The sequence below is a fragment of the Flavobacteriales bacterium genome (assembly GCA_016124845.1).
Lineage (GTDB): Bacteria > Bacteroidota > Bacteroidia > UBA10329 > UBA10329 > UBA10329.
The window spans coordinates 1-45,173 of the sequence record WGMW01000058.1 but is presented as its reverse complement, the minus strand read 5'-3'; the positions used below and the strand labels follow the sequence as shown (position 1 = coordinate 45,173).

Annotated in this window: 31 protein-coding genes; 21 read left to right on the top strand and 10 right to left on the bottom strand. The window is 49.8% G+C overall.

Annotated elements, in window-relative coordinates:
• Positions 1 to 731: 731 nt before the first annotated feature.
• From GC178_18110 to GC178_18100, 3 genes are all read left to right on the top strand, one after another.
• Positions 732 to 2,720: a PAS domain-containing protein gene (locus tag GC178_18110; GenBank protein ID MBI1289486.1), complete on the top strand. Its 1,989-nt coding sequence runs from the start codon at positions 732 to 734 to the stop codon at positions 2,718 to 2,720.
• 81 nt (positions 2,721 to 2,801) lie between these two features.
• On the top strand, positions 2,802 to 3,404 hold the full coding sequence (locus tag GC178_18105; protein ID MBI1289485.1) for an AhpC/TSA family protein: 603 nt from the start codon (positions 2,802 to 2,804) through the stop codon (positions 3,402 to 3,404).
• A gap of 46 nt (positions 3,405 to 3,450) precedes the next feature.
• Positions 3,451 to 4,794, top strand: coding sequence for a SpoIIE family protein phosphatase (locus GC178_18100; GenBank protein MBI1289484.1), 1,344 nt, complete (start codon positions 3,451 to 3,453; stop codon positions 4,792 to 4,794).
• 1 nt (position 4,795) lies between these two features.
• Here GC178_18100 and GC178_18095 read toward each other — a convergent pair whose 3' ends face one another.
• Entirely contained in the window at positions 4,796 to 5,359 is a 564-nt protein-coding gene (locus GC178_18095; GenBank protein ID MBI1289483.1) for a hypothetical protein, read from the bottom strand.
• A 29-nt stretch (positions 5,360 to 5,388) separates the two neighbouring features.
• A complete protein-coding gene (locus tag GC178_18090; protein MBI1289482.1) occupies positions 5,389 to 5,760 on the bottom strand; it encodes a DUF1987 domain-containing protein in 372 nt (123 codons plus the stop codon).
• A 1,215-nt stretch (positions 5,761 to 6,975) separates the two neighbouring features.
• Between GC178_18090 and GC178_18085 the strand changes: the two genes are divergently transcribed.
• Complete coding sequence (locus GC178_18085; protein MBI1289481.1) at positions 6,976 to 7,926, top strand: hypothetical protein; 951 nt, start codon at positions 6,976 to 6,978, stop codon at positions 7,924 to 7,926.
• Between the two features lie 74 nt (positions 7,927 to 8,000).
• Here the strand turns inward: GC178_18085 and GC178_18080 are convergent, their stop codons facing one another.
• From GC178_18080 to GC178_18055, 6 genes are all read right to left on the bottom strand, one after another.
• Complete coding sequence (locus GC178_18080; GenBank protein ID MBI1289480.1) at positions 8,001 to 8,951, bottom strand: type IX secretion system membrane protein PorP/SprF; 951 nt, start codon at positions 8,949 to 8,951, stop codon at positions 8,001 to 8,003.
• Positions 8,948 to 17,044 carry a T9SS type B sorting domain-containing protein gene (locus GC178_18075; GenBank protein ID MBI1289479.1) on the bottom strand — a complete coding sequence of 2,699 codons (8,097 nt, stop codon included), beginning with the start codon at positions 17,042 to 17,044 and terminating at the stop codon, positions 8,948 to 8,950. The genes GC178_18080 and GC178_18075 overlap by 4 nt, the downstream gene beginning before the upstream one ends.
• 231 nt (positions 17,045 to 17,275) lie before the next feature.
• Positions 17,276 to 18,304 (bottom strand): T9SS type A sorting domain-containing protein, encoded by a 1,029-nt coding sequence (locus tag GC178_18070; protein ID MBI1289478.1) that lies wholly within the window; start codon positions 18,302 to 18,304, stop codon positions 17,276 to 17,278.
• Position 18,305: 1 nt separating this feature from the next.
• A complete protein-coding gene (locus GC178_18065; GenBank protein MBI1289477.1) occupies positions 18,306 to 19,136 on the bottom strand; it encodes a T9SS type A sorting domain-containing protein in 831 nt (276 codons plus the stop codon).
• Positions 19,137 to 19,235: 99 nt separating this feature from the next.
• A complete protein-coding gene (locus tag GC178_18060; protein MBI1289476.1) occupies positions 19,236 to 20,057 on the bottom strand; it encodes a T9SS type A sorting domain-containing protein in 822 nt (273 codons plus the stop codon).
• Between the two features lie 104 nt (positions 20,058 to 20,161).
• Positions 20,162 to 20,977 carry a T9SS type A sorting domain-containing protein gene (locus GC178_18055; protein MBI1289475.1) on the bottom strand — a complete coding sequence of 272 codons (816 nt, stop codon included), beginning with the start codon at positions 20,975 to 20,977 and terminating at the stop codon, positions 20,162 to 20,164.
• 456 nt (positions 20,978 to 21,433) lie between these two features.
• Between GC178_18055 and GC178_18050 the strand changes: the two genes are divergently transcribed.
• The 4 genes from GC178_18050 to GC178_18035 all read left to right on the top strand — a co-directional run bounded on the left by GC178_18050 (position 21,434) and on the right by GC178_18035 (position 24,371).
• Positions 21,434 to 22,351 carry a dialkylresorcinol condensing enzyme DarA gene (locus GC178_18050; protein MBI1289474.1) on the top strand — a complete coding sequence of 306 codons (918 nt, stop codon included), beginning with the start codon at positions 21,434 to 21,436 and terminating at the stop codon, positions 22,349 to 22,351.
• Positions 22,352 to 22,439: 88 nt separating this feature from the next.
• Positions 22,440 to 23,564 (top strand): StlD/DarB family beta-ketosynthase, encoded by a 1,125-nt coding sequence (locus GC178_18045; GenBank protein MBI1289473.1) that lies wholly within the window; start codon positions 22,440 to 22,442, stop codon positions 23,562 to 23,564.
• A gap of 3 nt (positions 23,565 to 23,567) precedes the next feature.
• Entirely contained in the window at positions 23,568 to 24,014 is a 447-nt protein-coding gene (locus tag GC178_18040; GenBank protein MBI1289472.1) for a pseudouridylate synthase, read from the top strand.
• A gap of 99 nt (positions 24,015 to 24,113) precedes the next feature.
• Complete coding sequence (locus GC178_18035; GenBank protein MBI1289471.1) at positions 24,114 to 24,371, top strand: acyl carrier protein; 258 nt, start codon at positions 24,114 to 24,116, stop codon at positions 24,369 to 24,371.
• Positions 24,372 to 24,400: 29 nt separating this feature from the next.
• Here GC178_18035 and GC178_18030 read toward each other — a convergent pair whose 3' ends face one another.
• Positions 24,401 to 25,117 (bottom strand): DUF4476 domain-containing protein, encoded by a 717-nt coding sequence (locus GC178_18030; protein ID MBI1289470.1) that lies wholly within the window; start codon positions 25,115 to 25,117, stop codon positions 24,401 to 24,403.
• A 99-nt stretch (positions 25,118 to 25,216) separates the two neighbouring features.
• Entirely contained in the window at positions 25,217 to 26,080 is an 864-nt protein-coding gene (locus tag GC178_18025; GenBank protein ID MBI1289469.1) for an EamA family transporter, read from the bottom strand.
• 82 nt (positions 26,081 to 26,162) lie between these two features.
• On the opposite strand from GC178_18025, the gene GC178_18020 reads away from it, so the two are divergent.
• From GC178_18020 to GC178_17960, 13 genes are all read left to right on the top strand, one after another.
• Positions 26,163 to 27,134 (top strand): deoxyhypusine synthase, encoded by a 972-nt coding sequence (locus GC178_18020; protein MBI1289468.1) that lies wholly within the window; start codon positions 26,163 to 26,165, stop codon positions 27,132 to 27,134.
• Between the two features lie 150 nt (positions 27,135 to 27,284).
• Complete coding sequence (locus tag GC178_18015) at positions 27,285 to 28,373, top strand: hypothetical protein (GenBank protein ID MBI1289467.1); 1,089 nt, start codon at positions 27,285 to 27,287, stop codon at positions 28,371 to 28,373.
• Positions 28,373 to 29,530 carry a hypothetical protein gene (locus tag GC178_18010; protein ID MBI1289466.1) on the top strand — a complete coding sequence of 386 codons (1,158 nt, stop codon included), beginning with the start codon at positions 28,373 to 28,375 and terminating at the stop codon, positions 29,528 to 29,530. Before GC178_18015 ends, GC178_18010 begins: the two co-directional genes overlap by 1 nt.
• A gap of 164 nt (positions 29,531 to 29,694) precedes the next feature.
• On the top strand, positions 29,695 to 31,653 hold the full coding sequence (locus GC178_18005; protein ID MBI1289465.1) for a collagen-like protein: 1,959 nt from the start codon (positions 29,695 to 29,697) through the stop codon (positions 31,651 to 31,653).
• Positions 31,653 to 32,870, top strand: a complete 1,218-nt coding sequence (locus tag GC178_18000; protein MBI1289464.1) for a T9SS type B sorting domain-containing protein — start codon at positions 31,653 to 31,655, stop codon at positions 32,868 to 32,870. Before GC178_18005 ends, GC178_18000 begins: the two co-directional genes overlap by 1 nt.
• Complete coding sequence (locus tag GC178_17995; GenBank protein ID MBI1289463.1) at positions 32,867 to 33,901, top strand: type IX secretion system membrane protein PorP/SprF; 1,035 nt, start codon at positions 32,867 to 32,869, stop codon at positions 33,899 to 33,901. Before GC178_18000 ends, GC178_17995 begins: the two co-directional genes overlap by 4 nt.
• A gap of 182 nt (positions 33,902 to 34,083) precedes the next feature.
• A complete protein-coding gene (locus tag GC178_17990; GenBank protein MBI1289462.1) occupies positions 34,084 to 35,370 on the top strand; it encodes a hypothetical protein in 1,287 nt (428 codons plus the stop codon).
• An 87-nt stretch (positions 35,371 to 35,457) separates the two neighbouring features.
• A complete protein-coding gene (acs, locus tag GC178_17985; protein MBI1289461.1) occupies positions 35,458 to 37,359 on the top strand; it encodes an acetate--CoA ligase in 1,902 nt (633 codons plus the stop codon).
• 47 nt (positions 37,360 to 37,406) lie between these two features.
• Positions 37,407 to 37,781 carry a GxxExxY protein gene (locus GC178_17980; GenBank protein ID MBI1289460.1) on the top strand — a complete coding sequence of 125 codons (375 nt, stop codon included), beginning with the start codon at positions 37,407 to 37,409 and terminating at the stop codon, positions 37,779 to 37,781.
• A gap of 149 nt (positions 37,782 to 37,930) precedes the next feature.
• Positions 37,931 to 39,511, top strand: a complete 1,581-nt coding sequence (locus GC178_17975) for a hypothetical protein (protein MBI1289459.1) — start codon at positions 37,931 to 37,933, stop codon at positions 39,509 to 39,511.
• 80 nt (positions 39,512 to 39,591) lie between these two features.
• Entirely contained in the window at positions 39,592 to 42,450 is a 2,859-nt protein-coding gene (gene polA / locus GC178_17970; protein MBI1289458.1) for a DNA polymerase I, read from the top strand.
• Positions 42,451 to 42,504: 54 nt separating this feature from the next.
• Positions 42,505 to 43,356, top strand: coding sequence for a hypothetical protein (locus GC178_17965; protein MBI1289457.1), 852 nt, complete (start codon positions 42,505 to 42,507; stop codon positions 43,354 to 43,356).
• Between the two features lie 7 nt (positions 43,357 to 43,363).
• Positions 43,364 to 44,998, top strand: coding sequence for a hypothetical protein (locus GC178_17960; GenBank protein ID MBI1289456.1), 1,635 nt, complete (start codon positions 43,364 to 43,366; stop codon positions 44,996 to 44,998).
• Positions 44,999 to 45,173 lie beyond the last annotated feature (175 nt).

Here is a 45,173-nt window from a genome sequence, read left to right as displayed (position 1 = left end):
GAGATGGAGGTTCGCTTCGCTCACGTGGGTTGCTCGTGAAGACGCAGGGGCGCAAAGGAGTGCGCGGGTCATCCTGAGTGATTTTCCTTTCTCGGGAAAATTGTATCGAAGGATTTTTCACACAGAGCCGCAGGGAAGCAGATTTGGTTCGCTACGCTCACGGTCGGTTCTCGCAAAGTGGCCAAGACGCAAAGGGTTCGCTTCGCTCACGGTGTTGTTGCACGGAGGGGAATTGAGGATGGGAGATACACGGAGAGGGTTCGCTACGCTCACGGTCGGTTCTCGCAAAGCGGCCAAGACGCAAAGGGTTCGCTTCGCTCACGGTGTTGTTGCACGGAGGGGAATGGAGGATGGGAGATGCACGGAGAGCGTTCGCTTCGCTCACGTTTAGGTCTCGCAAAGTTGCAAGGACGCAAAGGGTTCGCTACGCTCACGGTGTTGTTGCACGGAGGGGAAAGGAGGATGGGAGATGCACGGAGAGAACATTCAGAGGCAATGAGCTCCCGTTGGTCGGTTCGCTACGCTCAGATTATTTCAAACAGAGAGGCAGAGAAAATCGGTAGGTGAATAGAGATCAGGGAAAGAGAGATATGGGGTTGATTGAACGGACTCTCTTTAGCAGCTATTGGCGGGACAACCATGTTAATTGAGGGTTTTTTCCAGATCGCCCCCGGGTTGGAATCTTTGTGCATTGTTGCTAACTTGCTGCTGGAACAGGGAAAATCCAGGGAATGAGCAAGCCTTTACGAGTACTACTTCTGGAAGATAGCGTTACTGATGTTGAGCTTATCAGGAATGAACTCAATAACGGTGAATGGTCGTATGAACTGACCCATGTTTCCAACAGGGCTGCTTTTGAAAAGGCTCTCAAGCATGACTGGGATATTATTCTAAGCGATTATTCCTTACCTGGATATAGCGGATTAATGGCCTTTCGGTCAATGACGGAAAGAGGTCAAAAAGTACCATTCATCATAGTAACGGGTGTACTTACGGATGCGCAGGCTGCGGAGATAGCGGAGATTGGAATTGATGATTATCTCATCAAGGACCGATTATCAAGACTGGCTTTGACCATAACAAAACTGCTGGGTCATCGACTTACGGAGATCGAGCTCAGGGAACAGGAGGAGGTGCACCGTATTGCAGCCGACCGGCATAGGACAATTATGGAACAGTCGCGGGATATGGTAACCGTAGTGTCGCCTGAAGGTATCTATGTTTATGTCTCGGCAGCTTGTAATCCACTTCTCGGATATAGACCTAATGAAATGCTTGGTCGTCTTGGCTACGACTTTATCCCGGTGGAGCAGTTGGAGTATATCGGAGGGGAGCATGTGAGGGTTCTGGAAACAAAACAAAGCCTTCTTCTCCCCCACAAGATGGTTAGGAAAGATGGTACGCTGATATCGGTCGAATCTTCAATAAGTCCGGTTGTTGGAGAAACTGGGGAATTGACCGAGATCATTATCATAACCCGGGACGTGGAGGAAAGAGAAAGGGCGGCAGATAGGTTGGAACACGCCAGGCATCTTTTGAACGAAGCTCAGCATTTGGCTCAAGTGGCCAACTGGAACTTGAATATGGAAACATACGATCTGTATTGGTCGGATTCGCTTCGTGACATGCTTGGAGTAGAGCCGGACTTTAAACCGGATTTTGAGTTTTTCAAAATGGCCATTCACCCAGATGATAGGCCTTGGGTAGTGGAACAGATGAACCAGGTTGAGCATTACGGTAAGGAACTAAAGGCTCAGTTCCGGCTGATTGGAAAAGGTGGTGTTGAGCGTATTGTAAAAGCCCGGAACTACATAGAGCAGGATAAGTCGGGAACTACGGTAAGGATCTATGGGGTGATGCAGGATGTAACGGATCTAAGTAGGACGCAGACGGAACTACAAGAGACGTTGGAAAACCTGGAACTGAAAGTAGCTGCCAGAACACAGGAGCTGGAACGGAGTAATCGAGAAGTGATCGATGGTATGCGGTATGCGAAACATTTACAGGATGCGGCCTTGCCTGGATTAAAGACCTTCGAGCGATATTTCTCGGAAGCTTTCATTTACTATAGGCCGCTTAACATTATCGGTGGTGATTTTTATTGGTGCTATCGATCCCGCAAACAGACGATGGTGGCCTGTGGTGATTGTACGGGTCATGGGGTTCCGGGCGCGTTTATGAGCCTAATAGGTACTGACCTTCTCCGTCATGTTGTAATCGATCAGGATTGGCGTTTTCCATCACTTATTCTGGAACTGATGGATGTTGAACTTGAGAACCGATTGAGTAAAAGTTCTGATGAAACAATGGGAGATGGTATGGACATGGCGTTCTGTACCGTTGACAATAAGGAGCAGAAGATTCAATTTTCGGGTGCGATGAGTTCCATTGTACTGATAGGAAAGGAAGGAAGTCGCGTATTCAAGGGAAACCGTTATTCGCTTGGTGCTTATATCAGTTCGGCCGACAAATCTTTCGAAACCGCGGAAATTCCATTTCAGGAGGGAGAAATGCTGTACATGTTTTCGGACGGGTTCCAAGATCAATTAGGTGGCCCGAGAACCAAACGTTACATGTTTAAAAACCTTCTGTTGTTATTGGAGAGAATCCATGAAATGTCAGTATCGGAACAGCGACAGGAGATTCATTCCGAGTTCGAAAAATGGAGAGGACAGAATGATCAGGTTGATGATGTTCTGGTGATGGGATTAAGGCTGTAAGAGGAATTGACGTTGTTTTCCAATTCGTTGGAACTATTTGAAATTCGACCCGTAAGGTTTCGGAAAAGTGACTGTTTGGGGATGAAAAAATTGATTCTTTCAGTATGGCTTGTTCTGCTTTTCTGCACGATAGCCTATATATTCTGGCACGAGGATTGGAAATACAGTCTGCCGACCCCCATACCTGCGGATTATGTGGAAATACAGCCGGGTGATAAAGTGAATATCGGTAACGAGGTTAAACGAAGAGAGGGTGCCCCGCTATTTCTTCACTTTTTCAATCCCTCATGTCCTTGTTCCCGATTCAATATTCCTCATTTCCGTTCACTTGTCCGTGATTACGGGAATCAGATTGCTTTCGCAATTGTTGTTATGCATGATAAGAATCAACATTCGGTGGAAGACATCAGAAAGCGTTTTGGACTTGATACGATTCCCATATATTTCGATAAGAACATTGCTGATTCTTGCGGTGTTTACTCAACACCTCAAGCGGCATTGATAGATGGTGACGGAAGGCTCTGCTACAGGGGTAATTACAACAAAAGCCGATATTGTACTGATAGAGGGACTTATTATGCCAAAATGGCTGTTGACTCATTGCTCAAAGGAACATTTGCACCCATCACGGACATTGCTGCGATAAAAAGCTATGGTTGCTCCCTTCCGGTATGTACAAAATGAAGAAGTTGCATATCCATAACCTATGGCAAGCTCAAGTATTGGCTATATGAATACGTACACGTTGGGTCTTTCCCTCAGGTCAAAGGAGAGTTCTGATCGCCTGATGAACTATTTCTTAGGCACCTACTTCCTTTTTGGGCTCTTTTTGGCCACTTATTATGATACTTGGCTTATAGGTATTGGTGTTGGCTCGCTTGCACTTATCGCGTATTATTCGACAAGGTGGGTCATGCCGGATTCAGACCTGTATCAGTATGTATTAAGTGCAGTAGGCGGTGTCTTTATGGCGCAGTTCATCTACCAGATGCATGGAATGTTTGAGATGCATTTCTTCGCGTTTATTGGAAGTGCCTTACTTATTACCTATCAGAACTGGAAGCTGCAAATACCGCTTACACTTGTTGTAGTTGTCCATCATGGAACCTTTGGTTATTTACAGTACATAGGATTTGACCAGGTTTTCTTTACCCAACTTGATTATATGACCCTTGAAGTGTTCATTTATCATGTTTCATTGGCAGCTGTCATTTTCAGCCTGTGCGGCCTGTGGGCATACAAATTCCAGAAGATACGGGAAGATCTTGTCCATGAGGTTGACGAGCGGGCAGCGTTGGGACAGCAACTTGAGGACAAGAACAAGGATATAACGGACAGTATACTTTATGCTGAAAAGCTTCAAAAAGCCACATTTCCAGAGGAAGCTGGTGTTCGAGAATCGTTTGAGCGTTTCTTTGTCTACTCCAGCCAAAAGAATATCGTTGGAGGAGACTTTTACTGGATGCACAAAGATGGGGACACTACCATCATTGCCTGTGCAGACTGTACTGGGCATGGGGTTCCAGGGGCGTTTATGACCATCATTGGAATCAATATATTGAATCGTATGATGTTGAACCGTACCTGGCAGAGCCCTGATACGGCTCTAAAAATCTTAGATCAGGAATTAAACAATGCCATAGGAAGGAAAACCAGTAAGATGGATGATGGGATGGATATTTCGCTCTGTATCATCAACACGGCCAAACGGCAGGTGAAATTTGCGGGGGCAATGAATCCAGTTATTCTGGTCAGCAACGGAAATGCCCATACGTTTAGGGGGAGCAGGTATGGCCTTGGGGCATATATACATACTGATGAAAAGGTGTTTGATGCAGTTGAATTCGAATACAAAAAGGGGGACATGTTGTATATGTTCACCGATGGGTATCTCGACCAGTTCGGTGGGCCGAACACGAAAAAGTACACAAGAAGGAGGTTTACCAAATTACTTATGGAGATGAGTAACCAGTCGGCCGATGAACAGCGTAGAATGCTTGATGACACTTTGGATTCATGGCGCGGTTCTTTGCCACAGACCGATGATATTATGGTCTTAGGAATAGGGCTTTGATCTAACCCTGTATGCTTACCTTATAAACGAAGAACAGGTCATCGTCTTCGACCTCACGGAAGTGGTATTGTATCTTGCTCTTTGATTTCCTCATAATATCAATGAACCCCAGTCCTGCTCCACCTTTAGCAGATATTTCTCCATCGTCTATTACCTCCAAATAGTGTTGATGCAGTTCATCGGAGTTCATTTCATTCAATCGATCCAGTCTATTCTGCAACTGCTTCTTTTCATGTCGTTTCACATTGTTGCCTGACACAATAAAGAATCTTTCTTCCGCATCCTTGCCAAGGATAAAGATGGACGACAACAATCCGAGATTGTGTTTCTGTCCATGACGGGTTATGTTCTGCACACATTCCATCATAATATTGAAGATTTTCTTCTTAACCCGGGTCTCTGTGTTTCTGGAACTTAGGCGGTCTTCCGTAATTGAGACCAGATTTTCCAATGTTTCAGATGTAATCACATCTGTGTACATCAGAATCAATCGATTCCTGTGCATGAGTTCTTTGAACCGATAGGTCTCTTCAATTATTGACAGAAACTGATTATCTTCTGACATGATGGAATGAATAATTACTGTCGCTAATGTTAGATGCCTTCAAATTCAAACGGAATCTTTAAAAGTCGGGCAAAGTCTTTACCAGTATCCAACGCATCTTCATCTTCTTTGTCGTACTCCCACGTAATGATGATCTCTTTTCCATCTAACACTTCAATAGCCTTTTTCAAAAAGTTAAGAAGGCACTTTGAAGAAGCCGTATTACAATATTCCAATCCCACAACAATCCTGGTAGCATCTTTGGCACCTTGACCGTAGTCCTCAACCCACTCGGTCAAGCGCTCATAGAATTCAAAAGGATATTCTGTCGTGGAATACCCTTTAATCAGAAGGTTACCCATTGTACCATCAAACGATACCAATGGGGTACTGGAAGTTGCATCTATGTTCAGATTATCCATTTTTTCACTGGTCTTAAACAAACCTACGAATAATTTATGTTTAGAGCTTTGAGGTGTATTGGTTGGCTTTCAATACATAAGACGGGTGCTTATTTGGTGAATCATTTCTTTGCAAGGGAGTGGAAGTAGATGTTGTTTAATTTGCTCAGGGTTTAGTTCACACAGAGGGGCGGAGAGACAGAGAAATGGACAGATGAACAGAGATGAGGGTGTTCGCTACGCTCACAGATTTTATCCACACAGAGACGCAGAGAGATGGAGGTTCGCTACGCTCACGGGGTTGTTGCACGGAGGGGCAAGGAGGATGGGAGATGCATGGAGAGGGTGTTCGCTTCGCTCACGTTGAGGTCTCGCAAAGGCGCAGGGGCGCAAAGGGTTCTCTTCGATCACAGATTTTATTCACACAGAGACGCAGAGAGATGGAGGTTCGCTGCGCTCACGTTGGGGTCTCGCGAAGGCGCATGGGCGCAAAGGGTTCGCTTCGCTCACAGATTTTATTCACGCGGAGACGCAGAGAGATGGAGGTTCGCTTCGCTCACGTTTAGGTCTCGCAAAGTTGCAAGGACGCAAAGGGTTCGCTTCGCTCGCGGTCGGTTCTCGCAAAGCGGCCAAGGCGCAAAGGAGTGCGCGGGTCATCCTGAGTGATTTTCCTTTCTCGGAAAATTGTATCGAAGGATTTTTCACACAGAGATGATGAGGTTCGCTTCGCTCACGTTAAGGTCTCGCGAAGGCGCAGGGGCGCAAAGGGTTCGCTACGCTCACAGATTTTATTCACACAGAGACGCAGAGAGATGGGGGCTCGCGCTGCTCGTTTTACACAGAGGGGAATGGAGAATTGACCTCCCCTAACCCCTCCTTTTCAGGAGGGGAATTCGCAAACTGCATGCGTCACGGTCGGTTCTCGCGAAGGCGCAGGGGCGCAAAGGAATTGACCCCTCCTGACCCTTCGACAAAGCTCAGGGCAGGCTCTCCCCTAAGGGGAGGAATTCAAGACAGGGTTCGCTTCGCTCACATTTTCTTTAGACGGACATTGCTGTAAGTTGTGTTGAGATGTTCATGTGGTGTGTTTGGATGGATGGGGAAATGTTAAAATTTTCGTACGGTACAATAATGTATATGTGGTGATGGTTATTCTGTTGCAGTCTGTGATATATTACTAACAGGGCCAAGCGACCTTCAGGCTGTGGCCACCTGGTCCCCAAAAAACTGGAAATCATGGATGATAGACAGGAAAATAAGGTGTCGATGTACCTTGTATTGGACAAGGCGTTGACGGATGCCAATGCCATCTGGTCGGGCAATGTGGCGTTTTCGAATGCGGTAACTGCGTTTCGGGGCAAGTTGTCGGACATAAACAGTAAGGTGGAGGTACAGGAAACGGCCTACACGGGTGTTACCAAGGACAAGAAGACGGCCAGAGAGGTGATGCGGGATGCTGCGCTTTTGGTGAGCGGGGCTGTAACGGCCTACGCAAGTACGGTGAACAATGAGACGCTGAAGAAGGCGGTTCATTTTACGGCCACGGACCTGATGCAGTGCCGCGATTCCATTGCGGTGCAACGGGCGCAGGTTATCTATGATCAGGCCAATGATGTGCTGGCCTCGCTGGCCGATTTCGGAGTGACGGCAACAGAGATGGATGCTCTGGCGTTGAGCATAGAGGGTTTTGACGGCCGCTTGGCTGCCCCACGCATGGCCATTGTAATAAAGAAGGGAGCAACGGACGGTTTGAAGCGTCTGATCTCGGAAACGGATGCGATACTGAAGGACCAGATGGATACGCTTATGCCACAGTTCAAAGCGGTGAACCTTGATTTTTATGAAGGTTATTTTGATGCACGTAGAATCATTGACACGGGCAGTTCAAAGCCTTCTGTTGTACTTACGGGTATTGCAACGGCCGCTGATACCGGGGAGGCACTTGTCGGTGTGGAAGTGGTGGCCAGTTCGGATACTGTTTCGAAGTCATATAAGGCGAAGACAGGTTCGGACGGTCGCTACAAGCTGGGCCTTCCGGGCTCGTTTGTGGGTACTGGCATTTCGGTACAGCTACGTGGTACCTTAGTAGGCTATGTGACCTTTGAAGGCAGCCATGCTGTAATGCCTCATACCAACTATACGGTTGATCTGGTACTTACGCCTGAACCAGTTCCACCGACCCCATAGTGTAAGGTTCTGGAAAACGCAAGGGCGGCCAAGAAAAATCTCTTGGCCGCCCTTCTTCGTTCTATCAAATGGTGTTACTCCGCCTCTCCTGAAGATGTACCCTCTGGGTTTTCAACAGGTGCTTTTTTCCATGGTCGAAAGCGCACACCCACCATCATCTCGTGTGTACCGCTTGAGTAGTTTCTCAGGTTGGAGGTGGTCATGTCATAGCTGTACGCCACGGTCAAGAAATCCTTGTAGGCGAACCCACCGAGGAAGGAGACCGCATCCTTGTAACGGTAGCATGCACCGATCCAGATCTGGTCGCGCCAATCTACTTTAAGACCCAGATCGAACTGAGGTGGGGCGGGATATACATACTTGAGCAACACGTTGGGCATGATGCCGAAATCCTTGACGTGGAATGTGTAACTGCCCATGGCCATGTAGTGGCGCGCCAACGAATTGGCCGTACCCTGCTGGTTTTCCAAGAACTTGAGCTTGTTGCCGATCAACTGCGGAATGGATATACCGAAGTTGAAATTCTTGTGCTTCAGGTTCAGTCCGAAGGTCGCATCGGCCGTGTAAACGGTCATCATCTGGTTCGGGAAAACCGGGTCACCGTTCTGGTAGAGGGTCACTTTGGTTCCATCAATGCGGTACTGAAGCAATCCCAAGCTCATACCCATTCCCAATCTCAACTTCTTGGAAAGTTTGAGATGATAGGCATACGATAGGTAAACACCCACGCGGCTTGTAGGCCCGGTAATGTCCGCAAATACGGAACCTCCCATGCCCATGTTGTACTTTTTGAACGGGCCGTTTGCCGAAAGAATGAACGTGCGTGGCGCATCGTTAATGCCGATCCAATGCAATCGGTTGTTCGATTTCACCTCCCAGTAGTCGTTCTCTCCGGTCATCGCTGGATTCAGGATATAGGAGTTGAGCATGTACTGGCTGTACTGCGGGATCTGCTGCGCGAAAGAAGACAGCGAGAATCCCAAGACAAGGGTCGATATGTATAGAAGTCTTTTCATCGTCATCATCTAATTATGGTGATCGGTCCGGTAAAGGGCTCCTCGAAGTTCTTTGAATCAATTACGTAGTAGTACGTTCCTATTGGAAGGTCTTTGCCGTTGTAGCGGCCATCCCACGGCACGGGGTAGCCCGGTGCCGACCGGAACAACATCTGTCCCCAGCGGTTATACACCTCTACGATGGCATCTTCAAACAAGTGGATGTTGTCAATGATCCACGTGTCGTTGATTCCGTCACCGTTAGGCGAGATACCATCAGGGAAGGAGATACCGGGAAGAACCTCCACCAGCACGGAGTCGGTACTCATACAACCGTGGTTATCGGTTACGGTCACGTAGAACATGGTCGTTCCGTCCGGCCGTGCGGTCGGGTTGGTAATGTCCGGGTTATCCAAGAAATCGATCGGTTCCCAACTATACGTCCATCCTGTCACTACACCCAAGGCGTTCAGTCCAATGGATCCCCCCGTTGGAATCTGAAGGTCATCGCCCGCATCTACCGGAGGATTGTCGTAGGTGTAGATGACCACCGAATCCATATCCACACAGTTTCCGATCATCACCGTCAGGTAGTAGGTGGTTGTGTCGAAAGGAGTGGCCACAGGGTTGGAAATGGTTGAATCACTTAAGGATGACCCAGGAGTCCATGTGTACGTTCCACCACCGGTTCCGTCAAGCGTCAGGCTTTCACCGATACAGACCGTATCGCTTACACCTGCATCAGCTTCTATCTGAACAAGTGTGGCAACACCATAAGTGGCCGTAATTGAACATCCGATGGCATCGGTGATCACAACGGTGTAAGTACCTGTCATCACATTGGTCAGGTCTTCGGTCATGATGCCTCCTGGCGTCCAGTTGTAGCTGTAACCCGGTTGACCACCAACCACCGTAAGATCAATGGAGCCATTGGCAATGTTGCTACACGTGGATGCCACCGAGGTTGCGTTGGAAACAATTGGAGGCGGACCACCGACCGTAGCGCTGGCGGAAACCGTACAACCGTTAGCATCTGTCACTGTCACCGTGTAAGTTCCCACACACAGGTTGGTAGCCACAGAATCTGGTTGACCTTGGGGGTCATTCCAAGCGTAGGTGTACGGAGGCGTTCCTCCCAATGGGAGAGCAACACCTATTCCATCACAGTCTGTTCCGCAGGTAACGTCCGTAGCTGTTGCGGTGGCGGTCAAAGCCGTTGGCTCTACAATGATCACAGATGCTTGAGTGGTACAGGCAGGAGACTGAGAGTCAGTCACCGTTACCGTATAAACTCCAGGACAAAGACCCGTTGCCGTTTGCGTGTTCTGTGAATTCGGGTCATCCCATGAGTAGGAGTAAGGCCCAACACCACCGTTGGCAAATACCGTGGCCGTTCCATCGCACGCTCCATTACAGGTAACATTGGTAAAGATCGGTATGGCCGCTGTCAATGCCGCAGAATCGGATATGGCGGTGGTTGCATTTGCAGTACAACCGATGTCATCGGTAACCGTTACCGACCAGATACCGACACACAGGTTGGTTGCCGTGCTGTCCGTTTGAACAGGGCTTGTGTTCCATTGATACGTGTAAGGAGCTGTTCCGCCTGTAGGCGTAACGGTGGCCTCTCCGATGCAACCGCCAGCGCACAGCACCTGCGTTACCGAGGTGATATCTGCGGTCAGAATCGGAGGCTCCGTAATTGTTGCTGTGGCAGAATCGACACAACCGGAAGCGTCAGATACCACCGCGATGTATTGACCAGCACAAAGGGCGGTCAACGTATCGGATGTTTCGAAGTTGGGGAGCCAAAGCACACCATAAGGCGTTGTACCGCCTGTGACGCTCAAATAAGCTTCTCCATCACACACGCCACCGCAAGATGCATTCTGAACGGAAACCGTAGCATCCAATACGGCAGGTTCGGTAATGGTAACTGTTGTGGAATCTGAACATCCGTTCGCATCGGTCACCACCACCTGATAAGTTCCTGCGCAAAGCCCTTGAACGATCGGGTCCGTGGCGTTGGACGGATCGTTCCATTGGTAAGAATATGGGGCTGTGCCGCCTTGGGCCAATACGCCAGCAACACCATCGCATGTTCCACCGCAGGTGATGTTCTGAGCAGAATCCAACAGGAGCAGCGGCAATGGTTCGGTGATAACCGCAGCCGAAGTGGTTGTACATCCGAGGGAATCGGTGACCACCAAGCTGTAGATGCCAGCGCAAAGGTTTGCCACCGTATCATTCATGGTTGATGATGGATCGTTCCACTGATAAGAATAAGGTGAGTTTCCACCAACTGCAACCGCAATGGCACTACCATCGCAATCGCCATTACATGTAACAGCAGTTGTTTGGATGGTTACCGTAATGGAATCGGGTTGATTGATGGTGACGTCCGTAGAATCCATACATCCGGCCACATCGGTCACCACAATGGTGTATGTTCCAGCACACAGACCGATCACGGTATCGTTTGCTGTAGATGCGGGGTCGTTCCACTGATACGTGAATCCACCAGAACCACCTGTGGCATCCGCGTAAGCTTCTCCATCGCATTGGCCGAAACAGGTTGCATCGACCGTACTTGTATTGATGACGATGGCCGGTGGTTCATTCACAACCACTTGTTGCTGTTGCTGACAGCCATTGGCATCGGTAACGGTAACGGTGTATGTTCCGGCACAAAGATTTGTTTCGGTGCTTGCAGTACCGCCTGATGACCAGCTGTAGGTGTAAGGCAGTGTTCCGCCAGAGGCGATAACCGTTGCAGCGCCATCGCAGGCACCCGGACAGGTGGCATCTGTGACCAGTTGCAGGCTCAACGATATCGGATCAGGATCGTCTATCTGAACCTGAGCCACGGATTGACATCCATTGGCATCGGTCACGGTAACGTTGTACTGTCCGGCACACAATCCGGTAGCTACTGAGTCTGTTTGCGCACTTGGGTCGTCCCAAAGAATGGTGAACGGAGCCGTTCCTCCTGAGATGGATACGGTTGCCGAGCCATCGCAGGAACCGTTGCAGGTGGCATCTACACCGGAAACGGTGATCGTTGGACCGCTGATGTTACCAACGGGGATGGTTTCAATTCCTTCGCAGCCCGCACCATCTGTAATGGTGACCGTGTAAATTCCTGCACAAAGGGCAGAGGCGGTATCGTTGGTTGAAACGTTCGGTGACCAAGCGTAGGTGTAAGGACCGCTGTCTCCACCGGATGGTGTCAGGTAGATCTGACCGTTGCACTGCCCACAGGTGGCCTGCGTTACGTTCGGGTTGCCCAAGATCTGGCTTGGTTCGTTGATGGTGACGATCTGTGTATAGATGCATCCCAGCGAATCTTCGATCTGAACGTTGTAAACGCCAGCGCAAAGTCCGGTAACATTGGCGGTTGTTTGCCCTCCTGGCACCCATAGGTAATTATAAGGAGGAATTCCACCGACAGGTGTTACTGTGGCCTCGCCATCGCAGACACCGAAACAAGAGGCATCTGTGCTTACGACCGTGGCACTTGTTGGGCCACCATCATTACTTACGGCAATATCGAAGTTCTGTGTACATCCGATGGCATCCGTTACATCTACCGTGTAAACGCCAGGACAAAGTCCACTGATGGAAGCTGTCGTTTGACCATTACCCCATAGATAGGTGTACGGAGGAACACCCCCATCAGGCGTTACCGTGATCTGTCCATTGCACTGACCACACGTTGCGTTTACAACCAATGTATCGATAATGATCTCGGTAGGTTGGAAGATCTGCACAGGAGCCGTGGTAACACAACCGTTCGATCCGGTTACGGTTACCGTGTAGTTTCCCGGGCAGAGACCGACAGCCGTAAGTGTTGTCTGGTTGTTCGGGTCGTTCCACTGGTATGAATACGGGAACGTACCTCCCGTTGGGAATACCGTTGCCGTTCCATCGCATTGCCCAAAGCAACTTACATCGCTGGCCGTGGTTGAGGCTGACAATGGGTTCGGTTGTGTGATGGTGACCGTGGAAACGGAGACACATCCGTTGTTGTCGGTTACGGTAACGCTATACGTTCCGGCACAAAGCCCGGTAATGGTATCGTTTGTCGTGTTGTTGATGTCGTTCCATTGATAGGTGTACGGAGGTGTTCCACCTGTACCTTCAACCACAGCCGTTCCATCGCAAAGCCCGTTGCAACTTACATTGGTCTGACTCACAATGCTGGATGAAAGTCCGTTGGGACCTGTGATTGTCACCGATTCAGAAGCGGTACATCCGTTGGCATCTGTTACAGTAACCGTGTAGGTACTTGCACAGAGGCTGTCGGCTGCTGCTGTTGTCTGCGCCAAAGCGTCATCCCACTGATATGTATAAGGACCTGTTCCACCGACAACATCTGCCGTGGCCTCTCCTATACAGATACCATCACACTGCAGGTTGACGATTCCAGAGAATGTGATGACCAACGGATCCGGTTCTGTAATGGTCACCGGAACGGTGAAATCGCAGTTATTGGCGTCTGTTACAGTAACGGTGTAGTTTCCGGCACACAGCCCTGTTGCGGTTGCGGTTGTCTGCGCAGAAGGGTCATCCCAGAGGTATGAGAATGGAGGTGTACCGCCAACGGCCGTTACGGTTGCGGTTCCATCGCAAAGCCCGTTGCAACTTACATCGGTGGTTGTAGCCGTTGCCGTAAGCCCCGCAGGGTTGTTCACTGTTCCGGCCACGGTGTCCATACAACCGTTGGCATCGGTAACCTGAACGATAAAGGTACCTGCACAGAGGCTGTCTGCATTGGCCGTTGTCTGGGATAAGGGGTCATTCCATTGGTAGGTGAAAGGAATGGTTCCACCGGAAGGAATGACCGTGATCTGACCGTCACAGTTGCCAGCGCACGTTCCGTTATCTATAATGAGCAGCGAAAGTCCGATCGGGGTCGGTTGGGTCAGGTTCACCTGATTTACAGCAACACATCCGTTGCTATCTGTCAGCGTGATGGTGTAAAGTCCTTCGCACAGTCCGGTTGCAATTGAATCTGTCTGACCTGCCGGGTCATCCCACAGATACGTGAAAGGTGGTGTTCCACCCGTTGGTGTGGCAATTGCCTGGCCATTGCAAGAGTCATTACACAATGGGTCGATTCCCGTCATGGCAATCGAAGCAGAAGGAATATCGTTCACTAAGGAAGTGACAACTTTGGAACAGCCGGTGCCATCCGTTACTGTGATGTTGTAAACGCCTGCACACAACCCTGTGGCACTTGTACCCGACCCGACATTCGGAGACCACGAGTAGGAATACGGTGGTGTTCCTGAGATCGGTGTCAATTGGATCTGACCGTTGCACTGTCCGCAAACAGAGTTGGTCACGGTCTGTCCGACCATGATCTGATCCGGTTGACCGATGGTTACCGTTTCGGTATGGATGCAATGCAGCGAATCCTGTATCTGAACGTTATAGGTTCCTGCGCAAAGTCCTGTTACGTTGCTGGTGTTGTAACCTCCCGGAACCCACTGATAGGTGTAAGGAGGAGTTCCTCCGATTCCGGTAACTGTTGCTTCCCCATCGCAAACGCCATAGCAGGACGCGTCCACCACAGTTACGTTGGCGCCTGTTGGGCCATCTGAGTGATCAACAGGAATGAAGAACGTTTCAGAACATCCGTTGGCATCGGTCACTTCCACGTTGTAAACGCCTGCACACAGGTTGGAAATCGTGGCCGAAGTGGCACCCGTATTCCACAGGTACGAGTAAGGAGCTACGCCACCTGTTGGCGTTACGGTAACCGAACCATCACACTGACCACAGGTTGCGTCTGTCACATTTTCACTGATGGTGATCGGCCCCGGTTCGTTGACGGTCGCCAGCGAATCGTTTGCACCGCCACCGCTCAGGCCAATGTTCCAATCGAAGATGAAGCCATTGTCAATGGCGAAGTTGTCCGTTACGGTAATGGTCCAATCGCCATTCAACGGACAGCCCAAAAGACCCGAAAGTGGATCGACACTTGAGTAACTTCCTGCAGGAAGCGCGACCCCTTGGCTTACAATGACCGTGTTTCCAAGCCCAGCCTCCGTTTCCATGGTCCCGTACATCGGGTTCGTGTTCCAGCAGTATTCAAAACCTGTTCCCGGAACAGGCGTAATGCTGTCGTTGTCGTTGGCATCGCCCAAGAAGACGCTTGCACCTGTTTGACTGGTCGGGAAAGAGCCTTCCAGAAGGACTGTTTGACCGTTCGGGCAACTCAGTTCAATGTCAAGGTCGCTCAGCCATGAGTGCTCCATGGTGATACAGATGCCTTGGAAATCGCTGACATTGGTGAGGGTACCGAGCGCAGGGAAGCCTGTAATGTTGATGGAAGTGCTGTAGGTTGCTCCAGTTCCATCAGGAAGTGCAAGTGTACCGCCATTGAAAGAGCCTCCCAACGTAACCGTGCTTGACGTACATCCATTGGCATCGGTCACCACCACAGAGTAATCGCCCGCAGGAAGCCCGCTTATATCTTCCGTTGTCTGTCCCAGCGGATACCATTGATAAGTGTATGGCCCCACGCCTCCTGAAACCGTCAGGTCGATGGCTCCATCCGAACCACCTTCGCAGGTCACGTCCGTAACGGCCATGGAAATCATGATCGGGTCGGGTTCCGTTATAGTGAAATTCACCGTTTGCGAACAGCCGTTATTGTCTGTTACGGTAAGCGTGTAGCTGCCAGCGCATAATCCTGACTCGGAAGTTCCTGTACCACCGGTTGGTTGCCAATCGTAGGTGAATGGAGGATGATTTCCGGTCACCGTGGCTGTTGCCGTTCCATCACAATATCCGTTGCAACTCACGTTTGTTGAGTTCACGGAAACCTGCAACTGGTTATCATCAATGGTGAAGGAGGTTGAATCCTGACATCCATTGGCATCGGTTACAACCACGGTGTAATTTCCAGCGCAAAGTGACACGGAACTTGGACCGCTGTTGGAATAAGGACTCCAATCGAATGTATATGGAAGTGTTCCGCCTGTGCCGCTCACGGTTGCGGTACCATCACACAGACCCGAACAGGTGGCGTCTGTACTTACAGAACTGGCAACCAGCACATTCGGCTCCAAAATGTCAATTTGCAATGAGTCCTGACATCCGTTCGCATCCGTCACCAAGATCTGGTAGGTGCCTGGGGCAAGACCTGTGGTATCCTGTCCGGTCGACCCACCGGGCGACCACAAATAAGTATATCCGGGAGTTCCACCGGAAACAGAAACATTGATAGAGCCATCGGTGTCGCCATTACAGCTTACATCAACGTGCGTTTCTGTAATGGAAATTTGGGTCGGCTCATTCACGGTAACGGTCGGGAAGGTGTTGGTACAACCCAAGCTGTCGGTAACCGTTAGCGCATAAGTACCTGCACTAAGACCGGAAATGTTTTCCGTTGTCTGTGCCGTTCCAGACCACGAATATGTGTAAGGAGGAGTTCCTCCGATGACACCGGAAGAGGTGATCTGTCCATCCGTTCCTCCGAAACAGAGCGGGTCGGTTGCGGTAAGCGTATCAGCCCAATCAGCAGGCGAATCGATAGTGAATGGCTGTGTTTGAGGACAGCCGTTGTTGTCGGTTACTTGAACGGTGTAAGATCCGCCATCAAGACCCGAAATGGAATCGCTGGTCTCCACGAAACCTGGCCAGAAATACGTGTAAGGGGCCGTTCCGCCCGTTACATCCACCACCGCAGTACCCACATTGCCACCGGGGCAAGAGTCGGGTGTGGTGGTTACCATAATATTGAACGGAGGAGGATCGTTGATCACCGCAAAATCGATGGCCGCCTGACAGCTACCACCGCCACCATCTTCGCCCACCACAATGATCTGATAGTTGGTAACACCCGATCCCAAACCTGTGAAACAGTAGCTGGTATTGCTCTGTGGACCGGAGTTGAGGAAGAATGGACCGTTGAAGATCTGATAAGTGTAGTTGGGGAAACCGCCTGACACATAGATGCAGATCGATCCATCATTCGCTCCCGGACAGGAAACATCGGTGGTGACGATAGAGTCGATGACGACAGGACATTGCGCTTCCGCCTTCTGCACCAGCAGAAGTGTTGTGAGTAGCGGAAGTCCAAATGAGAGGAGTTCGCGTAAAGCTCGCTTCATGTCGAATATTTAGGTAGAAATAGGTTTATTGGACGAGGTTGGAACAGTCAAAAATCAAGGGGTTAAGGTACAATTTTTAGGATTACTCCAAGAGGCAGTAAAACAGCCTTCTGTTGGGAGGAAAAATTGCTTGCTAATGTTTTTGGTGTCGGGTGTTCTCAATTCAAATTGAATCCTGGTCTGGTTTCGAGGGCAACCTACGTTAATTGCCGCATTTGGTTACTTGGGCACTCAATTCACCACAAGCGTTAAACGGTCGGAGTGCTCTCCATTCTGTATGGAAAGGAAATACAGTCCGGATGACAGGTGCGTCAGATCGAATTGAAACCTGTTCGGACCGACCAGAATGGATCTGGTGAAGCTTTCCAAAATTCTTCCTTCTGCATCGGCCACAGTAAATGTGCAGCGGCCTTGTGCGGCAGCATCCAGCGAAAGCTGAAATTGCCCATTGCTTGGATTCGGAAACGCCTTGGCCATCAGCCTATCGCGCTGTTCTTCTACACTTACGCTTGTCAGGTCGAGAAAGGCTGTGTCGCTGCCGCAACTGTTGGAGGCCACCAGATACATGGGAACCGTACCGCCAACGCTGAAGGTATGGGTCGGTTCGAAGTCGGTGCTTGTGCTTCCGTCTCCGAAGTTCCACTCGTAATCGGTGGCATCCAACGAAAAGTTGTTGAACTGAACATCAAAGAGGTTCAGACCCGGTGAGAATGCGGCTGTCGGGAGTGGGTTGACGGTGATCTGAATAGAGTTTGAGGCACTGCTACAGCCGATCCAATCCGTAACTGAAACGTTGTAAGTACCGCTTTCAAAAACCGTTATCTCTTCACTTACGGACCCAGTGCTCCAATCGTAATATGGATAAAGTGAGTCAACAGAAAGCGTAACACTTCCGCCTTCGCAGAATTCGGTAGGCCCGCTAACGTTAATGGTCGGTTGCGGTGGATTGGAAACCTGCGCAACAACAAAGGCCAATGTATCGGTACAGCCGGTGTAGTGCGTTACAACCACCTCGTAGTTCCCGGCCGTGAGGAATACGCTTTGACCCGTTTCTGATGTGGGCAGCCATTCATATCCGGTATAATTCTGCTCAATACTGAGGTCGGTGCCAGAACTGCCTATGCAGTATGACGTATTGCCCAGAAGTGTGAGTGGTAAATGCGGTGGGCAGTTGATCTGTGCCACAATATGGCCAGCGCAGAAAGTTGTGAGGAACAGAAGTCCTGTTACGCGGAAGAACATTGATTCGAAATTATGCATCCTATCCGTTTTTCAGTACGCGTACCAGTGCCTGATAGCCTCCGATCTGCGTGCGTAGCATATAAACCCCAGCGGGAAGTGCAGACATATCGATCGGAATGCGGTTGTTTCCCGAACGGATCGACCGAGCTTCGGTTCGGATCGATGCCCCAGTAATGGCGAAGATCTCCACGTTGGCCAACCCCGTAACAGTTGAGTTTATATCCAATATGGAAAGGTCCTGTGCGGGGTTCGGGTAAAAATTCAGCGAGAACATTTCATTGTGTTCGGCAATGCCGTTGGCATCAAGTACGGTGATCGTGTACCCGGTTTCGTCCAACGCTTGCGGAACGGGGGCGGGAAGATCGAAGGAAGAAGGTATTCCAAGGGTGGAAAGCAGGCCGCCACCAAGAGACGAAAGATCGACATCACCCTCTGTGTAAGAAAGGATATCGAAGGTGAAATTTCCAGCTTCGGTCGGTGTTCCTGTAATGGTGATGCTGCCGGAAGCCCCTGCCAAATAGGTGCACGGTGTAGCATCGCAGTTGCCCGACATGCCCTGTGGAAGTCCATCAACATTGAAAGTGGAACGGGTAACGTTGAAGTCGAACGTCTGTGAACTGAGATTCAGTAATCCGAGGGCAGGAGCCGCCTGCGGAAATGCCACGGAAAGTGCCTGTTCCACAATATCTCCGGGCAATGTAGAAGTAGGAGGAACGGTGAATGAAATGACCTGATCGGAATATGCCTGATTCAGATGCGCATCAGGAAGGTTGCTTGCCGATGGGTTGAACGTTTGCGCCCAAGTGGTGCAGGCGAATGACAAAAGGAATAGAATGGAAAAACTTTTCATTGTACTCAGAATTCGACCGTAAAGCTAAACGTTCGGATTTGACCAACGAAAAAGGGCGGTGAATTTCACCGCCCTTCCTGTTCAAAGTTGTTATCAGTCTCAGTTTTTCTGAACGCGGACAAGCGCTTGGTGTCCGTTGATGTCAGATCTCACCAAATAAATTCCAGATGGAAGTGCGGTCATATCAAGGTTGATGCGGTTACTTCCCAAACGGATCGACTTGGTGTCTGTTTGAACCAATGCACCTGTGATAGAGTAAACTTCCACAATTGCCAAGCCCGAAACAGTTGAATTCACATCCAGAATAGAAACACCCTGAGTTGGGTTCGGGTAAAGACTTAACGAGAACACCTCGTTGGCCTCTTCAATTCCATTCGGGTCATTTACATTCATGGTATAGCCAGTTTCATCCAAAGCACCAGGGATCGGTTGAGGAATGGCAAACGTTGATGGGATCCCAAATCCGGAAAGTGCCCCAGCAAATGCTGAAAGATCGGCCTCTCCAGAGGTCAATGATGTAATATCGATGGTGAAATTACCGGCCTGAGTTGGCGTACCTGCAAGCGTAATGCTTCCGCTCGCCCCGGCCACATAGGTACATGGGGTGGCATCGCAAGTGGCGGTCACTCCGGCAGGTAGCCCGGTAACAGAAAGCGTTACAGACTGCACGTTCAATGGGAACGACTGGCCACCAAGCAGACCTGTTATGGCGGCAGCTTGAGGGAATGCAGCGGCTACAGCCGAACCAACAGTAGCTCCATCAACAGTAGAGGTCAACGGAACGGTGAAATTGATAACCTGACCTGCATACGCCTCATTAATTGTTCCCGAAGGAAGTGCCGATGCAGAAGGATTGTAAACCTGAGCGTTCACTGCAAATGCGGCACTCAGCGTCAAAATAGAAAGTAGGGTTCTTTTCATGGTAGAAAAATAATTATGTACTGTGCAAAGGTACAAAATGAATAAATGAAAAAGGGGCGATGAAATTTCATCGCCCCTTCAAGTTTAAAAGACCTGGTCCGTACTTACTTTTTAACTGTACGGATCAATGCTTGATGACCATCGATCTCTGCCTTGATCATGTAGATTCCAGCAGGAACAGAAGAAAGATCCAAAGAAAGACGGTTGGCTCCCATGCGGATGGTTCTGGTGTTGGTTTGGATGATCGCTCCTGTAATTGCGTAAACCTCAACAGAAACCTGACCTGCAACAGTTGAGTTGATGTCAAGAGTTGAAAGACCCTCCGTTGGATTCGGGTAGAAACCAAGCGAGAAAACCTCGTTCGCTTCTTTGATTCCAGTAGAGCTTACGTTCATGGAGTAACCTTGGGCATCCATCAGACCAGGAAGAGTTGGTACAGACTGTCCTTGGAATGAACCTCCAAACGGAACTGTTTGAGTTCCAAGAATTGGAACAGTAATATCGACAGAACCAGTTGTTTCTGACGTGATGTCAACTGTAAAACCACCGCCAGCGGTTGGAGTTCCAGAAATAACGATGTCGCGCGTAGCACCACCTGCAACGCTACATCCGCCACAATCATCGCTCAATCCTGCTGGCAATCCGGCTACTGTCAGTGCCGTTGATGTTACTGCAACCGGATAGCTCGTACCCGCGTTGATGTAAGAGCCCACAAGTGCCACAGCCTGAGCAGGAAGCACATCAAGAATTTGCTGCCCCGTTACGTTTGTCGTAGCAGGAATGGCAGCATTGATCGTTTCTGAGTAAGCCGTTCCAACTTCACCGTTCGCCAATGGCGACCCGGCAGCTGGAGTAAAAGTCTGAGCAGAAGCACCGAAGGCAACACCCAACGCAAGAATAGAAAGTAGAGTTTTCTTCATTATTATGAATTTGTTGTTTAAGAGTCCAAAGTTAAGAATTGAACCGAAGTCTGTTGTTGATTATCTGACATACACATGCCAAAACGAACGGAGGGTGCGAAATTTCGCACCCTCCGTTCAATTCCAAGTTCCTGTAGTTCCTAAATTCCTGTAGTTCCAATGCTCAGACGCTTACTGGCATCCTGGTCTTTTCAACAAGTAGCAATTCGGTCAACGACATTTTCATCATAAGGGCAATTTCGTTCGCAAATCGCTGTTCCGAGGCACTCAGCCTTTTTTTCATCCCCGTTTCCATTTTCGATATGTTTTTGGTGCGTTTCATCGTGTTCTGGTTGGTTTAACTGCATCAGTCCAATCTCTGTTTCCAAATACCGACAAACGACACAATCGTTTGGATAAACGACACGGTTTATCGCCAACCGACAAAAAGTGAATATCATTGTCGTTTAGCAGAAAATGAAGGTTCTCGTACTCTATTATTCGCAAACTGGGCAATTGAAAGATATTGCCAATCATTGCCTCTCGCCTTTGGTGAAGGATGATTCGGTAGACGTTGATTTCGTGAAAGTGGAAACCGAACACCAGTTCCCGTTTCCTTGGACAAGGCTGTCGTTCTTCAACGCCTTTCCAGAATCGGTCTTCGGTATTCCATTCAAAATGAAACCGATTGGGGTGGATGCATCGAAAGATTACGACCTCATCATTTTGGCTTACACCGTTTGGTATCTCAATCCGAGCATTCCCATTTCGAGTTTGCTTCAGAACGAAGAAGCCAAACGCATTTTCAATGGAAAGAAAGTGGTCACACTCATCGGTTCACGGAACATGTGGGTGCTGGCTCAGGAACGTGTGAAGCGACATCTGAAAGAGCTGAAAGCGGACCTGATCGGAAATATCGTTCTCATCGACCGCAACAAGAATCTCGTTAGCATCATCACCATTATAAGATGGATGTTCTACGGAAAGAAAAATCCGTTCTGGGGTTTCCCACGGGCAGGAATCATTCAAGAAGACATTGAATCGAGCAACCGTTTTGGGGAAGTTCTGCTGAATCGATTGAAACAGAACGATCTTTCCGACATGCAGGAAGAACTGAATGAGAAAGGTGCCGTGGAGATAAATCCATCGTTGGTGATCTTGGAGAAGCGCGCCACCAAACTGTTCCACATGTACGGCAACTTCCTCATCAAAAAAGGAGGATTTTTCGATAAGGAACGGTTGGGCCGCGTGAGTTTGCTCTCCTATCTGTTGCCAATTGGAGCTTTCATCCTTTCTCCAATAACAACCTTGTCATCATTCTTGATTTCTGTCATTAAGCGAAAGGAATTGGCTTCCGAGATTCGCTACTACAAACAGAATTCGCTGCGCGAGTGAACAATTCTACGGGAATCTACTTATTTGAATTTATGGTATGCAAGCATACCTTTGCGCGCTTGCGAGATTTACGCATTAGACCGAGCAGTTGAAGGAAGTTTACATTACAGGATTAGCGAAGTTCTTGCCGAACGAACCCATCTCGAACGATGAAATGGAGTCGGTTCTTGGAATGATCGGTGGAAAGCCATCGCGGGCTCGAAGGATCGTACTCAGAAACAACGGAATTCAAAACCGATACTATTCGCTGCAACCGAATGGAAAATTCAGTCATTCCAACGCAGAGTTGGTGGTAGAATCCATTAAAAGGTTGGGTGTTGAACTGAACGAAGTGGATGTGTTGGCCTGCGGAACATCGGCCGCAGATCAGGCGCTACCATCGCACACCGCCATGGTTCACGGACTGTTGGATGCCGAGATGGAGATCGTTTCGCCAAGTGGTGCCTGCTGTTCGGGAATCCACGCCATGAAGTATGCCTACATGAGCATCAAGGCAGGCGAAGCGCAGAAAGCAATCACATGTGGTTCTGAGTTGGTTTCTCCCATGATGATGGCGCGGAATTTTGAAGCAGAATCTCGCTCTGAATCGGAGTTGGAAAGCAATCCGTTCATCGGTTTTGAGAAGGATTTTTTGCGTTGGATGTTGTCTGATGGTTCGGGCGCAGCCTTGTTGCAAGACAAACCGAATGAGTCTGGACTTTCGTTGAAAGTAGAATGGATCGAGAGCCGTTCGTACGCGCACCAGTACGAAACGTGCATGTATTCTTCGGCAGATAAGAACGAGGACGGTTCGGTAAAGAGTTGGAAAGAGTTTGAACCTGAAGAATGGCTGGATCACAGCGTTTTTGCCATGAAGCAGGATGTGAAATTGTTGAGCAGCACGATTGTCCCGCTGGGTGGAAAGTACCTGACCGAAATCGCGAAGCGCAGAAACTTGGATGTTTCTTCTGTCGATTACTTCCTGCCGCATCTTTCGTCCAATTTCTTCCGTCAGCAGGTTTACGATCAGCTGAAAGCGGATGGAATGGAGATCACCGAAGACAAGTGGTTCACCAACTTGGTTCAGGTTGGTAACGTTGGTTCTGCATCCATCTATATAATGTTGGAAGAGCTCTTCAACTCGGGGAAACTGCAGAAAGGCCAGCAGATTCTACTGATGGTTCCGGAAAGCGCCCGTTTCTCTTACGCGTACGCACTTCTTACTGTTTGCTGAAAGATGCTGGTCAGCCGCGAAGATGTACTGAAATTCATCCCGCAGCGCGAACCGATCGTGGTTGTTCACGGTCTACTTGAGCATTCCGAAAACGCATCTGTTTCTGAATTTCATGTAGAGGAAAACCATCTTTTCGTTCGCGATGGAAAGTTGCTTCCTTCGGGTTTGATGGAGAATATTGCGCAGACCTCAGCCTTGCGTTCTGGGTATCATTTCGCGCAGCAGATGCAGGAAGGTGGCGAACAGAAAGAACCACCCATCGGCTTTATTGGAGCGTTGAAAAACTTCGTGGTTTCTGATTTGCCGTCTGTTGGTTCTGTGCTGAAGACCAAGGTCACCGTTCTTCACGAAGTAATGGGAATGCAAGTGGTGGAAGCTGAGGTGCATTGCGGCAAAAACATCATCGCATCCTGCGAAATGAAGATCTTTTTAAGCCAAGAATCCGCTTAAACTCCCCTCCTGGCAAGGAGGGGTCGGGGGAGGTCGGCATGATTAAAAATAATTGAACAAATTCGCGACAGATTCCTTAATGCATTCTAAAACAGAGCCATGTCACAAGAGTTGATTGAAAAACTGAAAGTGCAGATCATCGAAACGCTGAACTTGGAAGACCTTGAGCCTTCTGACATTGACGCCAACGACCCACTTTTCGGTGATGACGGAATCGGTCTTGACTCGATTGATGCGTTGGAGCTCATCGTTCTGATGAACAAGGAATATGACATTCAAATCGCTGATCCTGAAGAAGGAAAAGAGGTTTTCTATTCCATCAAAACCATGGCTGATTACATTGCGGCCAACTCCTAATTCCCCTCTTGAGAGGGGTTAGGGGTGTGTCAGTTCCTCGCCTCAATAAACTGCGTCAGGTCGTCCTTGTAGCTCTTGAAGGTGAATGAATTCACCACGCGGTAGTAGTTCTGCGTATCAATGCAGTAATCGAACGCGTACTTGGCAACCGCCAATTTCGAATCATCATACGTCAATACGTTGAGGATCTCCACGATCTGGTCAGCACGGAAACATTGCTTCGATTTGATCATCATCTTGGCCTGCTTTTCCATCGAATCTTTGAAGGTTGCCGCTTTCACCAATTGCGTGATCTCGGCCATGTCCTGCGGGCTCACTTCACAAACGGGTTGCGGAATCGGTGCTGGTTCGGGAGTTGGGGCAGGTTGCGGAATCGGGACCAACTCAACTGTCATCTCTCCAACCACCAGATCGTGCAATCGGAACGCACTACTGAACAGTTGAAACGAATCATACACATCGTAGAAATTCTGAGGGTCCGTCACGTTCTGATAGCTCGCATACGCAAAATCAATCCGGTAAGGATCCTGACCGAGCAAGCGACATACTTGATAGACCTGCGCGCTGCTCAAACAGAATGGTCCGAACTGCTGCATGGCCGTTCTGAAACGTGCTGATTCCTGCGGCAACGCTCGCAATTGTTGCAATTCGCTTTGAAACATTCGAGGGTTCATCGGTCCGCGACAGTTCTGTGCGTTCACGCTAAGTGAGGAAACGAAAAATGAAAGAAGAAAAACGTATCTCATGATAAATGGAATAGGTGTTCAAATATGGTTTGATGGCGGTTCGAAATTACTTTTTCTCGTCTTCCAATTCCCCTCCTTGAAAGGAGGGGTCAGGGGAGGTCAGAGCTTTACAAGAATTATTCCCAGCATTACAAACACCACACCGATCAGGCGGGTTTTACTGAAATCCTCTTTCAGAAGCGCGTAACCCGCAATGGCGCCAAAGACAACCGAAGCCTCGCGTACCGCAACAATCCGACTGACAGGCGCAATTTGCATCACATATAATATGATGAGGTAACTGCTGGTTGCAATGATGCTGATGGCAATGGTCGGCTTCATCAACGTTCTCAAAGTCAATCGCATTTCAGCCCTTCGGCTTTTCAGCACGTAGGGCAAAAACATCAGTGCAGAAATAACCTGCGAAGCCGCCAGAACGGGTATCGGATGGATTTTCGCCACCAGCAATTTGTCCATAATGGTGTAGCTCATAATGAGCGAGCCGCAGATCAGCGCAAGAAAGATTCCCTTCGGGGATGTCGCTTTCCTATTTCTCCGATAGGAAAGAATGGCGATTCCTGAAACCACCATCGCAACGCCCGAAGCTGAAGTAGTGTTTACAATTTCGTGCAGAATAACCAGCGAAAGAATCACCGCGCCTGCAATTCCGCTTCCGCGAACAATTGGATAAAGTGTGCTGATGTCGCCATTCTTATACGTGAACGTCAGTACAAATCCGTAAACCGCATGAAACACGCCTGTGGCGATGAGAAGGACGATAAGGTTTGGGTTCAATTCAACTTCCCGCAAATGTGGAATGGCAAGCAAGGTTGTGATGACCGAACTGATGCAGAACGAAAGGTAAATGATGCTGTAATTGCCAGCGTGTTTCTTGGCGATGAAGTTCCATGATGCGTGCAGCAGCGCGCTCGAAAGCACCAGAAGGAACGTTAAAGTTGACACTTGCCAAATATCGTCAAACATTGAGGGTTGAAGAAAGTTTCTCCTCTCCTTTGGGGAGGCTGGGAGGGGCTGTATATTCGCACCTTATTCATAATCTGTAACCATGAAAGGACCGATCTCCCAATTTGCTGAAGAACATTTCCGCCATTTTAACGCTGCTGCGCTGATGGACGCTGCAAAAGGCTACGAGACCCATCTGGCCGAAGGCGGCAAGATGATGATCACGCTTGCTGGCGCGATGAGTACTGCCGAGCTGGGACGTTCATTGGCCGAGATCATTCGTCAGGGAAAAGTTGACATCATTTCTTGCACAGGAGCCAATTTGGAAGAGGATCTGATGAACCTTGTGGCGCACGACCACTACAAGCGCGTGCCCCATTATAGAGACCTTTCTCCGAAGGATGAATGGGAACTTTTGGAAAATGGATTTAATAGAGTTACAGATACATGTATCCCGGAAGAAGAGGCTTTCCGCAGGTTGCAGAAACACATTTTTAAGGTTTGGAAAGATGCGCAGGACAACGGCAATCGCTATCTGCCGCACGAGTACATGTACAAGATCCTTTTGAGTGGAGAACTGGAGCAGTATTACCAGATTGACCCCAAGAATTCGTGGATGTTGGCAGCGGCTGAGAAGAACCTTCCGATCATTTGTCCGGGATGGGAAGACAGCACCATGGGAAACATCTTTGCTTCGTACTGCTACAAAGGAGAATTGAACCCATCAACCATGAAATCGGGCATTGAATACATGACCTATCTGTCTGATTGGTACATCAAAAATTCAGGCGGAAAAGGAGTTGGATTCTTCCAAATTGGCGGTGGAATTGCGGGAGATTTCCCGATCTGTGTGGTGCCGATGCTCTATCAGGATCTTGAAATGACCGACATTCCTTTTTGGAGCTACTTCTGCCAGATTTCGGATAGCACAACCAGCTATGGTTCTTACTCTGGTGCCGTTCCTAACGAAAAAATAACGTGGGGAAAACTCGACATCGACACGCCAAAATTCATTGTAGAAAGTGATGCGACCATCGTGGCTCCGCTCATTTTTGCGTGGTTGCTCGATTGGTAGTAATGGAAACCGTGAACACTTCGCTTGTCAAGTGAAGTTTCTGCGTATTCTATTAACTTCATGCCTTCTCAACTCCGAGGCATGAAGTTTACTTTACGACTTTCCTTTTTCTGGCTACTTGGTATCAGTTCGGTTTTTGCTCAGGACAATATGGGCATTGGAACGCTGAATCCTGATCCATCCGCCATACTTGAGGTGCAAAGTACCGACAAAGGTGTGCTGCTTCCGCGATTGACATCCGCACAGAAAAACGGTATTCCAAATCCTGCCCAAGGTCTTTTTGTTTTCGATACCGATACAGAATCGTTCTGGTATTACGATGGAACGCAATGGGTTGAAGCATTGGGTCCGCAGGGTCCAACTGGTCCAACTGGGCCGCAGGGCATTCAAGGCCCAACAGGCCCAACAGGCCCTCCTGGTGCTGATTCGAGCGTGCCTGGTCCGACTGGTCCGACTGGCACGCAAGGCCCGCAGGGACCACAGGGAATAACAGGCCCAACAGGAGCAATCGGCCCGACAGGCCCGCAAGGTTTACAAGGTCCGCCAGGCCCTACAGGAATTCAAGGTGTTCAAGGGCCAACAGGTCCACAGGGAGTTCAAGGCCCAACGGGTCCACAAGGACAGATTGGCCCAACGGGTCCGCAAGGAGTCCAAGGTCCTCAAGGTGTAACAGGTCCGCAGGGAATTCAGGGCCCAACGGGTCCATCAGGTTCTGCGAGCTACAATCTCACTTTCACATCAAATCCAGATGGAACGTACAGCTTGACAGATGATGGAGGAACGCTCACCACTTCTTCCGGTTCGTGGTTGACCACAGGCAATTCAGGAACAAATCCGACCAATAATTTCGTGGGAACTACCGACAATCAACCCTTGGTTGTACGAACAAACAACACGGAAAAGATGCGCGTGCTGGCCAATGGCGACATCTGGGTTGATGGTGTGAAGCCCATCATGCTAAAACGCTATTACTGCAACGGTTGCGATAATCCGAGCAGGAACACGGGGGTGTCAACGGCCGACTATATTGCCTTTATCGGTGGGTTTTACCCAACCAGCAATAATGATTCGGAAAGCACACGCGCCAGGATGTACCAAAATGGCGGTACGTGGTGGTTCAAAGGCGATACAGAAGGGCCAAGCGGAGAAGACTGGAGTGTTGATGTCGTCTTCATCAAGATTCAGATGGTGGATGATCAGCGACCAGCGTCATCGCAAGGAGGTGGAACAGGATTCTGATGCGAAATCTCGTTCAAATATTGCTGATGCTCGTGTTATCGTTTCGGGCGATGGCGCAGCAACAGGTCGGTGTAGGAACACTTAGCCCTGACCCATCTGCAAAGTTGGAATTGAGTGCGCAGAACAAAGGCGTGCTGATTCCAAGAATGACCAGCGCACAGCGCGAAATGATTCCGAATCCGACCAACGGCCTGTTAGTGTTCGATGTAACTACCGTTGGATTTTGGTATTTCGATGGCGTGCAATGGGTTCAGCCATTCGGTCCAACAGGCCCTCAGGGACCAGTAGGTCCGACCGGAGTACAGGGACCGACCGGAGCGCAGGGACCGACCGGTCAGCCATCAACCGTTGTTGGTGCGCAGGGAATACTCGGAATAACAGGTTTGCAAGGGATGCAGGGGCCATCTGGCCCAATTGGGCAGCAGGGCGTTCAGGGAATTGTTGGTATTAACGGAGTTACTGGTCCGCAGGGATCGGTGGGGTCAACAGGTGCTCAGGGAATTCCTGGAATTCTTGGTCCAACAGGACCGATCGGAAATACCGGTCCGCAAGGTGTGGTGGGAATTACCGGAATTGATGGCCCGCAAGGTCCGCAAGGAATTTCTGGTCCGACCGGCCCGATGGGACCACCGAGTTTCAACACAGCGATCGCCATAAATGCCAACGGACTGATGTCTGTGACCGATCCACAATCGACCCTCAATGCGCAACAGGCCGCTTGGATGACAACAGGAAATGGTGGAACAAATCCCACCAACAATTTCCTTGGCACCACAGATGCACAGGATCTTAACATGGAAACCAACAACACCGAACGCCTGCGTGTACTTTCCAATGGAGATGTTTGGGTGGCGGGCATCAAGCCCTTCCTACTCAAGCGGTTCTACTGCAATAACTGCGACAACCCGAACCGGAACACGGGCATGTCAACCACAGATTATATTGCTTGGGTGGCCGGGTTCTATCCTACTGGAAATGATGGAGATTCGGAGTCTACAAGAGCACGCATGTATGCCAGTGGCGGGACCTGGTGGTTCAAAGGCGATCTGGAAAGCGTGAATGATGAGGATTGGAGCGTGGATGTGCTTTTTGTGAAAGTGGAAATGACCGATGACCAACGTCCCGCAAGTTCGAACAGTGGGGGCACCGGGTTTTAGTACGGATGAAAGGGATTGCACAAATATTGATTCTGGTTTCGGCATTCGTTGTGTCGCGGACAGTCTTTGCCCAGCAACAGAACATGGGGGTTGGAACGCTTAACCCTGACCCATCGGCCTTGCTTGAACTGCAGGCCAACAACATGGGATTTTTGATCACAAGGATGACCACGGCCGAGAAATTGGCAATTGCAGGTCCGGCAACGGGCCTGTTGGTCTATGACCTTGATACCAAATCGTTCTGGTATTTCGATGGCACTCAATGGGTTGAGGCGATCGGCCCTCAGGGCCCCGTTGGCCCAACGGGTCCGCAAGGAATTGCAGGGACCATTGGTGTTGATGGCGCCACCGGACCAACCGGACCAACCGGACCGCAAGGGCCTGCCGGACAGGATGGAATAATAGGGATGGATGGAGCAACCGGTCCACAAGGTCCGCCTGGGCCTACTGGCGCTGCTGGGCCGCAGGGGATCACAGGTTCTATTGGTCCTACAGGACCGACTGGCCCGATCGGGCTACAAGGTCCGCCTGGACCTACTGGCCCCACTGGAGTTCAAGGTTTAACAGGGCCTCAAGGATTGCTCGGACCTACAGGTCCTTCCGGTCCTATCGGCCCGCAGGGTGTGCAAGGAAACATAGGACCGACCGGAGCCACAGGGCCCATCGGCCCAACGGGCCCACAGGGGATACAAGGCCCAACCGGAGCATTGGGTCCACAAGGAAATACAGGTCCACAGGGTAATACAGGTGCTCAAGGGCCAATAGGCGTTACTGGCCCGCAGGGTGTAACGGGCCCACAGGGAATTCAAGGCGCTACTGGCCCACAGGGACAGGTAGGACCAACCGGAGCAATAGGCCCTCAAGGTGTAACAGGTCCTCAAGGAATCATTGGGCCCACGGGTCCGCAGGGAATTCAGGGAAATGTGGGACCCACAGGCCCTCAAGGAGTAACTGGTCCGATCGGGCCAACAGGTGTCACTGGGCCAACGGGAAACATTGCACCGGGCACATTGGGTCAAACATTGCTAAACGATGGAACCGCCTGGGTTGCAACAAGTAATCTTTTTCACGACCCGAATACCAACAATATCGGGATCGGTACGACCGGTGCTACGGTCTCATTGGAAATTGCTACCACAGATGCTATTGGAGTTCCTTCGGGCACATCAGCCCAAAGACCAACGGGTCCGGTGCCAACCGGTGCCATGCGGTGGAACACTGACCTTGGTACGATGGAGGTGTTTACAGGTGTTACTTGGATGAATATCAACACACCCCCTATCGGCTCAACCTATATTCAATGGGCCAATGCGGCCGATCCGAACACCATCTATCCGAACACGGTATGGGTATTCTCTGATGTAACGAACGGAAGCTTCATCCGTGCACGGGGAGGCGGTGCGAACGTGAATGCTGCGGGAGCGTTGACCGGAACCGTTCAGGCCAATGCTTTTCAGGATCATACGCATACGGCAAGCGGTACAACGGCCGGCTCCGGAGCGCTTACAACATCGGCCGCAGGCTCTCATACGCACAATTGGGGAGGTTGGTGGAGCAATGATGATTCTCGTCAGTACGATACGGGAACAGGCAATGGAAACGGAACGGGTAACACCATTTCTGATGGTACATTTTGGTGGGGTGGCACCAATGGTACTGGGGCCGATTACACCTCGCGAGGTACCAGCACAGACGGAAATCACAACCACGGTGGCTCAACCTCTGGGGCGAACACTAATTCCAACAACATCTGGATTCCGTATGATGACAATTTGAGTTCAGATGCCGCGAGTTTGAACGCAAATGGTACTGCCAGCACTTGTGGTAGCGGTTGGAACGGTTATGAAACAGTTGGTAATTTCATGGGGCGTTTGAGCGACAATTGCATGGGACATACGCACTCTATAACTACAGCTGGCAACCATTCACACACCGTGAATTTTTACGCGCACAGACATTTCATTAAACAACGGGCCACTGATGCTGCGCCTGACCACACCCATAGTGTTCCCGATCACACACATAATCTGAACATTACAGTGAACGGAGCCGCCACGGGTTCAACTGCAAGCGAAACCAGACCGGACAATGTGGCGGTCATTTTTTGGAGAAGGATAAATTGATGAAGCAGTTAACCTATAGCATTCTTTTCTGCCTACCGATGTTTGCCTTCGGTCAAACGGAGTTTGTGATCAACAATGGAACGGATGTCCGCGTGAACCCAGGTTGTCAGGTGATCTTTGCTCAGGGAGGGATTCAGAATGCGGCAGGCGAATTCTCGAATGCAGGCGAAGTGGTGGTGGAAGGCAACATCATCAATGACGGAACGCTTTCTGGCGGAGCCTCTTCTGGAATTTACAGAGTGCTGAATGACGTGGAGAACAACGGACAGATGAATCCCGGCCAGAGCCTGTTCGAACTATACGGTGACGACCAGTTTTTGCGTGGTTCGCAGCAGCTCGATTTCTACGATCTTACACTTACAGGTTCTGGAATCAAGTATATACTGAAGGACATCAGCACGGCCGGAACTTTAGACCTTATCGACCGAGAATTGCATGCAGGGCCGAACACGGTTTTTCATACCAATACTTCGGCACCGACCGTGATGGCTGTTCATGACCAGGGTTTTGTAAGTGCGGATGAGGGCGGTGGCCTTTCGCGAATGACCAATAGCTCGCAGGATTATTATTTCCCGGTCGGAAGCACGGTCAATAATTTCAAGATCAGGCCCATAACCATTGCACCACAAGGAGGCGATAACACTTACAAGGTGCGTTATGCGCCCGGTCTCACCCCGAACAACACCCAACGCGGCCCGGAGATCTATTACGTCAACCCGATCTTCTACCATTATGTCGAGCGTACCGAAGGAAGTTCGGCAGGTGCGCTGACCGTCTATTATGAAGAAGCCACCGATGGAAAATTTGAAACCTTGGCACATCTCGAATCCGATTTCTGGCGGGAGAACGTAGGTACTGTCGAAGGACCGTTTCTCGGCTCAGCTCCAGAGTTGGCTTCATATAAAACAGACGGGTGGGATTTCGGCTCACCTGAAATTGCACTCGCTGCTCTTGCCACCGACCTGTTCGTTCCCAACGTGTTTTCCCCGAATCAGGACGGCCACAACGATGTTTTCAAACCACGCGGAACAGAACCGTTTGAATACGAACTGCGGGTTTACGATCGCTGGGGAAATTGCGTTTTCGAAAGCAATGAGATCGATCGCGGCTGGGACGGAACCTTCAAAGGTCAGCGCATGAACAGCGGGGTCTTTGTCTATTACATCATGTCGGGCGGTGAAGTGCTTTCTAAAGGAAATGTAACGCTGCTCCGATGAGGAAACTGCTCGCATATCTGCTGCTCATTCTCCCTTTTTGGGCTGCTTCGCAGGATATACACATGGTGCAGTTTACCGAAACGCCACAGCTCATCAATCCAGGGCAAACAGGGGTTTTCAATGGCAAGATCAGGGCCATCGTCAATTACCGCGACCAGTGGGCAAGTGTAGATGCGCCCTACCGTACGTTCGGGTTCAATTACGATCAACGCATCAGCCCCAAAAAGTGGAAGAAAAAAGCGAGTCTCTGTGTTGGTTTGGCCGCGTACCGCGATGATGCCGGAGACCTCGGTCTGCACACCACTTCGGGCGTTATCAGTTTGGCCAGCAGTCTTCATCTCACCAATACACAAACCGTCACGGCAGGTATTCAAAGCGGGGTCATCTATCGCGGAATCGACATGTCCAAGGCCGTTTGGGGAAGCCAGTATGATGGCAACAATTACGACCCGACCATGGCATCGGGCGAAGTGAGCAACTTCAACTCGTTCATCAACCCCGATGTTTCCATGGGCTTTGCCTGGAATCTGAACGAACCGCACGGCATCGGGCCGTTCCGAGAGCTTTACGTCCGTGCCGGAACGGGTATTTTTCACCTCAATAGACCCAGACAGAAATTCAATTTGGGTGAAGACGACAGGTTGGATGTCCGTTGGACCATCCATGCCGATGCGATGATGGGCGTTGGAAGCGGCCGCAGTTACATCGTTCCCATGTTCCTGTTTCAGATGCAGGGACCATCCACCGAAGCCGTGTTCGGTGGCATGTACCGTTTTTTGTTGCGCGATGCAGCACAAGTGACAGGTTTTGTGAAAGGAGGCGCGCTTGGAATGGGTGCAACCTACCGCTGGGGCGATGCCATTACGCCAATGGTAAGTGTAGAATATCTTTGGATGCGATTGGGAGTGAGCTATGATGTGAATCTTTCCAAACTCAGAAACGCAACCAACTATCAGGGCGGTCTGGAAATATCATTGCGCGTTATACTTGCCGATGGTTTCTACTGGACCGGCCGACAATCGAGAAACTAAATTCAGTTATGAAGAATAGACTATACATTTTACTGATGCTTGTTGCCACTCTTGTTGCAAAGCAAAGTTCAGCACAGAATAACGTTGGCATTGGAACCACATCGCCCGATCCAAGTGCCATTTTGGATCTTTCGGCAACCGACAAAGGCGTGCTGGTTCCCACGCTGAACACATTGCAACGAATGTTGATCGTGAATCCCGCAGATGGACTTTTGGTCTATGATACGGATATTCAATGCTTCTTCTTCTACAGAGGAAGCACAAGTAGCTGGCAGAACCTCTGCAACGGAGGAGGAAATGGCGTAACGGGCCCAACAGGTCCAACGGGGTCGCAGGGAATTCCTGGTCCGACAGGGACCACAGGGGCTCAAGGTCCTACTGGAATTGCCGGTCCAACTGGCCCAACAGGAGCCGATGGACAGGATGGTGCAACTGGCCCGACAGGTGCAGACGGTCAGAACGGTGTAACAGGGCCAACAGGTTCAACAGGTTTGCAAGGCCCTACAGGACCAACAGGAGCCGATGGACAGAATGGTGCAACCGGAGCGACCGGTCCCACAGGCCCAATGGGTCCAACCGGAACTGGAGTGGGAATTCCAGGGCCGACCGGCCCAACAGGTGCTACTGGTGCTGCCGGAGCAACTGGGCAAAATGGTGTTACGGGAGCTACCGGCCCACAGGGTTCCACAGGCCCACAGGGTCCTACTGGTCCTACTGGGGCAAACGGACAAAATGGTGCTACTGGGTCACAAGGACCGACAGGGCCAACTGGAGCTACTGGGTCGCAGGGGATTCAAGGAAACCCTGGTCAGGCAGGAGCAACAGGACCGACCGGAGCAACTGGTGCAACAGGCCCATTGGTCGCTGGAACGGTAAACCAGACCTTGCGTTACGATGGTTCAACATGGGTTGCAAATTCTACGGTTTGGAACGATGGGACCAATGTGGGTATCGGCACCACCAATCCGCAGGCAACCCTGGAGGTGAACGGAGCGGTTTTCGGCAAAATGCGCCATTGGAGCATTCATTCTTTCAATAATGCCGGATATCAGAACGGTACGGGCATCCTTTGGTTTCCGGCAAATGGAGACGGAGCGGATGATGCCGTTACGGGAAGCATCAGCTCATCCGGAAACGACTATAAAGACCACTGGGCCGCGCCTTTCGATGGCCGGTTACTGAAAGTGGTGGTACGTGTGGGCAACAGTTCGAACAGCGGCCTGGATCTGAAAGCACGGATTGTGATGGATGTGAACGGAACGTTGGTGACAAGTTCCGGGGCCTTCAACCTGAACGAGAATCAAACGGCATCCATGACGGTTCCAACCAGTTGGACCTTCACCGAAGGAGACCGAGTTGCGGTCGGTTTCAGGTTCGATGATGACGCGGCCTGTACCGGAGGCGATTGTTATGTGGAGGACACCAACTATTTCGTCAGCCTCGTTTGGGAATATGACGTGTATGAATAGAAGGCCGATGAGCCGAACAGGAAATGCCTCGATCAGACCTTGGTCGGGGCATTTTCTATATTTGAGAATCACTCAAAAAGCAGAAGGATGATGCAGAAGATCAATTCACTCGAAGAGTACCACGAACAATACAAACGAAGCGTTGAAGACCCGGAGGGTTTTTGGAATGAGAAGGCCGAAACATTCGTTTGGAAAAAGAAGTGGGACAAGACGTTGGAATGGGAGTTCGAAACGCCTTCGGTAAAGTGGTTTTCGGGTGGAAAGATGAACATTACTGAGAACTGCCTGGATCGCCATCTGCAAACGCGGGGCGATCAGGTGGCCATTCTCTTCGAACCCAATGACCCAACTGAAGAAGCGGAGAAGATCACTTACCGCGAGCTGCACAGCCGCGTCAGTTCATTTGCCAATGTGCTGAAACGCAATGGCGCCAAAAAAGGCGACCGCATCTGTTTGTACATGCCCATGACGCCTCAGTTGGCCATCGCAGCATTGGCCTGCGCACGCATCGGAGCCATTCATTCGGTGGTGTTTGCTGGATTTTCAGCGCGATCGTTGGAAGACAGAATAAATGATGCGACCTGCAATATTGTGGTGACCGCAGATGGTGGCTATCGCGGAGCCAAGACCATCGACCTGAAAGGAATTGTGGATGATGCCTTGGAGAATTGTCCTTCGGTGGAACGCTGCATTGTACAGAACAGAATTGGTGCATCCGTCAATATGAAAGACGGCCGCGATGTATGGTTGGAAGAGGAATTGAAGCAGGTGAATGATGATTGCCCGGCAGAAAACATGGACAGCGAAGACATGCTTTTCATTCTTTACACTTCTGGTTCAACCGGTAAACCGAAAGGCGTGGTTCACACATGTGGAGGGTACATGGTGTATGCCGAATACAGTTTCCGCAATGTGTTCCAATATGAGGAAGGTGATATTTACTGGTGTACGGCTGATATCGGTTGGGTCACAGGGCATTCGTACATCGTTTACGGACCATTGTTGGCGGGCGCCACAACAGTGATGTTCGAAGGTGTGCCGACTTGGCCGGACGCAGGTAGATTCTGGGAGGTTTGCGACAAGCATGATGTCAACATTTTCTACACTGCGCCAACGGCCATCCGAGCGTTGGAAGCCGCTGGTTTGGACTATGTGAAACCATACAAACTCGACAGTCTGAAGGTGCTTGGTTCGGTAGGCGAGCCAATAAATGAAGAAGCTTGGGAATGGTACCACAAGCACATCGGAAAAGGTCGCTGCCCAATTGTAGATACGTGGTGGCAGACGGAAACAGGCGGAATTCTCATCTCTCCTTTGGCGAACATCACTCCGCTAAAACCGAGTTTCGCCACGCTTCCGCTGCCAGGCGTGCAGCCCTGTTTGGTAGACACGGAGGGAAATGAAATTGAAGGAAACGGAGTAGAAGGAAATCTGTGCATCAAATTTCCGTGGCCGAGCATGCTACGGACCACTTATGGTGACCACGAACGATGCAAGCAGGTCTATTTCTCAGCCTATAGAGGCAAATACTTTACGGGCGATGGCTGCCGCAGAGATCAAGATGGATTCTATCGGATCACAGGTCGCGTAGATGATGTGATCAACGTTTCAGGCCATCGCTTCGGAACCGCAGAGATTGAAGATGCAATTGATGAGCACAAGAATGTGGTGGAAACTGCGGTTGTCGGTTATCCGCACGACATCAAAGGCCAAGGAATTTACGCTTACGTCACCTGCTATCGCGAGCCTGAAAACTTGGAAGCATTCCGCAAAGAGATCAATGATACCGTGGTGGAAATGATCGGACCGATTGCGAAGCCAGATAAGATTCAGATAGTGAGTGGCTTGCCAAAAACCCGTTCGGGTAAGATCATGCGAAGAATTCTGAGGAAAGTGGCTGAAGGTGATGTCTCCAATTTGGGAGATACCTCAACATTGCTCGATCCCGCTGTGGTGGATGAAATAAAAGCAGGTGCCGGATTGAAATAGGACGCGGAAAACACGGTTGACACGGATAATCGCGGAAAATGGCAAATCTGTTACACGGAGATATTACTGGGAAAATTCTTGAGGCATTTTTCAATGTTTACCATGAGCTGGGATACGGTTTTCTTGAAAAAGTGTATGAAAATGCCATGCTGATCGAATTGGATGAGCTTGGCCTTTTCTGTCGTCAGCAGCATCCGATCTCTGTGTTTTACAATGGCGAGAATGTCGGTGAATATTTTGCGGACATTCTGGTTGAGGACAGGGTCATTGTAGAACTTAAAGCTACAGAGGGGATTTCAGAACGCCATGAAGCACAATTGATAAATTACCTACGTGCGACTGACATGGAGGTCGGATTGCTGCTTAACTTCGGCAAAAAGCCCGAATACAGACGTAAGGTATTTTCAAACCATCTTAAATAAAGCCGCGTTTTCCGCGATTTCTGTGGCATCTGCGTTCAATTACAATGACCAAGACCTGTCCGAAGACTCAGGGAGGGTTGGCGAGGCTGAGTGGAAAGGCCATTTCGGAATGATTGTTGTTACTCGGTGGGCAGTTAAAGACCCCCGCCATGAGACGACTCTTCCTCACCGCAGTTCATGTTCTTTTTCTAACCGTCATTGTTCAAGCGCAGAACCGAGAGATCATAGGTTCAATTAAATCAGCCAAAGGTTGGTCTTTGGCGGAGTCGAATGTGCTTGATGTCAACAGCCAAAGGGGTACCGCAGCTGATGCGTTCGGTAAGTTTCAGTTGAGCGTGGCCGATTCAGGAACGGTACTTCGCGTTTCGCATGTGGGCTACAGACCGATTCTTTACAAGGTAACGCCCGAAATGTTTGCCAGCGATGGCAATGTCACGAATCTTCAAATTGTATTGAATCAGGAGTCTACATTGCTGTCGGCTGCTGTGGTAACGGCCGAACAGCATATCGTTCTGGACAGCCATCGAGGCGTGGTTCTCCGAGATTTCAGTTTTGCCGCTGGTCACAATATTCTGCTGATGGCGCAGGATGGCATTCGATACCTGATGCTGTGCGATGATCAATGGAAAGAGATATCGCGGTTGCGCGTGGATAAAAAGGGTGACCGATTGTATGAGGATTGTCTTGGAAACGTTCACCTCTTCGGTAAGGACAGCGTTTATCAGATTGCAGTAGTTGATGATCAGATACAGTTTGTGACCACGGTTGAGGAGAGCTATTTTGTGAAAGAGATGGGGCATTGCAGCACGTCAAGCAACAGCCATATTTTCTTCAGTTCATATCAGAGCGCAGGTCAGGAAGTGTATCACTACGGTTTCGACCGCAAAACAAAAGAAGGGGTCATTTTGGAGCATGTCTTTGACCGGGAAGGTTTACGCTCAATCGAGGATTATATCCACAGTATTCAATCAAATCCATACAGACACCGGAGTAGAGGCAATCAGCCATACTCTACGTATGCGGGTTATTCTCGTAATACGGGTGCAGATGCTTACCAATACAGATTTAACCATCACCCCGGAACGCCAATAAAAGGAACGCTATATGGTGCGCCTGGCATTTACAGACCATATTACTATAGTAACCAGAACATGACCTATGCTGACGTACCTAATATGTTCGGTTATTCAGCCATGTTGTCCGATCATTATGCCCAAGCCAGATCACAACGTTATTTTAGTTCGGTCAGCCAGTACTTTCAGGCGGTTTCCAACCAGAATTTAGAATTCAAGCAGACCATGCTGAACACATGGAACCCATCGCCAGCGGAACGAGCGTGGTTGAACATGATCGGTCGTCCAACATATAGCCCAATGTTCAATCTTCGCGACAGCATATTCATCTTCGACCATGTTGTAGGCATTTGTTACGTGCATGACGCGGACGGCAAAGAGGTTCGTTCCTTTCCTATTGAACATCAGGAATTGAGCGGTTGGAAAAGATTGCTCATCCCTGATGAGAACGGAAAGAAACTCTACGCACATCTGAGACGCGGAAACAAGTCTTACTTGGCTGAAATCAGCCTTGATGACGGTCGTGTTCTCGGCACCACCTATTTGCCCGATGCCACTTTTGTAGAACACCTCAAAGTGAAGGACGGGTATGCCTATTACCTCAAACAATACCACGATATTTTCACGTCAGACCGCATGTTCAAGCAGAGATTGTAGGCGTTGAAAGATATTCGGACGTACAGCTGACCAAGCCCGATTTATTCTCCATATTCGTAGAATATTCATTGCAGTATTCTATGACCAAACAAGACCCATCCGAAGACAAAAGACTGTTTCTGCTTGACGCCTTTGCGCTGATCTACCGCGCGTATTTCGCGTTCGCAGGCAACAGAGTTGACCGTCATGGCAATCGCGCCAGCGGCTACACCATGGTCAATTCGAAGGGGCAGAACACTTCGGCCATTTTCGGATTTACGAATACGCTTTTAGAACTTCTCGAAAAGGAAAAACCATCGCATATTGCTGTGGTTTTCGATATGCCAGGAGAAACACATCGTGCGGTGGAATTCACCGCATACAAGGCCAATAGGCAGGAAATGCCCGATGATCTGGCAGCCAGCATTCCGTATATACAGGATCTGGTGCGCGCGTTCCGAATTCCCGTTCTGGGAGTGGAAGGCTACGAGGCCGATGACGTGATCGGAACCTTGGCCAAGAAGGCCGAAAAGCATGGCTACACTACCTACATGGTTACTCCCGACAAGGATTATGGCCAGCTGGTTTCGGATAAGATCTACATGTACAAACCTGCCCGAACGGGAAACGACATCGAAGTGCTTGGACCGAAAGAGATCTGCGAGAAATACGGCATCGAACGTCCCGAACAGTTCATTGACATTTTGGGAATGTGGGGCGATGCGGTCGATAATATTCCAGGAATTCCAGGAGTTGGCGAGAAGACGGCCATCAAATTCGTGCAGGAGTACGGTTCCATGGAAGGGCTGTATGAGAATGTCGACCAACTGAAAGGAAAGATTCAGGAGAAGGTTGCGGAGAATAAGGAGCAGGCCTTCATGTCGAAGATGCTGGCAACCATCATCACCGATGTTCCGATCGAGTTGGATGAGGAAGATCTGATAATGGAAGATCCCGACAGGGAAAAATTGACCGAACTGTTTGCTGAGCTGGAGTTCCGAACCATTGCCAAGAAAGTGCTTGGGCAGGAAGTGGCCATTCAAACGGCTGCAAAACCAGCTACCGCCAAGTCAGCGGCAACAGGTCAGATGGACATGTTTGCAGAAAGCGGAACCGTGGTGGAGGCGGCCGATGGTTCTGGTTACAAAACGTTGGAGCAGACCGAGCACGATTATCAATTGGTGGATTCGGCCGAAAAGCGAAAGGCACTTATCACTCAATTGGCGAAGGTGGAAGTGATTTGTTTCGATACGGAGACCACAGGATTGGACACCATCACGGCCGAACTACTTGGCATTGCATTTTCCATCGAAAACGGAAAGGCATTCTACGTCACCATTCCCGAAAAAGAAGAAGACGCCAAAGCGGTGGTTGCTGAGTTTCAACCCATTTTTTCGGACGAGAAAAAAACGTTGGTCGCGCAGAACTACAAGTACGATCTGTGTGTGCTGAAACGCTACGGACTGGAATTCAAAGCGAAAGCTTTTGATACGATGATCGCGCACTACTTGGCCAACCCAGACATGCGCCATGGCATGGATTTCCTTGCCGAAACGTACCTCGGCTACAAGCCTGTTTCCATTACGGAACTCATCGGTAAGAAAGGAAAAGGCCAAGGCAATATGCGCGATGTGGATGTGGAAGAGGTGAAAGAGTACGCGGGCGAAGATGCCGACATCACGTTGCAACTCTACGAGAAATTCGACCCGCTTTTGGATGAAGTGGAGGCGCGAAAACTCTTCAACGAAGTGGAAATGCCGTTGATCCCTGTGCTTGGTGCCATGGAAATGGAAGGCATCAAATTGGATGTTCCCGCATTGAAATCCATGTCGGAGGAACTGAACACCGATCTGATCAAACTTCAGACAGAGATCAAGGAATTGGCAGGGGTTGAGTTCAATATTCAGTCACCGAAACAATTGGGCGACATCCTTTTCGAGCATCTTAAAATTGATGATAAGGCCAAACGGACGGGCAAAACGAAGCAGTACAAAACGAGTGAGGACGTGCTCAGCAAGTTGGTGAATGCCCATCCTATCGTTCCGAAGATCTTGGATTACCGCTCGGTTCAGAAACTCAAATCGACCTATGTTGATGTGCTTCCCGATCTTGTAAACCCGAAAACGGGGAAGATTCATACCACTTACAATCAGGCGGTGGCCGCAACAGGCCGTTTGAGTTCGGATAAACCCAACTTACAGAACATCCCGATCCGTACGGAGCGTGGTCGCGAAATCCGCAAAGCATTCATCCCGCGAAATAATGATTTCGTGCTGATGGCTGCGGATTACTCGCAGGTGGAATTGCGGATCATAGCAGCATTGAGCAAGGATGGCCCAATGATCGAGGCGTTCAAGCAAGGTCAGGACATCCACGCAGCAACGGCTGCCAAGGTTTTTGGAGTGGCAGTTGAGCAAGTGGATCGCGACATGCGAAGCAAGGCCAAGGCTGTGAACTTCGGGTTGATGTACGGTCAATCAGCCTTTGGCTTGGCCGACAACTTGGGAATTTCTCGCACCGAGGCACGCGACATCATTGACGAATATTTCAAGCAGTTCCCGACCATTCGTGCGTACATGGACAGCAACATTCAGTTTGCGAAAGAACACGGCTACGTGGAAACCATTATGGGGCGCAGGCGCTACCTGCGCGACATCAACTCCAACAACCAAACCGTGCGCGGTTATGCAGAGCGCAACGCCATCAATGCGCCAATCCAAGGCTCTGCCGCAGACATCATCAAAGTGGCCATGATCCACGTGTTTGCGGAGATGGAGAAGCGAAAAATGAAATCGAAACTTCTGCTACAGGTGCATGACGAATTGGTTTTTGATGCGCATAAGCAGGAACTGGAGGAGCTGAAAGAACTGGCCCGTGAAAAAATGGTCGGTGCGGCCAACTTGGAAGTGCCGATGGTGGTTGACATTGGTGTAGGAGGCAATTGGCTGGAAGCGCATTGATGTGCTCACAAAACTTGAAATGATAAATTTGCTCGGTAAACCAAACCAAGGAATATGAAGTCGATCAGAACAGCAATTGGAATTGTAGCTATTACAGCATTGTTCTCAGCCTGCGGGTCGGAGCAGAAACCCGCTGCCCAAGAACCACAGGCTGTGGTTGCCGATGAGGGAATGTCGGAAGAGGATCTGGCCAAGGCCGATGAGATGATCCATAACATGCCTTCGCCCATTGAGATGGCCATTTTGGTGAAGCATGCAGGTGGCGAGTACAACGCATCTTTACTGAACGATGTAAAGCACATTGATGATTACGTCACCAACGGAAAGAAGACCATCAACATGGGCGTTTACAGTGCCGATGTGGGTTATACATCGCTCTACAAGCAAACACAGGAAACCGTCTTTTACCTCAATAACGTTCGTAAGCTTTCCGATGCCATCGGTCTGACCGAAGCCTTCGATCAAGAGGTTTTCGACCGTGTGGAAGCCAATATCGAAAACCGAGACTCGCTGCTTCACATTCTGAGCGGAGCTTACGATGTGGCCAATCAATATCTCAAGGAGAACAATCGGATGAACACGTCCATTCTGATGATTGCAGGTGGTTGGGTGGAATCCATGTATCTCGCAGCCAATCTGGGTGTTGGTGGCGGAAGACCCGAAGACATCATTTCGCTTCGTATTCTGGAGCAGGACGTGGTGCTCGACAAGATATTGGCGGCCATGAATTTGGTGAATGATGATCCGTTGGTAAACGAGTTCAAAGCCAAATTGGAAGCGTTGAATAAGGTGCTTGTAGCTAAGGAAATTCGAGTAGGAGAAGGCGAAAATGCTACGGTTGACGCTGAAAAGATGGAAGGCGTTTATGAGATGATCGATGAAATCCGTGCTTGGGCGGTAGCCTGATAACTATATGAGGCTTTTCAAGACAATAAAGCGATCCGTTGGTTGGTCGCTTTTTTTGTGTCTTACCGTCTCACTTTCAAATGCCCAGAATTTTGATTGGGCCCGCAGTATCGGTGGCCTCGGATTGGACGTTGGAAGAGCCGTTACCACCGATGCAGACGGCAATGTGATCCTGGTCGGTTCCTTTTCTGGAAGCACGCAGATCGCAGGTACAACCCTGAGCGGACTTGGCGGGATGGAATCGTTCGTGGCCAAATACACTTCGGATGGCAACCTGCTGTGGGCGCAGGTCATTTCTGGTCCAGATGAAGACATGGCGCGTGGTGTGGTCACAGATCAATCGGGAAACATTTATGTGGTTGGCCATTTTACCGATACGGTTGTATTTGCCATCACACCAACAGATACCATTGCGGCAAGATCAACTGGCGGACAGGACGTTTTTGTGGTGAAATACAGTCCAGACGGAACGCTGCTTTGGAAAGTGACGGGCGGAGGCACCGGAGATGATACGGCAACGGACATCGATCAATATCGCTGGAGCGGAAAACTGTTCGTGAGCGGAGGTTTTCAGGAACGGGGAAAGTTCGGTTCATCTACTGTTCTTTCTTCTGGTCTGACAGATGCCTTTCTCCTGAAACTTGACCCGGATGGGAACGTGCATTGGGTTCGGTCGGGTGGTGGTTTGGAGCATGATATTGCGGCAACGGTGGCCGCTGGAAATGACGGCTCCATCTACATAGCGGGCGACTTTTACGAAAGCGCCACCATGCAAGGAGAAACATTGCAGGCCGTGGGAAATTCAAGTTCAGATGTTTTTCTTGCCAAGTTTGATGATGCAGGCAACATGGCGTGGGTGCGGACGTGTGGCGGCACCAATGTGGATGTGGCCACAGGCGTTGACACCGACCTGGAAAACCGCGTCTATGTTTCGGGCTATTATCAGGGAACCACGCATTTCCAGAATCATTCGGCCACTTGCCTCAGCTACAACGATGTGTTTCTATCCAGATTTGATGCAGATGGGAATTGCGATTGGCTGAGTTCGGCTGGCAGCTGGGGGTTGGACAACTGTTTGGGCATGGCAACGGATTGGGATGGCACCACGTATCTCACAGGAGTTTTTGAGGAAGAAATGTTTGCCGATAATGTTTCGTTTACGGGAGATGGTTACGACATCTACGTGCTGTGCTACGAATCATCGGGCGCTATTCGCTACGGCAGAAGTGCAGGCGCAGGAAGCTCCGATTTCGGCATGGCCGCGTGCCTTGGTCCCGACCAAAGTCTGTACATCACAGGCTACTATTTCTACTTTTCCGATTTCGACCAGACCACCATCGGCCCTGCCGATCATGGCGATTGTTTTCTGGCGCGCATGTCAGGAATTATGAGCGTGGATGAAGCAGCTTCTGAAAAGGGCAATTGTCTTGCTTTTGATCCCTTTCAAAACGTTATCAACACAAACTGCGTGGAGCGCGGAACATGGAATCTGACCGATCTTCTGGGGCGGGAAATTGCCTCGGGTTCATTTCAGAACGGAGAGATACAACTTCCTATGGTTTCTTCAGGAATGTATCTGGCGAATGTGTTCGGTGAAACATCTCGACTTTCTATTCCAGTCTTAATGGGTAATATGCAATGACGGTATCGAAGCACGTCATGTTCACCTTCTTAGTTTTTCGTACGTCTCCCTATAAAGGATTGATTCCGATATTTCATAGCTTAATAGGCTTTTTGATTATTTCCCACGCTTTTTCTTTCCCTATTGCAGATGCTGGCGACTCTGCATACGAAACAAATATTTCGTTTTGTTTTGT

What these genes read in the sequence shown, in the direction of transcription:
- GC178_18055 (MBI1289475.1), bottom strand. Translation starts at nt 20,977, where the DNA reads ATGAAGAAAACTCTACTTTCTATTCTTGCGTTGGGTGTTGCCTTCGGT.
- GC178_18065 (MBI1289477.1), bottom strand. Translation starts at nt 19,136, where the DNA reads ATGAAAAGTTTTTCCATTCTATTCCTTTTGTCATTCGCCTGCACCACT.
- GC178_17960 (MBI1289456.1), top strand. Translation starts at nt 43,364, where the DNA reads ATGAGGCTTTTCAAGACAATAAAGCGATCCGTTGGTTGGTCGCTTTTT.
- GC178_17990 (MBI1289462.1), top strand. Translation starts at nt 34,084, where the DNA reads ATGTTGATCGTGAATCCCGCAGATGGACTTTTGGTCTATGATACGGAT.
- GC178_18080 (MBI1289480.1), bottom strand. Translation starts at nt 8,951, where the DNA reads ATGATGACGATGAAAAGACTTCTATACATATCGACCCTTGTCTTGGGA.
- GC178_18060 (MBI1289476.1), bottom strand. Translation starts at nt 20,057, where the DNA reads ATGAAAAGAACCCTACTTTCTATTTTGACGCTGAGTGCCGCATTTGCA.
- acs (MBI1289461.1), top strand. Translation starts at nt 35,458, where the DNA reads ATGATGCAGAAGATCAATTCACTCGAAGAGTACCACGAACAATACAAA.
- GC178_18070 (MBI1289478.1), bottom strand. Translation starts at nt 18,304, where the DNA reads ATGCATAATTTCGAATCAATGTTCTTCCGCGTAACAGGACTTCTGTTC.
- GC178_18090 (MBI1289482.1), bottom strand. Translation starts at nt 5,760, where the DNA reads ATGGATAATCTGAACATAGATGCAACTTCCAGTACCCCATTGGTATCG.
- GC178_18105 (MBI1289485.1), top strand. Translation starts at nt 2,802, where the DNA reads ATGAAAAAATTGATTCTTTCAGTATGGCTTGTTCTGCTTTTCTGCACG.
- GC178_18110 (MBI1289486.1), top strand. Translation starts at nt 732, where the DNA reads ATGAGCAAGCCTTTACGAGTACTACTTCTGGAAGATAGCGTTACTGAT.
- GC178_18015 (MBI1289467.1), top strand. Translation starts at nt 27,285, where the DNA reads ATGGGCATTGGAACGCTGAATCCTGATCCATCCGCCATACTTGAGGTG.
- GC178_18040 (MBI1289472.1), top strand. Translation starts at nt 23,568, where the DNA reads ATGCTGGTCAGCCGCGAAGATGTACTGAAATTCATCCCGCAGCGCGAA.
- GC178_17965 (MBI1289457.1), top strand. Translation starts at nt 42,505, where the DNA reads ATGAAGTCGATCAGAACAGCAATTGGAATTGTAGCTATTACAGCATTG.
- GC178_18035 (MBI1289471.1), top strand. Translation starts at nt 24,114, where the DNA reads ATGTCACAAGAGTTGATTGAAAAACTGAAAGTGCAGATCATCGAAACG.
- GC178_17975 (MBI1289459.1), top strand. Translation starts at nt 37,931, where the DNA reads ATGAGACGACTCTTCCTCACCGCAGTTCATGTTCTTTTTCTAACCGTC.
- polA (MBI1289458.1), top strand. Translation starts at nt 39,592, where the DNA reads ATGACCAAACAAGACCCATCCGAAGACAAAAGACTGTTTCTGCTTGAC.
- GC178_18030 (MBI1289470.1), bottom strand. Translation starts at nt 25,117, where the DNA reads ATGAGATACGTTTTTCTTCTTTCATTTTTCGTTTCCTCACTTAGCGTG.
- GC178_18005 (MBI1289465.1), top strand. Translation starts at nt 29,695, where the DNA reads ATGACCACGGCCGAGAAATTGGCAATTGCAGGTCCGGCAACGGGCCTG.
- GC178_18000 (MBI1289464.1), top strand. Translation starts at nt 31,653, where the DNA reads ATGAAGCAGTTAACCTATAGCATTCTTTTCTGCCTACCGATGTTTGCC.
- GC178_18020 (MBI1289468.1), top strand. Translation starts at nt 26,163, where the DNA reads ATGAAAGGACCGATCTCCCAATTTGCTGAAGAACATTTCCGCCATTTT.
- GC178_18095 (MBI1289483.1), bottom strand. Translation starts at nt 5,359, where the DNA reads ATGTCAGAAGATAATCAGTTTCTGTCAATAATTGAAGAGACCTATCGG.
- GC178_18075 (MBI1289479.1), bottom strand. Translation starts at nt 17,044, where the DNA reads ATGAAGCGAGCTTTACGCGAACTCCTCTCATTTGGACTTCCGCTACTC.
- GC178_18050 (MBI1289474.1), top strand. Translation starts at nt 21,434, where the DNA reads ATGAAGGTTCTCGTACTCTATTATTCGCAAACTGGGCAATTGAAAGAT.
- GC178_18010 (MBI1289466.1), top strand. Translation starts at nt 28,373, where the DNA reads ATGCGAAATCTCGTTCAAATATTGCTGATGCTCGTGTTATCGTTTCGG.
- GC178_18085 (MBI1289481.1), top strand. Translation starts at nt 6,976, where the DNA reads ATGGATGATAGACAGGAAAATAAGGTGTCGATGTACCTTGTATTGGAC.
- GC178_17995 (MBI1289463.1), top strand. Translation starts at nt 32,867, where the DNA reads ATGAGGAAACTGCTCGCATATCTGCTGCTCATTCTCCCTTTTTGGGCT.
- GC178_18100 (MBI1289484.1), top strand. Translation starts at nt 3,451, where the DNA reads ATGAATACGTACACGTTGGGTCTTTCCCTCAGGTCAAAGGAGAGTTCT.
- GC178_18025 (MBI1289469.1), bottom strand. Translation starts at nt 26,080, where the DNA reads ATGTTTGACGATATTTGGCAAGTGTCAACTTTAACGTTCCTTCTGGTG.